The sequence below is a fragment of the Rhizorhabdus sp. GW822-FHT03C02 genome, from assembly GCF_058801765.1.
Map to the genome: position 1 here is coordinate 1 of NZ_JBXANN010000018.1, position 57,412 is coordinate 57,412.

General features: G+C 64.1%; 53 protein-coding genes (1 of these 53 cut by a window edge). 32 read left to right on the plus strand and 21 right to left on the minus strand.

Features of this window, described 5'->3' with window-relative positions; translation table 11 throughout:
• Positions 1-203 precede the first annotated feature (203 nt).
• The gene (locus AC1RM6_RS27990) at positions 204-605 is read left to right on the plus strand and encodes a DUF3775 domain-containing protein (RefSeq protein WP_493107481.1); all 402 of its coding nucleotides are present in this window, start codon (positions 204-206) and stop codon (positions 603-605) included.
• A 47-nt stretch (positions 606-652) separates the two neighbouring features.
• Here AC1RM6_RS27990 and AC1RM6_RS27995 read toward each other — a convergent pair whose 3' ends face one another.
• Entirely contained in the window at positions 653-1,801 is a 1,149-nt protein-coding gene (locus tag AC1RM6_RS27995; protein ID WP_493107483.1) for a site-specific DNA-methyltransferase, read from the minus strand.
• Between the two features lie 281 nt (positions 1,802-2,082).
• Here AC1RM6_RS27995 and AC1RM6_RS28000 point away from each other — a divergent pair, with 281 nt between their 5' ends.
• On the plus strand, positions 2,083-2,442 hold the full coding sequence (locus AC1RM6_RS28000) for a hypothetical protein (RefSeq protein WP_493107485.1): 360 nt from the start codon (positions 2,083-2,085) through the stop codon (positions 2,440-2,442).
• A 6-nt stretch (positions 2,443-2,448) separates the two neighbouring features.
• Here AC1RM6_RS28000 and rnhB read toward each other — a convergent pair whose 3' ends face one another.
• The gene (gene rnhB / locus AC1RM6_RS28005) at positions 2,449-3,054 is read right to left on the minus strand and encodes a ribonuclease HII (protein WP_493107487.1); all 606 of its coding nucleotides are present in this window, start codon (positions 3,052-3,054) and stop codon (positions 2,449-2,451) included.
• An 85-nt stretch (positions 3,055-3,139) separates the two neighbouring features.
• Positions 3,140-4,015: an ImmA/IrrE family metallo-endopeptidase gene (locus tag AC1RM6_RS28010; protein ID WP_493107489.1), complete on the minus strand. Its 876-nt coding sequence runs from the start codon at positions 4,013-4,015 to the stop codon at positions 3,140-3,142.
• 242 nt (positions 4,016-4,257) lie between these two features.
• Between AC1RM6_RS28010 and AC1RM6_RS28015 the strand changes: the two genes are divergently transcribed.
• Entirely contained in the window at positions 4,258-5,286 is a 1,029-nt protein-coding gene (locus tag AC1RM6_RS28015; RefSeq protein WP_493107491.1) for an alpha/beta hydrolase, read from the plus strand.
• A 25-nt stretch (positions 5,287-5,311) separates the two neighbouring features.
• On the opposite strand, the gene AC1RM6_RS28020 is transcribed toward AC1RM6_RS28015, so the two are convergent.
• A complete protein-coding gene (locus AC1RM6_RS28020; RefSeq protein WP_493107493.1) occupies positions 5,312-6,184 on the minus strand; it encodes an SDR family NAD(P)-dependent oxidoreductase in 873 nt (290 codons plus the stop codon).
• A 118-nt stretch (positions 6,185-6,302) separates the two neighbouring features.
• Complete coding sequence (locus AC1RM6_RS28025; protein WP_493107495.1) at positions 6,303-7,136, minus strand: SDR family oxidoreductase; 834 nt, start codon at positions 7,134-7,136, stop codon at positions 6,303-6,305.
• Between the two features lie 120 nt (positions 7,137-7,256).
• Here AC1RM6_RS28025 and AC1RM6_RS28030 point away from each other — a divergent pair, with 120 nt between their 5' ends.
• Entirely contained in the window at positions 7,257-8,033 is a 777-nt protein-coding gene (locus tag AC1RM6_RS28030) for an SDR family NAD(P)-dependent oxidoreductase (protein WP_493107497.1), read from the plus strand.
• Positions 8,034-8,040: 7 nt separating this feature from the next.
• Here AC1RM6_RS28030 and AC1RM6_RS28035 read toward each other — a convergent pair whose 3' ends face one another.
• Entirely contained in the window at positions 8,041-8,919 is an 879-nt protein-coding gene (locus AC1RM6_RS28035; protein WP_493107499.1) for a LysR family transcriptional regulator, read from the minus strand.
• A gap of 211 nt (positions 8,920-9,130) precedes the next feature.
• Here AC1RM6_RS28035 and AC1RM6_RS28040 point away from each other — a divergent pair, with 211 nt between their 5' ends.
• The 6 genes from AC1RM6_RS28040 to AC1RM6_RS28065 all read left to right on the plus strand — a co-directional run bounded on the left by AC1RM6_RS28040 (position 9,131) and on the right by AC1RM6_RS28065 (position 14,191).
• Complete coding sequence (locus AC1RM6_RS28040; RefSeq protein WP_493107501.1) at positions 9,131-10,300, plus strand: FAS1-like dehydratase domain-containing protein; 1,170 nt, start codon at positions 9,131-9,133, stop codon at positions 10,298-10,300.
• Between the two features lie 53 nt (positions 10,301-10,353).
• Entirely contained in the window at positions 10,354-10,794 is a 441-nt protein-coding gene (locus tag AC1RM6_RS28045) for an EthD domain-containing protein (protein ID WP_493107503.1), read from the plus strand.
• On the plus strand, positions 10,791-11,171 hold the full coding sequence (locus AC1RM6_RS28050) for an EthD domain-containing protein (protein WP_493107505.1): 381 nt from the start codon (positions 10,791-10,793) through the stop codon (positions 11,169-11,171). The genes AC1RM6_RS28045 and AC1RM6_RS28050 overlap by 4 nt, the downstream gene beginning before the upstream one ends.
• A 141-nt stretch (positions 11,172-11,312) precedes the next feature.
• Positions 11,313-12,050 (plus strand): GntR family transcriptional regulator, encoded by a 738-nt coding sequence (locus AC1RM6_RS28055; protein WP_493107507.1) that lies wholly within the window; start codon positions 11,313-11,315, stop codon positions 12,048-12,050.
• 190 nt (positions 12,051-12,240) lie between these two features.
• Entirely contained in the window at positions 12,241-13,044 is an 804-nt protein-coding gene (locus tag AC1RM6_RS28060; protein ID WP_493107509.1) for an SDR family NAD(P)-dependent oxidoreductase, read from the plus strand.
• Between the two features lie 28 nt (positions 13,045-13,072).
• Positions 13,073-14,191, plus strand: coding sequence for a CaiB/BaiF CoA transferase family protein (locus AC1RM6_RS28065; protein ID WP_493107511.1), 1,119 nt, complete (start codon positions 13,073-13,075; stop codon positions 14,189-14,191).
• A gap of 51 nt (positions 14,192-14,242) precedes the next feature.
• On the opposite strand, the gene AC1RM6_RS28070 is transcribed toward AC1RM6_RS28065, so the two are convergent.
• Complete coding sequence (locus AC1RM6_RS28070; RefSeq protein WP_493107513.1) at positions 14,243-15,556, minus strand: amidohydrolase family protein; 1,314 nt, start codon at positions 15,554-15,556, stop codon at positions 14,243-14,245.
• Positions 15,557-15,752: 196 nt separating this feature from the next.
• Positions 15,753-16,406 carry a TetR/AcrR family transcriptional regulator gene (locus AC1RM6_RS28075; RefSeq protein WP_493107515.1) on the minus strand — a complete coding sequence of 218 codons (654 nt, stop codon included), beginning with the start codon at positions 16,404-16,406 and terminating at the stop codon, positions 15,753-15,755.
• 194 nt (positions 16,407-16,600) lie between these two features.
• Between AC1RM6_RS28075 and AC1RM6_RS28080 the strand changes: the two genes are divergently transcribed.
• Complete coding sequence (locus AC1RM6_RS28080) at positions 16,601-17,077, plus strand: MarR family winged helix-turn-helix transcriptional regulator (RefSeq protein ID WP_493107517.1); 477 nt, start codon at positions 16,601-16,603, stop codon at positions 17,075-17,077.
• 706 nt (positions 17,078-17,783) lie between these two features.
• Here the strand turns inward: AC1RM6_RS28080 and AC1RM6_RS28085 are convergent.
• The 3 genes from AC1RM6_RS28085 to AC1RM6_RS28095 all read right to left on the minus strand — a co-directional run bounded on the left by AC1RM6_RS28085 (position 17,784) and on the right by AC1RM6_RS28095 (position 21,941).
• On the minus strand, positions 17,784-18,593 hold the full coding sequence (locus tag AC1RM6_RS28085) for an FkbM family methyltransferase (RefSeq protein ID WP_493107519.1): 810 nt from the start codon (positions 18,591-18,593) through the stop codon (positions 17,784-17,786).
• A gap of 94 nt (positions 18,594-18,687) precedes the next feature.
• The gene (locus tag AC1RM6_RS28090) at positions 18,688-20,367 is read right to left on the minus strand and encodes a glycosyltransferase family 39 protein (protein ID WP_493107521.1); all 1,680 of its coding nucleotides are present in this window, start codon (positions 20,365-20,367) and stop codon (positions 18,688-18,690) included.
• Positions 20,364-21,941, minus strand: a complete 1,578-nt coding sequence (locus AC1RM6_RS28095; RefSeq protein ID WP_493107523.1) for a hypothetical protein — start codon at positions 21,939-21,941, stop codon at positions 20,364-20,366. The genes AC1RM6_RS28090 and AC1RM6_RS28095 overlap by 4 nt, the downstream gene beginning before the upstream one ends.
• A 111-nt stretch (positions 21,942-22,052) precedes the next feature.
• Between AC1RM6_RS28095 and AC1RM6_RS28100 the strand changes: the two genes are divergently transcribed.
• Positions 22,053-23,144 carry an acyltransferase family protein gene (locus AC1RM6_RS28100; RefSeq protein WP_493107525.1) on the plus strand — a complete coding sequence of 364 codons (1,092 nt, stop codon included), beginning with the start codon at positions 22,053-22,055 and terminating at the stop codon, positions 23,142-23,144.
• A gap of 269 nt (positions 23,145-23,413) precedes the next feature.
• On the plus strand, positions 23,414-24,487 hold the full coding sequence (locus tag AC1RM6_RS28105) for a hypothetical protein (RefSeq protein WP_493107527.1): 1,074 nt from the start codon (positions 23,414-23,416) through the stop codon (positions 24,485-24,487).
• Positions 24,488-24,652: 165 nt separating this feature from the next.
• Here AC1RM6_RS28105 and AC1RM6_RS28110 read toward each other — a convergent pair whose 3' ends face one another.
• Positions 24,653-25,687: an acyltransferase gene (locus tag AC1RM6_RS28110; protein ID WP_493107529.1), complete on the minus strand. Its 1,035-nt coding sequence runs from the start codon at positions 25,685-25,687 to the stop codon at positions 24,653-24,655.
• 425 nt (positions 25,688-26,112) lie between these two features.
• Here AC1RM6_RS28110 and AC1RM6_RS28115 point away from each other — a divergent pair, with 425 nt between their 5' ends.
• Positions 26,113-27,195: an acyltransferase family protein gene (locus AC1RM6_RS28115; RefSeq protein ID WP_493107531.1), complete on the plus strand. Its 1,083-nt coding sequence runs from the start codon at positions 26,113-26,115 to the stop codon at positions 27,193-27,195.
• 76 nt (positions 27,196-27,271) lie between these two features.
• Here AC1RM6_RS28115 and AC1RM6_RS28120 read toward each other — a convergent pair whose 3' ends face one another.
• Entirely contained in the window at positions 27,272-27,682 is a 411-nt protein-coding gene (locus AC1RM6_RS28120; protein ID WP_493107533.1) for a hypothetical protein, read from the minus strand.
• Between the two features lie 61 nt (positions 27,683-27,743).
• Here AC1RM6_RS28120 and AC1RM6_RS28125 point away from each other — a divergent pair, with 61 nt between their 5' ends.
• Genes AC1RM6_RS28125 through AC1RM6_RS28135 form a run of 3 tightly spaced genes read left to right on the plus strand, consistent with a single transcriptional unit; the run spans position 27,744 to position 31,083 of the window.
• On the plus strand, positions 27,744-29,321 hold the full coding sequence (locus AC1RM6_RS28125) for a recombinase family protein (protein WP_493107659.1): 1,578 nt from the start codon (positions 27,744-27,746) through the stop codon (positions 29,319-29,321).
• Positions 29,318-30,193: a ParB/RepB/Spo0J family partition protein gene (locus AC1RM6_RS28130; protein ID WP_493107535.1), complete on the plus strand. Its 876-nt coding sequence runs from the start codon at positions 29,318-29,320 to the stop codon at positions 30,191-30,193. Before AC1RM6_RS28125 ends, AC1RM6_RS28130 begins: the two co-directional genes overlap by 4 nt.
• Positions 30,194-30,195: 2 nt before the next feature.
• The gene (locus AC1RM6_RS28135) at positions 30,196-31,083 is read left to right on the plus strand and encodes a plasmid partitioning protein RepB C-terminal domain-containing protein (RefSeq protein ID WP_493107537.1); all 888 of its coding nucleotides are present in this window, start codon (positions 30,196-30,198) and stop codon (positions 31,081-31,083) included.
• 194 nt (positions 31,084-31,277) lie between these two features.
• Here the strand turns inward: AC1RM6_RS28135 and AC1RM6_RS28140 are convergent, their stop codons facing one another.
• Positions 31,278-31,535: a DUF2274 domain-containing protein gene (locus AC1RM6_RS28140; protein WP_493107661.1), complete on the minus strand. Its 258-nt coding sequence runs from the start codon at positions 31,533-31,535 to the stop codon at positions 31,278-31,280.
• 113 nt (positions 31,536-31,648) lie between these two features.
• Between AC1RM6_RS28140 and AC1RM6_RS28145 the strand changes: the two genes are divergently transcribed.
• The gene (locus tag AC1RM6_RS28145) at positions 31,649-33,262 is read left to right on the plus strand and encodes a GMC family oxidoreductase (RefSeq protein ID WP_493107540.1); all 1,614 of its coding nucleotides are present in this window, start codon (positions 31,649-31,651) and stop codon (positions 33,260-33,262) included.
• A 218-nt stretch (positions 33,263-33,480) separates the two neighbouring features.
• Here AC1RM6_RS28145 and AC1RM6_RS28150 read toward each other — a convergent pair whose 3' ends face one another.
• The 4 genes from AC1RM6_RS28150 to AC1RM6_RS28165 form a co-directional block, all read right to left on the minus strand.
• Positions 33,481-34,851, minus strand: a complete 1,371-nt coding sequence (locus tag AC1RM6_RS28150; RefSeq protein ID WP_493107542.1) for a glycoside hydrolase family 1 protein — start codon at positions 34,849-34,851, stop codon at positions 33,481-33,483.
• A 59-nt stretch (positions 34,852-34,910) separates the two neighbouring features.
• A complete protein-coding gene (locus AC1RM6_RS28155) occupies positions 34,911-35,906 on the minus strand; it encodes an alpha/beta hydrolase (protein ID WP_493107544.1) in 996 nt (331 codons plus the stop codon).
• A 286-nt stretch (positions 35,907-36,192) separates the two neighbouring features.
• The gene (locus AC1RM6_RS28160; RefSeq protein WP_493107546.1) at positions 36,193-37,824 is read right to left on the minus strand and encodes a family 43 glycosylhydrolase; all 1,632 of its coding nucleotides are present in this window, start codon (positions 37,822-37,824) and stop codon (positions 36,193-36,195) included.
• Between the two features lie 172 nt (positions 37,825-37,996).
• Entirely contained in the window at positions 37,997-40,411 is a 2,415-nt protein-coding gene (locus AC1RM6_RS28165; protein ID WP_493107548.1) for a TonB-dependent receptor, read from the minus strand.
• A gap of 476 nt (positions 40,412-40,887) precedes the next feature.
• On the opposite strand from AC1RM6_RS28165, the gene AC1RM6_RS28170 reads away from it, so the two are divergent.
• From AC1RM6_RS28170 to AC1RM6_RS28200, 7 genes are all read left to right on the plus strand, one after another.
• Positions 40,888-41,538 (plus strand): TetR/AcrR family transcriptional regulator, encoded by a 651-nt coding sequence (locus AC1RM6_RS28170; protein WP_493107550.1) that lies wholly within the window; start codon positions 40,888-40,890, stop codon positions 41,536-41,538.
• Between the two features lie 62 nt (positions 41,539-41,600).
• Positions 41,601-42,485 carry a TauD/TfdA dioxygenase family protein gene (locus AC1RM6_RS28175; protein WP_493107552.1) on the plus strand — a complete coding sequence of 295 codons (885 nt, stop codon included), beginning with the start codon at positions 41,601-41,603 and terminating at the stop codon, positions 42,483-42,485.
• Between the two features lie 77 nt (positions 42,486-42,562).
• Complete coding sequence (locus AC1RM6_RS28180) at positions 42,563-43,429, plus strand: SDR family NAD(P)-dependent oxidoreductase (protein ID WP_493107554.1); 867 nt, start codon at positions 42,563-42,565, stop codon at positions 43,427-43,429.
• A 36-nt stretch (positions 43,430-43,465) separates the two neighbouring features.
• Positions 43,466-44,026, plus strand: a complete 561-nt coding sequence (locus AC1RM6_RS28185) for a nuclear transport factor 2 family protein (protein ID WP_493107556.1) — start codon at positions 43,466-43,468, stop codon at positions 44,024-44,026.
• A 415-nt stretch (positions 44,027-44,441) separates the two neighbouring features.
• Positions 44,442-45,641, plus strand: coding sequence for a MaoC family dehydratase (locus AC1RM6_RS28190; protein WP_493107558.1), 1,200 nt, complete (start codon positions 44,442-44,444; stop codon positions 45,639-45,641).
• 8 nt (positions 45,642-45,649) lie between these two features.
• A complete protein-coding gene (locus AC1RM6_RS28195; RefSeq protein ID WP_493107560.1) occupies positions 45,650-47,383 on the plus strand; it encodes a class I adenylate-forming enzyme family protein in 1,734 nt (577 codons plus the stop codon).
• An 88-nt stretch (positions 47,384-47,471) separates the two neighbouring features.
• Positions 47,472-48,521 (plus strand): NAD(P)H-dependent amine dehydrogenase family protein, encoded by a 1,050-nt coding sequence (locus AC1RM6_RS28200; protein ID WP_493107563.1) that lies wholly within the window; start codon positions 47,472-47,474, stop codon positions 48,519-48,521.
• A 47-nt stretch (positions 48,522-48,568) separates the two neighbouring features.
• On the opposite strand, the gene AC1RM6_RS28205 is transcribed toward AC1RM6_RS28200, so the two are convergent.
• The 3 genes from AC1RM6_RS28205 to AC1RM6_RS28215 form a co-directional block, all read right to left on the minus strand.
• Positions 48,569-49,843, minus strand: a complete 1,275-nt coding sequence (locus AC1RM6_RS28205; protein WP_493107565.1) for a sulfotransferase family protein — start codon at positions 49,841-49,843, stop codon at positions 48,569-48,571.
• Between the two features lie 134 nt (positions 49,844-49,977).
• Positions 49,978-50,328, minus strand: coding sequence for a 2Fe-2S iron-sulfur cluster-binding protein (locus AC1RM6_RS28210; RefSeq protein WP_493107567.1), 351 nt, complete (start codon positions 50,326-50,328; stop codon positions 49,978-49,980).
• Between the two features lie 132 nt (positions 50,329-50,460).
• Positions 50,461-51,060: a TetR/AcrR family transcriptional regulator gene (locus AC1RM6_RS28215; RefSeq protein ID WP_493107569.1), complete on the minus strand. Its 600-nt coding sequence runs from the start codon at positions 51,058-51,060 to the stop codon at positions 50,461-50,463.
• Between the two features lie 431 nt (positions 51,061-51,491).
• Between AC1RM6_RS28215 and AC1RM6_RS28220 the strand changes: the two genes are divergently transcribed.
• The 7 genes from AC1RM6_RS28220 to AC1RM6_RS28250 form a co-directional block, all read left to right on the plus strand.
• Positions 51,492-52,049: a TetR/AcrR family transcriptional regulator gene (locus AC1RM6_RS28220; protein ID WP_493107571.1), complete on the plus strand. Its 558-nt coding sequence runs from the start codon at positions 51,492-51,494 to the stop codon at positions 52,047-52,049.
• Positions 52,050-52,335: 286 nt separating this feature from the next.
• Complete coding sequence (locus AC1RM6_RS28225; protein ID WP_493107573.1) at positions 52,336-53,151, plus strand: SDR family NAD(P)-dependent oxidoreductase; 816 nt, start codon at positions 52,336-52,338, stop codon at positions 53,149-53,151.
• The gene (locus AC1RM6_RS28230) at positions 53,148-54,368 is read left to right on the plus strand and encodes a sulfotransferase family protein (RefSeq protein ID WP_493107575.1); all 1,221 of its coding nucleotides are present in this window, start codon (positions 53,148-53,150) and stop codon (positions 54,366-54,368) included. Before AC1RM6_RS28225 ends, AC1RM6_RS28230 begins: the two co-directional genes overlap by 4 nt.
• A complete protein-coding gene (locus AC1RM6_RS28235) occupies positions 54,365-55,402 on the plus strand; it encodes a DUF7064 domain-containing protein (RefSeq protein ID WP_493107577.1) in 1,038 nt (345 codons plus the stop codon). Before AC1RM6_RS28230 ends, AC1RM6_RS28235 begins: the two co-directional genes overlap by 4 nt.
• On the plus strand, positions 55,399-56,151 hold the full coding sequence (locus AC1RM6_RS28240) for an SDR family NAD(P)-dependent oxidoreductase (RefSeq protein WP_493107579.1): 753 nt from the start codon (positions 55,399-55,401) through the stop codon (positions 56,149-56,151). Before AC1RM6_RS28235 ends, AC1RM6_RS28240 begins: the two co-directional genes overlap by 4 nt.
• 103 nt (positions 56,152-56,254) lie before the next feature.
• Positions 56,255-57,022, plus strand: coding sequence for an SDR family NAD(P)-dependent oxidoreductase (locus AC1RM6_RS28245; RefSeq protein ID WP_493107582.1), 768 nt, complete (start codon positions 56,255-56,257; stop codon positions 57,020-57,022).
• Positions 56,973-57,412: the 5' end (the start) of an SDR family NAD(P)-dependent oxidoreductase gene (locus AC1RM6_RS28250; protein ID WP_493107585.1), read on the plus strand. 562 nt of this gene lie beyond the right edge of the window; the window shows 440 of its 1,002 coding nt (coding positions 1-440); it begins with the start codon at positions 56,973-56,975; the stop codon falls past the right edge of the window. Before AC1RM6_RS28245 ends, AC1RM6_RS28250 begins: the two co-directional genes overlap by 50 nt.

The window sequence follows — 57,412 nt, forward strand, 5'->3', positions numbered from 1 at the left end:
CCGACCTCCCACAGAATATCCTGAATGGGAGGTCGGGCGGGGGAGCGGGCTGGTGCCGCATGCGCCGAAGGCGCATTTCCAGACAAGACGGAACCCGAGCCCGCGCCGCAGGTTTGCGTCCCGAATCCGTAAGCGGGCCGGCCTAGGGCCGGTCCGCCGGATTGATGGGGAAGAGGCCGCTTTTGGGGAAGAGGATTGCCGCGATGGAACTGACGGTTTCGCTCGAAACGATTTGCCGGTTGATCATCCGGGCGCGCGAGATGGAGGCGCAGGTCCCCGCGATCGAGAATGACGACGAGGAGGATCCCACCGACTCGGACGACGAATATGCGGTGCTCGAGGACGAAGCCAATGAGGCGGTCGAGGCCGAGATCGAGGCGCTGCTCGAAGACCTTGCCGACGACGAGATCGCCGAGGTGCTGGCGCTGGCGATGGTCGGCCGCGGCACCTTCGATGCCAGCGAATGGGACGAGGCGCTCGAGGCCGCCAACGAGGTCAACGACCCGATGAGCGAGTTGCTCGAGATGCCGATGCTGGCCGGCTATCTCGACGCCGGTCTCACCGCCTTCGACCTGAGCTGCGAAGGATTGGGCCAGATCGACTGACCCGCAGCGGTCCTGCAATATTGATCAATATCGAAATAAGGGGCGCTTTACGCCCCGAGCCCCTCCAGATGCCGCTGCCGTATCGTGTCGATGGCGACGAGCCCGCCGGGCGTATCGAGATGCCAGAAGCTCCAGCCATTGCATGACGGCGCGCCTTGCATCAGCGCCCCCATGCCGTGGATCGATCCGGCCTTGCCGTCGATCGCGAGCAGGCCGTCGGCGCGAACCTCGGCGTGGAAGCGACGTTTGATGTCGGTCAGCAGCGTGCCGGGCGCGATCAATCCGGTCTCGACCAGCAGGCCGAAGGCGACCCGCGGGGTCGAGCGCTTCTCGGGGATCGACAGCATCGCGCTCTCGTCGAGCGGCAGCGTCGCGGCGATCCGCCGGGTGGCGACCTTGATATAATTCTCCTCGCGCTCGATCCCGATCCAGCGGCGGCGCAGGCGGCGTGCCACCGCACCGGTGGTGCCGGTGCCGAAGAAGGGATCGAGGACGAGATCGCCCGGCTCGGTGCAGGCGAGCATCACCCGGTAGAGCAAAGCCTCGGGCTTCTGGGTCGGATGCGCCTTGTGGCCATCGTCATCCTTGAGCCGCTCGCCACCCGAACAGATCGGCAGCGACCAGTCCGAGCGCATCTGGATATCGTCGTTGAGCGCCTTCATCGTGCGATAGTTGAAGGTGTATTTCGCCTTCTCGGCCTTCGAGCACCAGATCATCGTTTCATGCGCGTTGGTGAAGCGGGTGCCCTTGAAGTTGGGCATCGGGTTCGACTTGCGCCAGACGATGTCGTTGAGGATCCAGAAGCCCTGGTCCTGCAGCGCGGTGCCGACGCGGAAGATGTTGTGATAGCTGCCGATCACCCAGATCGTGCCGTCGTCCTTGAGGATGCGGTGCGCCTCCCTGAGCCAGGCGCGGGTGAAGCGGTCATAGGCGGCGAAAGTGTCGAACTTGTCCCAGTCGTCGTCGACCGCGTCGACCTGGCTGCCGTCGGGCCGGAACAGGTCGCCGCCGAGCTGCAGATTATAGGGCGGATCGGCGAAGATCATGTCGACGCACTTGTCGGGGAGCGCCGCCATGTGCGCGATGCAGTCGCCGCGCAATATTGCGTTGAGCGGCAGCGGCGCCTGATCGACGGCCTTTGCCTGGCGGGCGGCGCGGCGCGCGTTCGCCGTTCGAATCTTGCTCAGGACATCCATGCCTGTCCTCCCCTGCCTGTGGATAAGTTTCTTGAGTCCTCCCAAGTCCGCGGTCAACAACAATCACTTATCGCGAAAAGCACCGGCTTGGCGAACGGAGCGCCCGAAATGAGTCCGCCACGCCATATAGCGTTCTGACGCGCATGCCGGACTCCACCGCTTGTGGTCTGCCGACATCGCCCGAATTTTCGAAATGTTGCGATGGCGATTCGAGCGGAACGCGCAGTCGCGGTCCTCGTTCTGCACGCCGGGGGGGGGGTGGACGGAGACGGACGCCGCCGATGAACGAGATGCTGTTCCACCGCTATATCGCGCCCTTTCTATGGGCCGCCGGTTCGATCGGCGCGGGTTTCGCGCTCGGCACCAGCACGGTCCACGGGATGGAAACCGACCGCTACGGCTATCGCGCCACACAGACCTATTCGCGATCCCCCGATTCGGATGCGGGTCCGGGCCTCACCCTGGCCAGTGGAATGGCATTGCCCGCCCAGGACGCAGCGTGCGACGGCTGTTCGGAACGCGATCTCGGCTATCGCTGGGCCATGCTGCGCCGGATCGTCACGATCGGCGACTGCCCCAATGACAGCTGGGATTTCCGCCGCGGCTGCGCCGCCTATGCGCGCGACATGATGGGAAGCTGATCCGGATCAGGCCGGGAACAGCAACAACTGCGCGACCGGTGCGAAGCTGCGGCGATGAAGCGGCGATGGACCGAGCCGTTTCAACGCTTCCATATGCTGGGGCGTCCCATAGCCTTTGTTGGCGGACCAGCCATATCCCGGATGATGCGCGTCATAATCGGCCATCATCCGGTCGCGTTCTTCCTTGGCGATGATCGAGGCCGCCGCGATCGACAGGCACAAGGCGTCGCCGCTCACCACCGCCAGCGACCTATGATGCCATTTGGGACAGCGATTGCCATCGACCAGGATCATCTCCGGCACGATGCCCAGCGCCGCTACCGCGCGCTCCATCGCCAGCATCGACGCCCACAGGATGTTGATCTCCTCGATCTCCTCGACCGTCGCGATCCCGACCCCGACCTGCGCGCACGCCCGGATCTCGGCACAGATGCGTGCCCGCGCCTCGGTGCTCAATTTCTTCGAATCGTTGATCCCCGCCGGCACGCAATCGCGGTCGAGGATCACCGCCGCCGCGACGACCGGCCCGGCAAGCGGGCCGCGCCCCGCTTCGTCGACGCCGGCGAGCGGCATCGGGTGGATCAGTTCGAGGTCGAAGGACGGTCCGGGCATAGTCGCCCTCTATCCCGGACGGGATGCGGCTGACCAGATGGGCCGGAGTCGGTCCGCCGCAAATCGGCCAAATCCGGCGACGCCGTCACCGGCTTCGCGGGCGCCCGAATTTCGGACTTTCGGTCGCCATTTTTTCGGCTTCCTCGTCGGCACGCCGTTCGGCCGACGCGTTGATGGAGAGCATCACGAGCCGGAACCCGTTCTGCTTGCTCAAGATCTGCATCGTCAGTTTGGGCGGGCGGGCATCGCGCGGCAATGCCAGCCAGTCCCGAACCTCCGCCGGACTCCAGGCGATGCGATCCTCCGGCCCGGCCGAGAGCACCGCGGCCGGCGCCGGGCCGCCCGATCCGATCGCGATCGACGGAAAGGATCGCGATGGCCTCGTATAATGGACGATGCCGTCCTTGACGAAGACGAACGCGACCATGCCCTGCGCCAGATCGGCATAGCGGCTTGCCGCGGCTTCGAGGCTGACGTCATAGGTCGCGGCGATCGTCGGCAGATGCGCGACCGTCGGCTTGCCGAGTTGCTCGACCAGCGCGACGAACCAGGGTTTCGGCATCAGCAGGCCGGCTGCAAAGCGGTTCGCCTGCATCTCTTCCTTGCGATGGGGCGTGTCGGTCCGCTTCTCGCCCAGGGCCCGCGCCGTACAGCGCCGGTCGCCTTGATGGCCTTTCATCAGGAAATGCCCCAGCGCATGCGCCAGCGCAAAGCGCCGCCGCTGCGCGGACAGGCCTTTCGCGCATAGAAGGACAGGCTTTGCCTTGCCCGCCTCGGCCATCACCGCGCTGGTGAAGCCTTCCTCAACGAGATCGCGACATTCAACGATCCCCACGCTCTGCGCGACCTGTTCGACGTCTACCGGCGCGCGCAGGTCGGGATGATGTTTCAGTATCGCGGCGAGCAGCGTGTCCGGGGACCCGCATTCCGCCAGATCCTTCAATAGCGCCTTGTTCTGCATGAGCGGTCCGTAGCCCAAAGACAGGGTGGGTGCGATGATTTTGGAGGTGCAAGATATGGATAAATCCGCTGACGCTCTCGCATCAAAACAGATCCCTTTATCTATTTTGGACTCGCAAGATTTCCATTATGTAGACATTATAGTGCACAATAATGCGGTCCATCGATCGGTGAGACCCGGAAGCAGACCGTAAGAGAAGGGCACGACGGGAAATCTTCCGATCGCGCCGGAGGAGAGGGCGGATGGACGATATCACGCGGCGCACGCTGACGACGGGACTGGCCGCCTCGGCGATTACTACCCTCATTCCAGCCCAGGCGCACGCACAGGCCGATGCGGGCATGCATCGGGATGAGCTCTGGTATGTCCACCCCGATCTCAGGCCGGTGGCACGGCAGGTCCTCGACGGCCAGGCGATGGACGTCATCAAGAAGGCGATGAGCCACGCCCCGCGCAGTTCGCCGGCCATCGCGATGCAGACGGTGCCGGCCACCGACAATGGGCCGCCGGTCACCGTCTATGTGATCAACGCCCGCCCCGGCACGGCACGGCCCGCGATCCTGCACATGCATGGCGGCGGGTTCGTCGCCGGCAGCGCCAAACATTCGGCCATCCCGCTGCAGGATGTCGCCGCGAAGCTCGACTGCGTCGTCGTCTCGGTCGAATATCGGCTGGCGCCGACGACGACCTTCGCCGGCAGCATCGAGGACAATTATGCGGCGCTGCGCTGGCTTCATGGCCATGCCGCCGAATTGGGCGCCGATCCGAACCGCATCGCGGTGATGGGCGAGAGCGCCGGCGGCACCCATGCGACGCTGCTCGCCTTCACCGCCCGCGAACGCGGCGAGGTGCCGATCCTGTTCCAGGCGCTCAACTATGCCGCGCTCGACGACCGCACCGGCACCACCATCATCCCGCCCAAGCCGATCGGCGCGATCGCCATCGGCGGGGGCGGCAATGGCAGCCCGTGGCGCGCGTTCCTCGGCGAGGAGCCCGGCACCGACAAGGTGCCCGCCCGCGCGGTGCCGATGCGCCACAAAGATCTGAAGGAGCTGCCGCCGGCCTTCATCGGCGTCGGCTCGATCGACATGCTGGTCGGCGAGAATATCGACTATGCGCGCCGGCTGATCGACGCCGGGGTGCCGACCGAACTCATCGTCGTGCCCGGCGCCTTTCACGGGTTCGACGGGTTCGCCGCCGACACCCCGGTCGCGATATGGTACACCGCCGCCAAACTCGACGCGCTACGCCGGGCCTTCGCCAAAGGCTGACAGCCCAAGCGCGCCGAAGGCCGTATTATATCGACGCGGACGCCACCAGCTTTTCGCTCGCCTCCCAGAAGCCGTCGACGATCGCCGGATCCTCGGCGACCGGATTGGGCCGGCGGCGCTGGCGCTGGTACCAATAGCTGCCGCTGTGCCGGCCGCCTTCATCGTCGGTCGCCAGCCACAACAGCGTGTCGGCGCCCTCGGCATCGGTGAGCTTGGCGAGATCGCGGGTCCGTTCGCGGGTATCGGCCGGCGCATAGCTGTAGAAATTGGTGTCGACGGGGCCGGGATGGACTGCATGCGCGACGATGCCATCGCCCGCCAGCCGCTCCGCCAGCGCGCGGGCGAACAGGACATTCGCCAGCTTGCCGGTGCAATAGGCCATGCCCGGGCTGAACCGAGCGAGATTCTGCAGGTCGTCGAGGTCGATGCCGGGGATCATCTCGCTCGCATCGGACGAGGTGTTGAGGATCCGCACCGACGCGCCCGGCAAGGACGCCGTGGCCCGCAGCACCGGCAGAAGCGATCGGGTCAGTTCGAAGGCGCCGAGATGGTTGCCGGCGAAATTCGCCTCGAGCCCCTCGGGGGTCATGGTCAGCGCATCGGTCATCCCGCCGGCATTGTTGACGAGCAGGTCGATCCGGTCGGTCCGTGCGGCGATCTCGCCGGCCAGCCGGCGGGCGTCGGCGATCAGCGACAGATCGGCGTGGAGCATCTCGATGCTGCCCACCGATGTCAGACCGCCGATCTCGGCCTGCGCCGCGGCCATGCGGCCGGCGTCGCGCCCGGTGCCGATGACCCGCCAACCTTGTGCCACAAGGTCCCGGGCCAGCGCCTTGCCGATCCCCGAACTGGCCCCGGTGACCACCGCCACCCGCCGCCTATCCTGTTCCACGATCATCCTCCCTTACCGGGCTATGCGCCCAGAATGTGCCCTGATGAGATTGATCAGAACACACGCTAAATGGTCCTTGTTTGCCGTGATTTCCGAGCCGGCCGATAGTCTATCCGCCTCGAAATCACTGTCGTCCCACCGCGGCGATCAGCCCGCCGTCGACCAATATATCGGTGCCGGTGATATAGGACGCCTGATCCGATACGAGAAATGCCGCCACCCCGGCGATTTCGAGCATCGAGCATTCGCGTCCCATCGGTACCGCTTCGAAAAGCCTGACCTTGCCTGCCGAATGCTTGTAGGATTCGGCACCCTGCGGCGTCGCGATCAGCCCCGGCGACAGTGAGACGATCCGCAGGCCGCGCCGCCCCCAGCCGACCGCTTCACGCCGGCACATCCGGTTGAGGGCCGCCTTCGACAGCGCATAGGCCCGATTGGCATCGGCCCCCGCCCCCAGCACCGCCACGAGCCTGTCGATGAGATCGGCGCGCAGCGGATCGTCGAGCAGGGGCAGCAGCTCATCGGGCACCGCCTGCATATGCGCCGCCGAGGACGATATGAAGACCGCCGCGCCGCCGGGGGCGAGCACATCGACAAAGGCATCGGCGATGCCACTGGCGCCGACCAGATTGACCGCCATGATCGCGCGAAAATCCTGCGCGGCAGGCGACAGACCGGCGACGTTCGCCAGCGCCCTCACATCGCTGCGGACCGAAGCCTCGGCGGCCAGACGGGCGATGTCGTCGCGTCGCGTGACGTCGCAGGCGATCGCCTGCGCATCATAGCCATCGCCGCGCAGCCCCGCGCATTTTCGCTCGACATGATCGGCGTCGCGATCGGCCACAATCAGCCGGTGCGACAGCCCCAGGCGGCGCGCCACCGCCATGCCCAGTCCTCCCGCGCCGACGATCACCGCCGTCGGCCAGTCGGGCCGTTCGCTGCTGCCTATGCCGGTCATGCCGATCCCCTCGCTTATTAGATGCCTTAATTGCGATAAAATGGCACATAGACAACCATATAATCGCCAATCAATATATGCTTTCGAATATGCCCGGCGGACATCGGCAAGGAGACGTATATGGATTTTGCCGAACGATATGGCCCATGGGCGGTGGTGACGGGCGCATCCGAGGGCACCGGCGCCGCCTTCGCCCGGCAGATCGCCGCCCAAGGGGTGCCGCCGATCCTGATCGCGCGGCGGGCCGAACCGCTTGCCGCGCTCGCCGACTCCATCCGGGCCGAGACCGGCGTCGAATGCGTCGTCGCGACCGTCGACCTTGCCGCGGCCGATGCCGTCGAGCACGTGGTGGCCGCGGTCGGCGACCGCAAGGTCGGCCTGTTCGTCGGCAATGCCGGCGCCGATACGATCGGATCGCAATTCCTCAACCGAGGGGTCGAGGACTGGGTCAAGCTGGTCAACCTCAACGTCATGACGATGATGCGCTGCGTCCATCATTTCGCCGCGCCGATGCGCGAACGCGGCAAGGGCGGACTCCTCCTGGTCAATTCGGGCGCCTGCTATGGCGGGTTGCGCGGGATCGCCGCCTATACCGCGAGCAAGGCGTTCATGCTGTGCTTCGCCGAGGCGCTGTGGGGCGAGCTGCGGTCGCGCGACGTCGATGTGCTGACGCTGGTGCTCGGCCAGACCGACACCCCGGCCTATCGCGCGCGCCTCGCCGAAAAGGGCCTGCCGCTGCCCGAGCGCTGGGCCGCGCCCGAAGATGTCGCGAGGATCGGCCTGGAGCGCCTGCCCAATGGGCCGGTCCACAATTGGGCACAGGCCGACGACGAGGTCGGCTATGCGCCCAACTCGCCGGCGCAGCGCCGCAAACGCATCCTGAAGATCGGCGCCTGACGGGCGATCAAACGGTTCCAGCAAGATATCGGCGCATACGCTCCTGCGCCTGCGCGGCGAGCGGCGAACTGATCCGTCCGAGCAGCTTCACCCGGTAGATGATCGTCTCATCGAGCGCGAGGTCGCCGACCTGGATCTCGCACAGCGCGCCGCTCGCCAGTTCGCGCGCCACGAACTGCGCCGAACATATGCAGATGAGGTCGCACCGCAGCACGGTGTCGCGCAGGATATGATAATTGTCGCAGACGAAGCGTGCCTCACTGAGCAGTTCTTCGGGAATCGGCGGATCGATGCTGCTGGCCCAAGGGAAATCGGCGAGATCGCTGAGCGTCAGCCCATCGCACCCGGCCAGCGGATGGTTGTGGCGCACCACGCAGACCGGCCGGATCGTACCGACCGGCTCCAGATCGATATCGGGCATCGGCTGGATCTGCCCGTCGGGACAGAAGAACATCTCGATCGCACCGTTCTGCAGCTCATCGAGCAGCGCCGGGCCGGCGCGGACCATGGTCCGCAGCTGCGCGCGGGTGTCCGAGGCGAAGAATTCCTCGGCAAATCGCGATAGCAGCTCGCTGGCGAGCAACGGCGCGAAGCCGAGCGTCAATATCCCGGCCTTGGCCGCGCCGAACAGCTTGAGGTTGCTGTCGAGCACCTGCAGCCGCTGCAGCACCGGGATCGCCTGTTCGACCACCTGCGCACCGGCCAGCGTCAGTTCGACGCCGTGCCCCAGCCGGTTGAAGATCTGGAAGCCATAGCGTTGCTCGATCGTGGCGATGCTGCGGCTCAGCGCGGGCTGGCTGATGGCGAGTTCGATCGCGGCGCGCGAGAAGCTGCCGCAGCGCGCGACCAGGATGAGCTGGCGCAGTTTGGCGATCGACAGATCCATAACCAGTTTGCATAGCCTTCGCCAATTTCGACATTGGACAACATATCCGCCGATCGACACGCTGTCAGCAAGACGGGGGACGCTTCCCACGAGATGGAAGCCGCCGACGGACAGAGGATCGCCCTATGCCCATCTTCGCTCTTCACGGCCGGCAACCGCGCTTCCCCGGCGCTTGCGCGGCGACACACGTCACCATCCTTCAGGAGCTTCCATGACTGTCCGGATTCTCGACTGTTCCGATATCGACCAATATCTCGGCAAGCCGATCACCTCGTCGCGCCTGCGCGAGCCGATCGCGAACAACGATATCCGCCGCTGGGCGCATGCGATGCACTACCCCAATCTGGTCCATTACGACCCGACCTTCGCGGAGGAGAGCCGCTGGCGGAAGATCGTCGGACCGCAGAGCTTCGCCTGCGCGATGGACGACGGCATGGGCACCTCCCCGGCCTGCGTCGGCGGCATCCCCAATTCGCATCTGCTGTTCGGCGGCGAGGAATGGTGGTTCGAGGATCGCCGCATCGCCGCGGGCGACTGGGTCCATAACGAGCGCATTCCCTATGACTATGTCGTCAAGGAGACGAAGCTCGCCGGGCCGACCTGTTTCCAGCGCGGCGACAATTTCTACACCAACCAGCACGGCCAGCTGCTCGCCAAGCAGCGATCGACCGCCATCCGCTATGATGCCGCGGCCGGCGGCGCCAATGTCAACGCCGCCGAATTCGACGAACCCGAATGGAGCGACGACGAGATCGAGGCGCTCGAGGAGCGCAAGCTCGGCTGGATCCGGATGCTTCGCCAACTCGGCCACAAGGAACGCTGGTGGGACGATATCAACGTCGGCGACCAGCTGCCCGAGCGCGTGTTCGGGCCGCATTCGGTGGCGAGTTTCGCGACCGAATGGCGCGCCTGGATCATCAACACCTGGGGCGCGGTGCAGGTGCGCAAGATCGACATGATCGCGCTCGGCTTCACCCCCGAAATGGCCGGCTGCGAAAATGATCCCGACATGCTGCTGCTCAACCCGGAGATTACCGACGGCGCCTATTATGGCCCGTCGCGGGGGCATCTCTTCCCCAAATATGCCCGCAAGATCGGGATGCCGCGCGCTTATGGCTATGGCGGCGCGATGGGTGCCTGGGTGGTCGACTATCTGTCGGGATGGGCCGGCGAGCACGGCATGGTCGCCCATTCGGTCGCCAATTTCCGGGGTCCGGCACTGTCGGGCGACGTCACGATCCAGACCGCTGAGATCGTCGACAAGACGATCGACGCGGCAGGCCATCACCTCGTCCATGTCCGGCACCTGATGGCGAACCAGAAGGGCGTGACGATGGCGACCGGCACCGCCGAGCTCCGCTTGCCGAAGAAGCCCGACTGACCGGCGGCCGTGCTGTCGCGGGTCCGCAGCCTCTTCGAGGAAGGACGAGGGACATGTTCAAGCAGATCTGCTTCTTCCGGAAGAATCCGGCGCTGACCATGGACGAGTTCATGGACTATTATGAGAACCGCCACTCGCAGCTTTCCAGGCGGATGGGGCGATCGCCGTCGATCCCCCATGCGGTGCGCTATCTTCGTCGATATCTGACCCCGGAGAAGAACCCCGTCACCGGGCAGGTGATCGATCCGGGCTTCGATTGCATCATGGAGATCTGGTGGAACAGCCGCGCGGATTTCGAGAATTCGCAACGGCTCATCGGTGATCCCGATCGCCTGCCCGCGATCAGGGAGGACGAGCTCCGGCTGTTCGCATCGCACGACAATCCGGTCTGCTCGATGGTCGAACATGACTCGCCGATGGGTCCGAACGGCGAGGCGGTCGGCGTCGAGCTGCACTATGTCGTCGCGCCCGACAGTAGCGGGATAGCCCCATGATCAAGCAGGTCAGCATGATGAAGCGCCATCCGGATCTGACGATGGAGGCGTTCATCGATCGCTACGAGAACGGGCATGCGAAATTCGGCGCGATCCTGTTCGCCGATGCCGCCCGCTTCGTCCGGCGCTACGTCCGGCCCGAGCGCAATCCGCTGACGGGTGCGGTCGCCGAACCCGATTTCGACGTGATCATGGAGATCTGGTGGCACTCGCGCGCGGATTATGAGCGAGCGATGGCGGCCATTCCCGGCAGCGGGCTGGTCGACCAGATCCGCGCCAGCGGAGCGGCGCTCTTCGCATCGCACGACAATCCGGCGTTCACCGTCGAGGAATATGATAGCCGATTGCCGGCCCGATCGGACGCCGAGCCGCTATAGGGCCGCGTGATCAAGCTCGGGGTGAGCAAGAAAGTCTGACGCCGGTTGCGGGCGGGGCAGTCCCTCCACACCGCCTCGCCCCGCTTCAGAGTGCACTTTTACCGGTAGACGCCGAATATCGGGCTGTGCTTCATGCCCGCCATGGCCAAACCCCCAAGCACCCGTCCGCTCGACGCCGCAGCCGCCCAGCTCCGCACGATCGTGATGGAAGCCGAGGAAGGCGCGCTGATCGGCAGCGAGGACTCGCTGCTCGCCAAGCTCAACGTCTCGCGCAGCACGGTCCGGCAGGTTGCCCGCCTGCTCGAGCGCGAGGGGCTGCTGATGGTCCGGCGCGGCATCAACGGCGGATATTTCGGGACCCGGCCCAATGCCCGGACGATCGAGAACACCGTCAGCGCCTATCTGGAGACGCTGAACCTCGATGGCGAGGACGTCACCCTGGTGGCGTCGGCGCTGTGGATCGAGGTGCTGCGCAAGGCGGCGGCGGTGCGCACCGCGGAAGCGCGCGAGATGGCCGACGCCTTTCGCAAGCGCGTCAGGGCGATCAAGCCGCACGCCACCTTCGAAGATGTCCGCGCCTGCGAGGTAGAAAGCCGGGTCGCGATATTCCGCATCGCCAATTGCGGCTATATCGAGCTGATCTTCAACATCAACACGGCCTATTCGATCCGCGGCTTCCCGCCGCGGCCGAACACCAACGACACCCCCGAACATTTCGAGTTCGTGCGCGCCTGGCGCGACGCCAAGCTGATGGAACTGAGCGCGATCTACGAGGGCGATGTCGAACTCGGCGCGATGGCCGCGCGCCATATCCGCGACATCTGGCACAAGCGCGTCTGGCGGCATGATCTCGGCAAGGCCGCCGCCAACACCGAATAGACGCGCCGACACTACTGTGCGATCAGAGATCGCCCGGGCGGATGCGAAAGCGCCATTGCGCCCTCCCCACCTGTTGCAAAGCAGGTCGATCGATTTATAAATAGCGTTCACTATTTAAACGATCTGCGAGCCAGTCAGACCGGAACGCCCGGCGCCGGCCCGCCGACAGCATCGACCGAGGGAGAGGCGCATGACCGCAGGAAATTTGCTCGATCTGGATGGGCAATATGCCTTCGTCACCGGCGCCGGCCAGGGGGCGGGGCGCGCGATCGCGCTGATGCTGGCCCGGCACAATGCCGGCGGGGTCGCGGTCAACGATTTCGTCCTTTCGCGTGCGGAGGCGGTCGCGGCCGAGATTGAGGCGCTGGGGGTGCGCGCGGTTCCGGTCCAGGCCGATGTCGGCGATCATGGATCAGTCGCGACGGCGTTCGCCACCGCGCGGGCCGCGCTCGGACCGATTACGATCCTGGTCAACAACGCCGGCAATGCCGGACCCGATGCGACGATGGGCTTATCACCGCTGTTCTGGGAAACCGCGCCGTCGGAATGGGACCGCTATTTCCGGACCAACCTGCAGGGCGTGATGAACTGCTGCCATGCCGCGCTGCCCGAAATGGCCGGGCTGAAGCGCGGCCGGATCGTCACGATCGTCTCGGATTCGGGCCGCGTCGGCGAGGCCCGCATGGCCGCCTATGCCGCCGCCAAGGCCGGCGCCGCGGGCTTCGTGCGATCGATCGCCAAGGAGGCCGGGCGCTTCGGGATCACCTGCAACGCGGTGTCGCTGTCGACACTCGAACCGCCGATGAACAGCGAGGATGCCGCGCGTTTCCTCGCCAGCGACCAGTCCAAGGCGCAACTCGCGCGCTACACGATCCGCCGTTACGGCCGTCCCGACGACGTCGCGGCGATGGTCGCCTTCCTGTGCTCCGAGGCAACGAGCTGGATCACCGGCCAGACCTACCCGGTCAACGGCGGCTACAGCTTCGCGGTCTGACCGCGGATCATCGAAAGGACCTGCTTCCATGTCGCTGAAGCCGCTCGCCGGGCTCCGGGTGCTCGATTTCACCGCCTTTCCGCCAGGCGGCGCGTGCACCGTCATGCTCGCCGATCTGGGGGCCGACGTCGTCCGCGTCGACAGCCCGTCACAAAAGGGCAAGCCCAGCCTGGTGATCGGTCAGGTCGCGCTCAGCCGCGGCAAGCGATCGATCAGCCTCGACCAGCGCAATCCCGCATCGAACGCGATATTGCAGCGGCTCGCGACGACCATCGACATCGTCGTCGAGAATGCCAAGCCGGGGGCGATGGAAGCGCGCGGCTTCGGCTATGCGCAGGCCCGCGCCGCCAACCCGGGGATCATCTGGTGCGCGATCACCGGCTTCGGCCAGACCGGTCCCTATGCCGAGCATGCCGGCCACGACCTGTCCTATGTCGCGCATTCGGGTCTGCTGGGAGCGCTGTCGGCCGAGCAGCCCTGGCAGCCGGGGCTTCCGCTCGCGCTCCAGGCCGGGGCGCTGTCGGCGGTGATCGCGATCCAAGCCGCGCTGATCGCCCGGCAGGCCTCGGGCGAAGGCGCCTTCATCGACATCAGCCTGTCCGAATCCGCAGGCTGGCTGCTGACCTGCGGCTATAATCCGCTGTCGGACAATCCGCTGATCCTGCCCGCGACCCCCGATCGTCGCCTCTATGCCTGCGCCGACGGCAGGTTCGTCGCGGTCGCCTGCGCCGAGCCGCGGACCTGGACGGCATTGTGCGATGGCCTCGACCTTCCCGAACTCAAGCCCAATCTTCACCAGCCCGACGTCGCCGCGGCGACCGCCGGCGCGCTCGAAGCGCAATTCCGGACCCGCCCGGCGGCGGAATGGGTCGCCCAACTCGCCCCGGCCGGCGCTGCGGTGACGATCGCCAACCATGCGACCCAGTTGCTCGACGATCCGCATGTCGTCGCACGCGGTTCGGTGGTGGAATCGGCCGGCATCCCGGTGCCGGCCACCCCGATCCGGCTGACCGCGCCCGATGGCAGCCAAACTGCGACCACGACCGCTGCACCGCACAAGGTCGGCGAGGACAATGACGCGGTGCTGGGCGCCGCGGGTTTTTCGGCCGAGGAACTGGCGGCACTGACCGCCGGCGGCCTGATCTGACATCAGCCTAGCAACACCAGGGACGCAGCCCGAAGGCTGCGCCCGATGACGTCAGGCGAGTTCCTCGGCCTGGCGCTGAAACATCGTCATGACATCGCCCGAGGTGACCGGGCGGACGGCGGTTTCGTCGTGCGGCCGGGCGCCGTCCGACGAGCGCGGGCTGGTGTCGATCCCGCGCGCCTTCGCCTTGGCGCGCAGCGCGGCCACCGTCAGATCCTGCTTCGCATGGTGCGCGAATGGATCGAAGCGGAAGAAGCGCATCCCGTTGAGATGGGTCACCTTGTCGATCTGCAGATCGGTCAGATGCTTGACCGACTGCCAGAGATATTCGGGCACCTCGGGCCACAGCGTGTCCGAATGCGGATAATCGCATTCATAGGCGACATTGTCCTCGCCGATATCGTCGAGATTCTTCAGCCCGAAGCGATCGTCGATGAAGCAGTTGAGGAAATGGCGCTTGAAGATCTCGCTCGGCTTGGTGTCCTGGAAGATCGAATGGGTCCACGCCTTGTGGCGCCAGTTCGAGAAATCGGCGCGCTCGAGGAAATAGGGGACCCAGCCGATGCTCCCCTCCGACAGCGCGATCCGCATCGCGGGATAGTCGTGCAGTGCCTTGAGCTGCAGCCAGTCGGCTGCCCCTTGCGCGATCGACAGCGGCATCGTCGAGATCCACGCCTCGATCGGGGTCTCGAGCGAGGCATGGGGTGCCGGATTGCCGCTGCCGATATGCAGGCAGATCGTCATGTCGGTGTCGGCGATCGCCTTCCAGAACGGCGTCCAATAATCATTGTGGATGCTGGGCAGCCCCTGGACGGTCGGGTTCTCGTTGATCGACACCGCGGTGCAGCCCTTGGCGGCGATCCGCTTGAGCTCCGCGACCGTCGCCTGCATGTCCCAGGTCGGCAGGATGCAGCAGGGGATGAAGCGCCCCGGATAGGCTGCGCACCATTCGTCGATCTGCCAGTCGTTGAAGCCGGCGATATGCGCGACCGCGAGCCGCTTGTCGGGCGCCTTGTGGAAGGTCTGGCCGTCGAAGCAGATCGAGTTGCCGAAATTGAGCGAGGCGGCGATGCCGTTGACGTCCATGTCGTCGATCCGCGCATGGACGTCGTAGCAGCCGGGGCGCAGCTGATCGATCGAGGTCGGCTCCATGCCATATTCCTCGAACGGCCGGCCGACGACGGCGTTGAGCCCGACCGAGGGCTTCTTGGCGCCCTGATATTCCCAATAGTTGCGGCCGCGATCGTCGGTCCGGAACTTGGGCGCGGTGGCGAGCGCCTCGCCTGACAGATGATTGTCGAACAAGGTCGGCGGTTCGCAGATATGATCATCGACGCTGATGATCACCATGTCGTCCATTTTCATCGCATCACTCCCTGAACATTATGTCTTGGCGCCGGACATATATCCTGCGTCGTCGCATGGGCGCCTGGATGCCGGCGATGTGCGTAGCATCCTCGGCCATGCCGAAGCGGCCGGCTCCTTATAAATAGTGTTCACTATTTTACAGGGATTCGCAACCGCTCCCGGCCGCTCGCATCATCCGGCGAAAGCGCCGTTCTCAGGCCTTGTTGGCGTTGAGACCATCGATCACGAAATCGATCAGCGCCGAATAGACCGCATCCTTGTCCGCGGTGCCTTGCGGGAAGATCCACTCGCGGAAGATGACGCACGAAAAGATCGCGGCGAAGGATATCCCGGACAGGAGCCTTGGATCGACCTTCGGGGTGCCGCTGGCGCTCCGCATCTCGAGCGAGGATGCCGCCTTCAGATAATCCTGGATGCCGGCGATATCGTCGAGCCGGTTGCCGGCATCGCCATAGGTCTGGGCAAAGAACAGCGACACGAACTTCCGCGAATGCCGTTCGATGAAATCGCGAAGCTCCTCGATATAGACGCGGCGCATCCTGTACCGGAAATCGGGGGAATCCTTCGCGCTCTCATGATAGCGCTCGAAAAAGTCGATCAGATGCTCGTTCAGCGGGGTGAAGATCGACGCGTGGAACAGCTTCGATTTCGACCCGAAGTTGGTGAAGATCAGCGGTTCGGCCACCCCGGCCTTGCGGGCGATCGACGCGGTGGTGGCGCCGGCATAGCCGCTGGCCTCGAACTCCTCGGTCGCCGCCGCGATGATGCGGCCGACGATCTCCTCGGTGCTCCGCCGCGGCCGCCGTGCCTTCTTCCCGTCGCTTGCAATCGGACCACCGTCGGTCACGCCGCTCCCCTTGTCGCAAATGGCGGTCTCAATTTCTGCCGGGCTCGGCAAGGCGGGCACGGCATATATGATCCCTGAACGGCACGCACCTGCGATGCTGCAATTTTATGGTCGAGCTGGTTCGAAAATTGAACTAGCAGGGAAGTTGGACCAAATATGCGTTCATCGGCCACCCCAATCGAGTTGACCAAGCGATGCCCCGCGACGATGCTGCAACGGATACGCCGATCGAACGGATATCGGCAGGTCGCTACACGCCCGACGAGATCGGCCTGTTCTTCTCGGCGCTCGTCGCAGCGCGCGATCAGCTCGGCGGGGTGACCAAGGGCATCGCCCGCGACTTCGCGCTTGGCGTCCGCGGCGCGTGGATCGTCGGCATGATCGGCCGTACGCCGATGTCGCCCAACGAGATCGCGAAATTCCTGCGGATCGGCCGGCCGCTGGTTACCTCGGAACTCAACGCGCTCCACCGTGCCGGCCTGATCGAAAGCCAGTCCCGCGAAGGGGACCGGCGCAGTGTCGTGCTGACATTGACGGCCCTGGGCGAAAGCGTTCAGGCCCGCCTCGCCGACGCGCTCGGCGCGTTGCTCGAAGCGCGGCTTCCCAACTGCACGAAAGCCCAGGTGATGGAATGCGCGCGAATCCTGCAGGAGTTCGGCAACCCCGCCTGATGATCGGCAGCCCGTCCTCGACCAGGCTTGGGACGTCCTGGCAGGGAAAGCTGGTGGGCCCGGCAGCAACCGAAAACACGGACTAAACTACTGTAAAATCTTGACTTTTACTCAGGTTGAAATCACCATACCCCCATCGATACCCCCAGCAAATAAAATTATAAAATGCAATAATTTCAGTTACTTGCTGGCACCAGCTAGGTTGCGCGACCGATCGCTCTGCCGACTGGCGACGCGCACCAAAAAAATCACGCCTTTATATATATTTAACAGAAATTCCGCACCACAATTCAAGCCTTGCCCGCACGAGCACCGCTACCGAAACGCAAGCGGATTTCCGATCTGCCGTGCGGTGCCCGCCTGGTCAGACGGGTCCGGTCCCCAAAATCAACGCCGGGAATGAAGGGCTTGTTCAGTGCGTTCCCAGCGTGAAATCGAGCTAGCCTTTACACTGGCTAAGGCCACCAACAGCTTCGTTCCCTGCGCTAGGCGTTTAACGATGCCTTCCCCTTGGAAACCGCTCGTGCAAATCGAATCATAGAGGCGAAGGGCTTCCTGAGCGATGCCGTTCCCTTCACACGCGCCCAAGGGACGCTTGTGGTCGAGCGTTGCCGCTAGAGACGCGAAGCACGGAGGCTGGGCTGTACGACGACGGACTTGTGGCAACGCACCAGGGTGGAACGATCCCATAGGGAGAGAGTCCGGCTTAGCTAAGTCCAAGCACGACACGCACACGGTCGCGAATCTCTACCGCTCTCTCTCGGGGTAAAGCGAAATAATTTGTAGTTCGGCACGGATAGGCGTGTGCCTCCAGAAAGCCCTCCAAGCCCAGCCCATCATCGAAATGCGCAAGGCGGTTCGGGACAAGGATCTTGTATCCGCGCTCATCGAACCACCCCCACAACCCCTCTCGGATTAAGTCGGCCATCTCGATCGCCCCACTCTCGAACATGATCAGCGGTCGATGCGACGCGATGATCGCCTCGGCGCCACGCAACGCCGCCAGTTCGGCGCCTTCGACATCAACCTTGATCAGGTCCACCGGCACGCCCGGGTCGAGCAGTCCGTCGAGGCGACGGATCGGCACACTGATCTGCTGCACGGCCGCGCCATTCCGAGCGGCGCATGAATCCAATGACGACAAGCCCGAGGCATGGAGGTTTACGAAAAACACAGCCTCCCCGTCCCTGTCGCCGGCGGCACAATGATGAACCTCGACCTCGGGGAAACGCCGGCGCAAATGATCCGCCTTATCGGGCACTGCTTCAATAGCGATGATTCTGGTGGGCAAACTGAGGCGCCGCACGCCGTTGATCACCGATCCGATATGCGCGCCGACATCTATCATGGCTCCGCGACCCGAGCAGAAACGAATCAGCACGAACCTTGCCAGTGCGTCGTTGGCCATGTTGCCGAGCGATTCCAGCGAAGAACCTACGCCCCGATGCAACACGAGTCTGTCCCGCAAGCCGTGCAGCATATTACCGAGCTGACTATTCACCAGCAATCGCTTCACGGCGTCTCCCAAGTTCAGCGCACGCACGATGGCGTGATTAGCAGCGCGACGCCATCGCCAATCAACACCAATTCCAAATATCAGGAACTTGGCGTCATCTTTGAGGCAGACTGCCGCAACGACCTACGATAAACGGCGCGCCGAGCGGAAGCCAACTATCGATTCGAACACTCACGCTATTGTCCGGATTGGCGGCGTTGGCCTCCCGCAACTGGCAAGGAGCATCCGCACGCCGCCAGCGTCTCGGTTCGGTCGGCATCGGATCGACCGGCACCGTCGCATGACGGGCCAGCGCGTCATATTCGAAGCCTGCTTCGATAAGGGACGGTGCTGCACCGAGTTGTGCGGCACCCGACCAGCGCGCGCGCTGCCAGGCGAAATAATCATGGAGCAGCGATGTGCCCGCCAGCATGACAATGCCCACCAGCAGCGGAAAGATCCGGGGGATGGGCGGCACTGGCCGCGGCAAGGCTGACGAGAGCAGCGCCGCAATGAGAAACGATCCTGGCACGAGGACATGGCGATCGAGCCACGGACCATAGATAATGATCAGCGGCGCATAGCTGATCCCTGCAACCATCAGCAGCCCTGCCTCACGCCAACGCAAGCGCGCGCGCGACCGCAGCGTAACTCCCTCAAACCGCAGAAATTCGACAGCGGCCCGAGCAATCACCGCCGACGAGACGCAGGAAAGGAAAGTCACGATCCACCAACCCGCCCCGTCCGGCCATCGAAGCGCGAAGGCGGCAGGTCCCGTGCCGATCAGCGTGCGCGGGCCTATGCCCCACGGCTCGATGATGTTGCCAGCTGACGCGATCGGGGTACCGGCAAGAACCGCGATTCCGAACAACAAAGCGGCCACGAGTCCCACGCCCATCCACCATGTGGGCCGCGTCGCGAGAAGCCCCAGGCTGATCGGAATCGCGAAGAAGCCGAGATATAGTCCGCCCATCCCGAGGCCGCGGACGATCGGCCGCAGCGCGCCCAGGTGAAAATGGGCGAGATCGAGGAACACCGCTTTCAACTGATCCGTGGGCTCGCGGTACATTATCGGCAGGCCGATATGATCAGCAACGAGATGCTGATACCCGCCCAGGATCGCGGCCATCGCCGCGAGCGGGATGAGGCCACGTGCGACGATCCGCCCACTCACACCGTTCCGGGCGCAGTCGGCGATCAGGAATCCGAAGGGAATCGCGATCGCGGTCTGGCGAACGAGCAGCGCACATACCGCCAGCGTCCAGCCGATAGCGAACATCCACCGGCGACCACTCTCGAGCCCCTGCAGCAGCGCCAGCAGCGAACCCGCCATCAACGACCAGCACCAGATGTCGGTCATGAAAGATGTTAGATTCGGCAGGAACAGCGGACTGAACGCCAGCGCCAAGGCTGTCAGCGCCGCCCAGCCGGCGTGTCCCAAAAGCGCGCACAGGATCCGGAAATAAGCCATCAGACCGCAATAACCGACCAGGACGGTCAGCCATCTCAGCGACGTGAAGGAGGAACCGAAGATCGATGCCCATGCCGCGCCGGCGACAGTTTGCCCAACGAGGGTCATATATTGCCAGTTGGTGAAACGCAGCACGCCATCATGCGCCAACCAGCGCACAGGCAGCACATAGGCCCAATCGTCGTTGATCGGGAACTCACCGCCGATGTTGGCGGCGAACAGACCTATCCCGAGAGCGAGAGCGGCGACGATTCCGAAGGACAGCGTCGCAAAGCGATTTCCGGCGATCGGACGTGCCAGATCAGACGACGCCTCGTTCGTCATTTCCCTCCCGGCGGATGCGCTGCGATGAAGTCCATCACCGCACGCTTCTTGGGCGCTTCCGCGAGCGGTTGCCCGTCATAGTCATCAAGGCCGAAGCCGCCGCCGGTCTGGTTGAACAGGACGATAACGTCGCCGGTCTCACGAGCCCAGCCGTTCAGATACTTCGTATAGGCTTCGCCCATTCTGCGATCGTGGTTCAGCTGGAGCGTCAGCGGAAAATCCCAGGTGATGACGACGTGCTGACCGGCCTCGTAGGAGATGAGGCGCTTGCCATATTTGTTGGCAACGTCCTTTTGCTTGCGAGCGAAACCGAGAACCCAGTCGATCGTCTGGTCGATCTTGGCGAAGGCCTCATCGGCATCAGCGGGCTTCGGATCGTCGCGGTTGGCCGGATACACACGCGCGCCAAAATAGGGTGCTATCGCCAACGCATCGACCGAGGAAGCCAGCCCGCGATAACCAAGGATGCGGTCGCTGACCCAAGGGTCGATCGAGTTGCTCGAGACCACCCGCACGAGCGCCTTTGGCCGGTCGGCGAAGACGCTGGTCCAGATATCGAGCATATTCTTCGAACGGACCGCATATTGGAGGAACAGCGCCTCCCAGGGCTGCTTGGTCAGCCCCGCCGCCAGTCCCTCTGCCTGCGCCTGACGACCGGCGAACGCGCCCGGGTGCCAGGCCTCGTTGCCCAGTTCGACATAGACCGTCCGCCCGGCCGGCAGGCGATCATGAACCATCTGCGCATAGCGGCGGATGAAGTCGTCGCTCGCGTCATAGGGCATGGCGAACCAGGGATCGATCCGCGTCTGCTGGACCAAGAGCATCATGCTCGCAAGCGGGGTCAGATTATAAGGCGCGCGTGGCCGCTGGGGCATGGTCTCGTGCGAGAAATCCTGGATCACCTTGTTGTTCGCGTTCATCCAATCCATGAACCGGACGACGCGATAGGGCGCCAGCGACTTGACGAATGCCGGATCGAAGACCTGGTCACGAGGCCGCGCTTGTTCCCGGCAATCGACGTCGCTCATCGGATTGTCGGGGCGAATATCCCACATCGCGATGCCGATCATCGCCGGCTTCTGCCCCGGAGGGGCCGCCATGCGTCCCGGAAAGGTCAAAGTGAAATCGACCTGATTCGGCAGTGCGGCGGTAATCTTGACCGCACCTTCGGGCTGGAGTTGCCCTCCCCCCTTCCAGGTGCAGCGGAATAGCGAGCCGACCCGGGCATCCGCAGGGGTGAGCATCACCATGTGAGAACGCTCTTCGCCCTGTATCCGGTTCGGCCAACCGCTGGGTCCGATGCGATCGACCGGAATGGGACCGCCCTGCGCCTTGCCGACCTGCATCGTCAGCACGCCGTAGACGGCTAGATTGGTGAAGCTGCGATTCTCGAGATAATAGGCTGGGGACGTCAAGTTCATGCCGACATAGGTCGGCGGCACGCCAGAAGCCTGCGCCTGACCGCCCGTGATCAGCAACGCGAGCGCGAACGCTCCCCCGAGCCCGACCATGGCGGCAAGGCCCGTCAGCACGAGGCCTCGTCCCGCCGTCCAGTCACTCATCGGCTGTTCCATGCACCATCCAAAAAATCCGGCTCATCCCTGCCCCCGGCAGACGGCGGCACGGGGCGGCAACCACCACCCGCAATATTGTATTACCATCCAGCCTTAGGCACTGAAGAGCCGATGCGCGAAATCCAATCTCATACCGGCCTGCGCGGCATCGCCGCTCTGCTGGTGGTGATCTTTCATTTCCATCACTTTGCAGGTGCGCTGGCCAGCCCGGTTGAACAGCCTTTCCTACGGCGCTGCTATCTGATGGTCGATCTCTTTTTCATTCTGAGCGGCTTCATCATCTCCTACGTCAACCGCGCCGATAGCGCGCGCAGGTTCGACGGTCGGGCCGTGCGCATCTTTCTGCTACGACGGCTCATCCGGCTGTATCCGCTGCACCTCGTCATGCTCGCCGCGCTGGTCGGCTTTTCCGCGTTGCGCGCTGCTTTGGGGCACCCGAGCGATCTGGTCGCGGAGGCCATGCCGATGCTCGCCGTCCAGACGCTGCTATTGAACGCCTGGATCGTCGTTCCCGACGCCTGGAACCTGCCGACATGGTCGATCAGCGCGGAGCTGGCTGCCTATCTGATCTTTCCGCTGACGACCGGTGCCAAAGGGCGCGCCGCCTGCCTGGCAATGCTCGCCATCGTCCTCGCCTATTATGGCGTTATCGCCACGACGACCGGCTCGCTGGACATCTTCATGACGGGATCGCCGCTGCGCGCCGTCGCCGGTTTTCTGACCGGCTGCCTGCTGTTTCGCTGGCGCGCCGCAGTCGATGCCATTCCCGACAGGACCCTGACGGTCATGCAGATAATGCTGCTGCTTGGCGCGATCGTGACGATGTGCGCCCCCACCAACGATGTGCTGGTCATTCCCTTGCTGGCGGGTCTGGTCCTCACCACCTGCGACGACCGCGGACTGATCGGTCGCCTTCTGTCGGCGCGGCCGATCGTCTGGCTCGGCGAGCGGTCTTATTCGCTCTATCTCGACCATGTCCTCATCATCGGCATTTCGACCTTCGTCTGCTACGGGATGGCTGCCAGAGCCGGTTTCGATCTCGTCGCGCATCCACTGCCATGGATCATCGGCACGGTGGTCGTGGTGATAGGCTTTGCGCATCTCACCTATGAGACGATCGAGCGGCCCGCACGGACTTATCTGACCGCAAAAATCCTCGGCGGGAAGCCGGCGCCGATCGAACAATCGCCCCTTGCGCCTTGAACTTCAGACACTGCTCCCTCCAACGCCTCAACAGGCCCGGCCGCGCTCGGTAAAGCGACGCTCTCCCAGGCCGCGTGAGTCGCGGATGCCCTCCGCGAGCGACGCTCCTTTCGAGGCCCGTTCCAGCCCGATGCCTCCCACCAATGGACGAACGCCGCCGCTGCCGTCTACACAGCGAGCTGACGCCTTCGGGGCGGAGATCGATCGGGGAAAGGCGTAGCATGGCACGGGCCGGATCGCGGGGACGCGTCGCTTTAGGCGACCGCGTCATGGGACTGTGCCTGCTGATCGTCGCCTATGCGCTGGCCGCCGCCGCCGCCTATGGCGGCTTTTACGAGAAATGGCAGCTGCGCGAGAGCTATCCGCGCTTCGACGCACGGACGATGCTCGACGGCACCGCCGCCCGTCCGTTCGTCTATCGCCAGCTGATCCCGACCTTCGCCAACGAGACCGCGCGCGCGATGCCGCCGGCGCTGCGCGCACGGGTCACCGCAGTGCTGGTGCAGCCGCGCGCCGATGCGCCGGGCCAGACGAAGATGCATATGCGCGACGGCACCGCCAGCGATCCCGCCTACGCGCTGCGTTATTATCTGATGTTCCTCGCCGGCTATGCCGCCCTGTTCGCGGCGCTGTTCGCGATGCGCGGGCTGTGTCGGCAGGCCGGGCTGTCGGCGGCGGGCGCGACGGTCGCGCCGATCCTGTTCGCGCTGGCGCTGCCGGTGCTGATGACCAAGGGCGGCTATCTCTACGACTTTCCCGAGATCCTGTTCTGCTTCGCCTTCCTGGTCGCGGCGCTCGCCGGGCCGCGGTGGCGCTGGGCCTGCCTGCCGATCGCGCTGCTCGGCGCGTTCAACAAGGAATCCTTCCTGTTCTTCATCCTGGCGACCGCGCCGCTGGTGATCCGCCACCGCCGCGACCTGGCCGGACTGATCGTCTGGCTGCTGGCGCTGGCGGGCAGCGGCGGGGTCTATCTGGCGATCAAGGCTCGCTATGCCGCCAATGCCGGGGGCAGCGTCGAAAACCACCTCGCCGACAATCTCGCCTTCTACGCCAATCCGCTGCGGCTGCTCGAGCTCGAGGTGAGCTATACGGTGCCGCTGTTCGCCGGCTACAGCATCGTCAGCGCCGGCGCGGTGGCGATGATCGCCTGGCTGGCGCGCGGGCGGATCGCGCGGCCGTTGCTGCTCCACATCCTGCTGGCCGCGCTGATCAACGTGCCGCTGCTGCTGCTGTTCGCCTTTCCGGGCGAGATGCGCAATCTCAGCCTGCTCTACCCGGCGCTGGTGCTGGCGATCGCGGCCGCGTTCGACCGGCTGACCGGGGCGCCCGTCCGTAGGGGCTAGGACAACGGCCGGTCGCACGACGTCGAGGTCATGATTTACCGCGCATAACCCAGATCAATGGCGGGTATCCCAACGAGGCCTGAAGACAGATGCGGTCGCGCGTCGATAACGGACGACATTCTCTCGAACTCGGTCCTGCGCCTGGCAACAGAGCCGTCCGTTCGCTCAACTGACGAGAGCCCTGAGATAGGGAATGCGAAGGATGATAAGGCTGGTCGCAGCCGCGAGCAGGAAGGCGAACGCCGCAACGGCGAATGTCGCCCAGAAATCGGCCCCGTGCACCCGCGACCGTACGATCCAGATGAAACCGAGATGCGACGCGTAAATGCCGAGGCTCACCCGCCCGACGGCCGCGAGCCGACGCATCCCCGGGCCCAGATCACGCAGCGAACAGGCGCATATGAAGACGGCGATTCCCAAGAGGAAAGTCATGACGAGCATATAGTGGCTCGCCATGACACCACCGGTGGTCAGTTTTGCGATGAACAGCTCTTCGACGATGAGCCAGGACATCGTCAAGAGAACGACGAACAGCGCGATCGCCGGGCGGAATAGCAGGCGCCGCTCACCCACGCCGGCAGCGCGCAGCGCGGTACCGGCGAACACCAACAGCGGCGCGGCAAGAAATCCTGCGGTGATCGCCTTCTCGTGCAAGCCGAAAAGCAGGTGATAACCTCCCATCGCGAGCGCGGCGCAGGCGAGCACGAGGCAGCACAGTCCGGTCAGGCGTCGTCCAACCGTTGCAAGCCCGGCGCCGACGACGATCATTGCGGCGGCAAGCGCCGGCACAAACCAGAGATGAAACGCGATGCCGCCCCACAGCAGATCGTGCCATCGACCATCGAGAGACTGCGACGTCGATAAGATGTTGAACCCATGATAGAGCGCGAGCCAGGCGATATAGACCGGCACCAGCCGCAACAGCGGGCGTTTGAACAGGCTCCACCGCAGCGATGTCTCCTGACGCATGAAATATCCGGCAGCCACGAAAAAGAAGGGAACCGCGGAGCGACATGCGGTCGCCACGAGGATAACCCAGGGAGCTCCGCCGGGCGTGTCGACCGGCGCAGGCAGTGCGTGGAGCAGGACCACGGCAAACGCCATGACCAGACGCACGAGATCGATGCCGTCATTTCGTCCGGTCTGGCGATCATAGGCCACGGTCGGGGATGATGCTCTGTCCATGCCGTCAACAAGCATGCCGCGCCTCCGGGGGCCATCCCATTTTGAATGGTCCGCATAATCGACCATGGAAGCCGAATGTCGCCGCGGGATCTATTGCGGTCCATCTCCGGCCGTCGACCGACGCGCATCGCCTTTCGACGCTGACGGCCAGGCGAACCGAATGCGGCGGGGCTTGTCGGTAACGCAGACGATTCGGCACGCAGCAGTGATCGGAGCTAACTTCTAGCAAAATCTCGCGCAGTTGCGGCCGCAGTAAGTTTTCGGACGATCACCCCTCCGTAGCGGCACCACGGCATTCAATTGATCCATTCGACCGCAAATAACGGCTATTATTGTATTTTGTGGCGAGATATACACTATTGAAGACGTGGCAATCGGGGGAGTGCCATCATCATCCTATGTAAGCGAACCACCGGCTTTCTTTTTGCGTTCGTCCCAACATGAAACATGCCGGAAATTTTGAGGCTGACGTGCAGCCCGGGAAGCGGGCGCGACGTTACCACACGCTCGACGGCATGCGCGGAGTTGCGGCGATCGCCGTGGTCGACGGTCATATGGGGTCCGAATGGGGGCTATCGCTCTTCCCCCATTTCTACCTGGCGGTCGACATGTTCTTCATGCTCAGCGGCTTCGTCATTGCGCATGCTTATGATCATCGCATCGCCCAACTAGGCTTTCGCAGCTTCGTGCTCAGGCGCATTCTTCGTCTATATCCATTCTATCTGATCGGCGCGCTGATCGGCTTTGCCGGCGCGGCCGCGACGTTGGCTTCAGGGTTCGGACATGTTTTCGATTGGCCAAGCCTGATCATCGCCAGCATCGCCGCAATAGCGATGCTTCCAGCCCCGATCTGGTGGCGCAGCACAAGCATGACCCCGTTGAACTCCCCGGGCTGGTCGATCTTCTTCGAGTTGATCGTGAACGGGCTCTATGTCGTGTTCCGACCACGCCTCACTCTCGCGATCCATGTGGCGCTCGCGGGAATCGCGGCGGCAGGCGTTATCGCGGTGCTTGCGATCCGCCACACCATTCACGGCGGTGCCGACTGGCCGCTCGCCTGGGTCGGACTGATCCGGGCGCTGTTCGGCTTCATCGTGGGCACCCTGCTTTTCCGCTTTGCCCCGGACTATCGTCTGCCCAGCCGCTGGGCACCGCTCATCCCAATATTGCTGGCGATCATTCTCGGCGCTCACGTCCGCAATGCTACGCTGTTCGAGGGCGCCGCGATCCTGGTCCTTTTCCCGATACTGATCGTCGCCGGCGCTTCCCTCGCCCCAACTTTCACGACGCCCTACAGCTGGCTCGGGGCGATGTCATACGCGCTCTACATCGTCCACGAGCCTGTCCTGGCGATGATATTCAGGACGGCCAAGTTCATCGCATTCGACCCGCGACCATATTCACCCTGGCTCGCGATCGGCATCGTCGCGACGATAACGGGCTTATGCGGCATGCTGTCCGATCGTTTCGATCTGCGCCTTCGTGCCCGACTACGTCGGCTTTTCGATCATCAAGCTTCGTAGGCAGATGACCTCCGGGAGCGACGGATCATCCTTGCGGTCGAACGGACAGGGGCCTGGCACATTGGAGATGCTGTCTTCAGGTGCGCCGGCTGTCAGATGCGCCGCCACTGGGAGCAGGTCGATCAAGCACCTCCAGCATTTCTGCGAGTTTCGTGCGAGCGGCAGCCAGGGTCACCGCCGCCATCAATTCGCCGCGGCCCGTCTGCTCGAGCACCGCTTCGAACAGAATGTCCGAATGGCGCATCAGCACCACCAGATTTTCTCCGCTCGGCCCATTTTTGCCGTCGAACCAGTTTTTCACCGTGTTCTGATTGGCACCGGTCAGTCGAGCGACGGTCTTCACGCGGCTCGCGACCGCACCGAATTCACGATGGAGCGCCTCGGCAACGGCCACGGCGAACGGCCGAGGCCGCTCGACCGCGACCGGCTCCGGAAATTCCTTTGAGTTTTCCGGCCGAAAATTTCGATCCTTCACCGGCAATGACATCGCCTCCCTCGCTTCTCTACTGGTCAAGAACGATAACGGCTCAGACGGGAGGCCCCCCTTGGTGGCTGCGAAAATAATATTGGGCGCACAGGCCCAAGCTGCGGAACTGGCGGCAATGCCAATCCGAGCCGCCCAATATGTCCGCATGTCGACTGACCATCAGCAATATTCGACGCGTAACCAAACCGACGCGATAGCGACCTACGCCGCACGTCGCGGTTTCGAAATCGTCACCACCTATACCGATGGGGGGCGAAGCGGCCTCAACCTCGCAGGCCGGGTGGCGCTTAGACAGCTGCTCAGCGATGTTCAGTCGGGCGCGGCAGCGTTCGAGGCCATCCTCGTCTATGACGTCAGCCGCTGGGGCCGCTTTCAGGATGCTGACGAGAGCGCCTATTATGAGTTCGTGTGCCGCGAGGCCGGTATCACGATCCACTATTGCGCCGAGCCGTTCGAGAATGACGGCAGCATAAGCGCGACGCTCATGAAAACGATGAAGAGGGCGATGGCTGGCGAGTTCAGCCGGGAATTGTCGACCAAAGTCTTCATCGGCCAGAGCCGACTCAGCGCCATGGGCTTTCGTCAGGGAGGATCGGCCGGGGTCGGCCTGCGCCGGCAGTTGATCGACCTGAAGCGCCAGCCGAAAGAATTGCTGGCGAGGGGGCAGCTGAAAAGTATCCAGACGGATCGCGTTATCCTGGTCCCCGGTCCGCCCGACGAAGTCGCGACCATCCGTCGAATATTCGGCATGTTCGTCGACGAACGGCGCTCGAAACGTGAAATCGCCAATATCCTCAATGCCGAGGGCGTGCCGAACGATTTGGGCAAGCGGTGGAACCACCAAGGCATTCACAGCGTGCTGACCGCCGAGAAATATATCGGCAACAACATCTTCAACCGCCATTCGGCCAAGCTAAAGCAGAAGGTCGTCCGAAATCCCCAAGAAATGTGGGTGCGTGCCGACGGCTCCTTCGAACCCATCGTTGACCGCGCGCAGTTCGAAGGCGCCGCGCAAATCATGGCTGCACTGACGAACCGGCTCAGCAACGACCGGGCCCTGGACAAGCTCAAGGCGCTGCTGGCGCGCCAGGGTCGCTTGTCAACGGACCTCATCGACAAGGACTGCGAGACGCCCTCGAGCAATTTCTACCGCTACCGGTTCGGGTCGATGCGCGTCGCCTATGCGCTCATCGGCTATCGGACCGACACCGACTATGGTTATTTCGACACGGTGCGCGCAGCGCGCGAGCTTCAGGCTCGCATCGCCGATGAGCTCATCGTGCGGATCGAGGCGATCGGTGGCGGCGCGCGACGGGACGCAAGCTCCGACCTGGTGATCCTCAATGGCGAACTGTCGATGGCGACCCGCGTGGCCCGCTGCCGCACCACGACGGCTGGGATCCGGTATTGGCCGCTGCGTCTGTCGGCCGAACCGACGCCCGACATCTTCGTGGTGGCGCGAATGGACCGGCGCAACGGCGAGCCGATGGACTATTATCTCCTTCCGTCGCTTTTGATCGGGGCGCCGAAGCGGCTTTGCCTGCGTGAGCGCAATGCGCCGATGCTGGATCTCCACCGACGCGACAACCTCGACGCGCTGCTGATGCTCTCCCGCCGCCGCCCGTTGCTCATGCAATGACAGACGCCCCGCCCCCGATCGAGATGATCGAGATCGCCGATATCGAGATCATCAATCCCCGCTCGCGCAACCGCAAGGCGTTCGAAGAGGTGCTCGGCAGCATCGCCACCGTCGGCCTGAAAAAGCCGATCACGGTGAGCCGGAAGGCCGAGGGCGGCTATATGCTCATCTATGGGCAAGGCCGCATCGAAGCTTTTCTCGAACTCGGCCAATCGACCATTCCCGCGATCGTGCGAGGCAGCTCGCACGAGGAATCCTATGTGATGAGCCTCGTCGAGAATATCTCAAGGCGAACGCCGCGCCCCCTCGAGTTGATGCAGGAGATCGGATCGCTTCGCGAACGCGGTTATAGCGGTGCTGAGATCGCCCGCAAAACCGGTTTTAGCCCCGAATATATCTGGGCGATCAGCTTCCTGCTCGACCATGGCGAGGAGCGGCTGCTTTCCGCGGTCGAACGCGGAATCGTCCCCCATTCGATCGCGATCGAGATCGCGCGCGCCGATGATCATCAGATCCAGGCCGCGCTGACCGACGCCTATGAGCAGAAGTTGTTGCCTGGCACCCAGGTGCTTGCGATCCGCCAGATTGTCGCCCGACGCAACCTCACCGGCAAGAGCATCCGCGACGCCGCGGTGGGTGAGCGGTCGTCGCGTCCGACGGCGGCAACCTTGGTCCAGGCCTATCAGAAGGAAACCGAGCGGCAGCGTGTGCTGGTGAAGCGGGCGGAACTGACCGAGACCCGGTTGCTGTTCATCGTCAACGCCCTCAAGCGACTGCTCGCCGAAGATCACTTCACGACCCTGCTGCGCGCCGAGGCGATGATGGACCTGCCGATGCCGCTCGCCGAGCGGTTGGGCATTGCCGCCGGCTGACCATGGCCGTCACCGTCCATATCGCGTTCGATCGTGAGATAGTCAGCCTTTCCCTGGCCGATATCCTGCCTCTCAGACAGCTCACGCCACGCATTTCAAAATCAGTCAAATATCAGCGCATGGCAGCCTCGATCACCGAAATCGGCGTCATCGAGCCGCTCGCCGTGGCCCGCCTCAAGGATGACAGCCGGTTCCTGCTGGTCGATGGGCATCTGCGCTATTTTGCCTCTCTCGAACTGGCCATCGAGAATATTCCGTGCATCGTCGCCGACGACGATGAGGCGTTCACCTATAATAAGCGCGTCAATCGCCTCGCGACGATCCAAGAGCATTTCATGATCCAGCGCGCGATCGATCGCGGCGTCTCGCCGGATAAGATCGCGCGCGCGCTCGGCGTCGATACCAAGCTGATCGCCCGACGCCGCACCCTGCTCGATGGCATATGCCCCGAGGTCGTCGAACTGCTCAAAAATCAACGAATCGACCCGGCAACTTTCGAAATTCTCAAGAAACTCAAGCCGCTCCGCCAGATCGAGGTCGCGGAACTGATGACCGCGGTCCGCAATTACTCCCAAAACTATGCCAAGGCGTTGCTCGCCGCCACCCAGCGTGACGATCTCGCCAAGCCCGACCGGCCCAAACGGGTCAAGGGGCTGACGGCAGAACAGATGGGACGGATGGAGCGCGAGATGGAATCGCTGACCCGAGACGTCAAAAGAATCGAGGACAGCTTCGGAGACGACGTCCTGCACCTGGTCGTCGCCTCGCGCTATCTCGCGAGGCTGGTCGGCAATCGCCATATCGAAAGCTATCTGCGCCAACGCCACCCCGAGATACTGGAGGAATTTCAAAGGATCATCGGATCAACATCGCTCGATCCCCAACTCTGATCGACAAGCCGGCGAAGGAAGCAATCGACCGGCCAGTTCCAAGAGATTTTGGCCGTGCGATGATGGTCATCCCGTGACGGATGAGGGCAGCACACCGAAGTTCGCCGACTCATGATCACGATCAGAACGTGATCGGCATATAGAGCAAAGTCGGCCACGGAGCGGGCGGCGTTCTGAGCATCGCAAAAATCGCTTCAAAGCTGATTCGCATTTGCGGCCGATACCTCCCGCGGTCCCGTCGACATTGCCACCACCATCAAGCACCGACGGCTTCTGGTCTTGGCGAATGCATGATCACTTTCGAGAAACGCGGCCCACATCGCGGGAACGAGATCTGCGATCGTCTCCGTCCCGCCAAAGGCGATCTCGTAGGCGGCATCGTAGCGGCGCAATGCATCATACAGGCCCGGCATCAACGCGACGGTCAACTTGATCGGTGTTCGATCGGGCAGCTAACGATTGAAGCGCACGAGTACGACCATATGGACAAACCCTGACCGTCGCTACTAAACCGACGAACAAGCTGGAGCGGATCTCAGGCAGCATGATGGGGGAGCGATCGCGGGTGCAGCAGGAATATGATTATATCGTTGTTGGTGCAGGCTCGGCAGGCTGCGCATTGGTCGAACGACTTTCCGCCGATCCCGGGATAACGGTGCTACTCATCGAGAGTGGTCCAGCCGACCGAAACATCTTCATCCATATGCCGCGCGGTATCGGCGTGATCTCCAATCCTGCCAGTAAGGTGATCTGGAACTATCAGGTTCAGACGGGCGGAAACGGCCCCAGCGAGCGTTGGTTCAGGGGCAAGACGCTGGGCGGTTCCAGTTCCGTCAACGGCATGATCTACATGCGCGGCGCGCCGATGGATTATGACGGTTGGGAAGCGATGGGCTGCGCAGGCTGGGGCTGGAAGGACATCGGTCCAAAATTCGTGGCACTGGAAGACCACGATCAGGGCGAGGGAGAGTGGCGCGGCACCGGCGGGCCGTTGCGGATCACCACCCATGCCAAAGGCGATCCGATGTTCGAGGCGATCCTGGAGGCGGGCGCAGAGATGGGCGTCCAGAGAGTGGCCGATGTCAACAGTGTCGATGTGGTCAAGGACGGAGGTCTGGGATATCAGCCGACCACCCGATGGCGCGGCAAGCGATACAGCGCTGCGCGCGCATTTCTCGCGACGGCAGGCGCCCGAGAAAATCTTACCATCCTTACCGACACCGATGCGCTGAAGATCGAGTTCGAAGGTAAGCGAGCGCGCTCGGTGAGAGTTCGAAATCGCGCCGGCCATGCGGTCTATCGCGCCCGCCAGGAAATCATCCTGTCCGCAGGGGCCTTCCAGACACCGAAGCTGCTGCAGTTGTCAGGCATCGGCCCGGCGGAGATTCTGAAGCCGCTAGGGATCGAACCGATCGTAGATGCTCCTGGGGTCGGCCGGAATCTTCGCGAGCATCGTCACGTCGATTTGCGCCTTCAGGTGCGAGCAGGAAGCCAGAACTCACAGTTCAGCGGCCTGCGAGTGGTCTGGACGATGCTGCGCTATCTGTTCGGCCGCAAAGGGCCGATGAGTCATGCGGCGCACGAAGTCGGCGGCTTCGCGAAATCGGAGCCGGACCTCGACCATGCCGATCTGCAATTCGGTCTGATGACCGTCTCGGCCGGCGATACCGGCACGGGCAATGCGGTGGCGCTCGATCCCTGCGAGGGCATCACCCTTCTGGCTTATTACACCCGGCCCGAAAGTCAGGGCGAAGTACGAATTCAATCCAGTGACCCGGACGCCCCGCTTTACGTCAATGTGAACCATTTATCCGCCGAGATTGACCGGAAGAAATTCATCGCGGCCTTTCACTGGCTGCGCCGGCTGTCGCGCCAGCCCGCTCTTGCGAAGTGGGTCATCGACGAAATTCATCCCGCTGGTCTCGTTGCGACAGACGATGAGATTTTGGCGCACGCAATGGAACTAGGAGGTCCATGCTTTCACTCGGCCGGCACCGCGCGCATGGGCGCAGATGCGGCCGCCGTCGTTGACCCGCGATTGCGGGTCCGGGGTGTCGAAGGTCTCAGGGTCGCGGACACCTCGATCATGCCCACCCTGGTCTCGGGAAACACCAACGGTCCGGCCATGGTGATAGGTCTGCGCGCGGCCGATTTCATCATCGAGGACCGCGGGGTCTGACGGGGCCTGCGCTTGGCCTGGACCTATTCACAGGCCGTCCTTGATCACGGTTTCTGAATCTACCGTCGGCCACGCAAGATGAGACGATAGCATCGATGGACGCCATCCTACCGAGCACCCGCGCTCGTCCGGCCGTGGCAACCTCGAACGGGCCGGAGGGCGCTATCGACGCGATCACGTTTGCCTCGACAGCGCCTTCCGGCCGAACTCTGCCTGTCTCAAATCACCGCATTGGCACGAGCGATGCGACCGAGATGAGCGGCGCTTTTCTTCGCCGTGCGCTTGAATGTCTCCCGGTCGACGGCAACGAGCCCGAATTTGGGTTCGTATCCTCTGTTCCACTCATAATTATCGAGGAGCGACCAATGGTAGTAACCGAGAACCGGAATGCCCTTGGCGATGGCGTTATGTAGGCTCCTGATCGCATGATCGATGAACCAGATGCGATATTCGTCATTTTCGGTCTCGAGACCGTTTTCGCTCATCACCACCGGCTTGCCGGTCGCGCGGTAGATATATTCGAGCGTGTTCTCGACGGCCTCGGGTCGGCTCATCGCTCCGACCGCGTCGCTCGGCTTGACGAACGGACTCGGTGACAATGGGGGAATCGCTTTCCCTTTGCCGGGAATGCGAACCTGTCGATAGCTTTGCACGCCGGTCAAATCGCCCGCTCTTCTGATCGATTCGATCCAGGCACCATAGGCGGTCTGTCGCACTTCCAGATAGGGACTGTCCTCATTGCCCGGCTGAAAGTCGGTGACCGACAGGGTGACACCGACGGGCAGATTGGCTCGCACCGCCTTGATCGCCGCGACCGCCTGTTCGTGGGCTGCAATCAGGTTCGGGGTCGTGCGCGCGAAATCGGGATAGCCACTCGACGCGAAGGCCGGCGCATCGAGCGCCTTGGCCGCGGCGTCGCGCATTGCCATCTCGGCCTCGTCCTGCTTACGGAAATAGGCCGCTGCTCCGGGGATCGCGCGAAAGACCTGATTGACCTGTGGTTCGTTGATGGTGAAGGCAAGATCCATATCGCCGCCCAGAACACGGGTCGCTTTATCGCAAAAGCGCGCGAACAGGGCGGGCGCGTCCGGATTGGTCCAGCCGCCGGCTTCTGCGAACCAGAGCGGCGCCGATCCATGAAAGAATGTCACTGCCGGAGCTATGCCATGCGCCCGGCAGGTCGCGAGCACCCGCTTATAATAATCGAGAGCCGCGTTGGAGAAAAATCCGCGTGACGGCTCGATCCGCGACCACTCGATCGAGAAGCGGTAGCTGTTGAAACCCAGTTTCGAGAGCAACGCGATATCCTCGCCGTAGCGATGATAGCTGTCGCAGGCGTCGCCTGAACGCTCGGTATAGGTCGTAGGCTTCAGATTTTCGAGAAACCAAAGGTCCGAGTTGGTGTTGCCGCCCTCGATCTGGTGCGCCGCAGTCGCACAACCCCAGCGAAATCCCTTTGGAAAGGCTTTAGCCGTCATCCCGCCAACGGGCTTGGCGCCACGCGCTGGCTGGTCCAGCAAGATCGATGCCCCGGCGGCGGCACCGAGCAGGAGTTCGCGGCGCGTCGCCGTCGCTTTGAGATCTGTCACATTCACTCCCCGATATTGTCTGCTGGCGGATGATGATCGTCGAAAAGGCCACACCGGCTTCAGTCGCGGATGATCGCGTCCAGCCAGCCCAGGAACAGAGCAGGCCATTCGCTGGCCCGCGAGCCGCGGCTTCCCAGGCCGAAGCCATGCCCGCCTCCGGCGAAGAAATGCGCCTCGACCGGGCGTTTCGCCGCGGTCATCGCTTCTAGCATCAGCACGCTATTGCGCATCGGCACGGTCCGGTCGTCGATCGCATGGGCGAGGAACATGGGCGGCGTGTCTGGCATGACATGCTGTTCGGGCGAGCCGCGCGCAATTTGTACTGCACCCGCGCCGGGGCCGAGCAGCATTTTGGCCGACCCGGGATGCGCAAATGGAGGCGCGAGGGTAATAACCGGATAGATCAGCCCTGCAGCCGCCGGTCGCGCGGTGAGCGCGTCGACCGCATCGCGAGGCGCGCGAAGGGGCTCGGCGAAGCCCGTCGCCAGCGACGCGCACAGATGGCCGCCAGCTGAAAACCCGATCGCGGCGATCCCGTCGGGATCATAGCCGCGACGCGCGGCCTGGCTGCGGATCAACCGCATCGCCCGCTGGGCATCCAGCAGCGGCACATCGGCGCGGTCGCCCCATCCTTCACCTGGCAGCCGGTAGAGCAGAACGAACACCGCATAGCCGGCCGCGGTCATCCGCTCGGCGATCTCGAGTCCTTCGTTGCGAACCGAGAGGATCGCGTAGCCCCCGCCGGGAATGACGAGCAATGCCCGGCCATTCGGATTGCGCGGGCGGAAGATCTTCAGTTCGGGCCGGGCGATACCGTGCAGAAAGCTGGCGGGCAAACCGGACGGAAAGGTGGCGGGAGCGAAGCTGCCGCCGCCGGGGAGCGTATCGGTCCATAGCGGCAGGCTTTCAGCGTCGTTCCAGGACTCGGGCAATGGCGCCATCGGTCCCGTCGACGCTGCCTTACCATGCGCGGGCGCGGTGGTCGCGGCCATGGCGAGCCCGGTGCCGGCCGCGAAGAGCAGGGTGCGACGGTCGATGGGAGGACGGTCGGCCATGCTATGCCCGTCCTCCGGCGGTAGCGACCGCGCGTTCGGCGACCGAGCGGATCTTTGGAAAGCGCCCGGCGAAACGACGTGCTTCATCGGGACCTGCTTTGGTCCGTGGCTCGTTGCCGAAATGGACCGGTTCGAACGACGCGCCCGTGTGTTCGGAACCACATGCCATTGGCCGTTCGACGCATTTTTTTCGGAACTCCATCATTTGGATTCCCTCTCGGGGCCAGGGACCCTTCCAACGAACGAAGAGGTTTCGCGCGCCCTCGATCCCACGGTTTCAGATTGGTCAACGCGCGGCATAAGTGAGCGCGCGCACGCGGGCGCTTCCCTTGCCAGCGACGAAAATACCGGGACGCAGGCTCAGATAGCCGCCAGCGACATTGTGGTTGTAGCCGGCAACCTCATAGGACCGGTGCAGCACCCATTTCTTGCCGTCGACGCTATAATAGAAACGAGCGATCTGGTTCTCATTGACCAGCCGCAGGTGGAAGCGCGTGCCGACCGCCGGCGTGCGGGCCTCGAACCCATTCTCCGCGCCGAGATTATAGGCGTGGAAGATGCGCGGATCCGAACCGATCCCGCAGAAGAATTTCTCGTTGTAGAAGGCGACCAGGCCGGCCGTTGCCGCGCCGAGAAGTTCGAGCTCGAGCGTCACCTCATAGCTGCGATCGCCAGCGACCATCAGCAGCGGCGAGGCATCGCCGGGGTCCTTGCCCTGTCCGGCGAGGACCAACGTGCCGTCTTCGAAAGCGATGCGATCGCGATAATTCGGGCCGGGGCGGAAGAAGGCCAGCCGCGCGCCCAGTGCGTCCTCGGCGATCGGCCCCGACAGCGCGACGCCGTGCGCCGCCGCGCTGCCGCGGCGCGGGGCGCGCAGCGGACGGGCGAGGTCGCCGCCGGTCGCCTGCGGCCAGCCGTCGGCGGTCCAGCGCATCGGTTCGAGCAACGCCTGCCGGCCGAGCGAGCGATAGCCCTTCTCATAGCCATGATAGAGCAGCCACCAGTCCCCCGTCGGCCCCTCGACCGCGGTGCCATGGCCGCGCGACCACCATGGCTCGTCGATCGACGCGGTGTGGACGATCGGGTTATGCGGGCAATTCTCCCAGGGTCCGCGGATCGATCGCGAACGCGCGACGATCACCATATGGCTGGTCGGCGGACCGGCGGTGCCGCCTTCGGCCGAGAAGAGGTAGAACCAGCCGTCACGGCGCAGCAGCTTGGGCCCTTCGAGCGCGAAGCCCTCGACCGGCCAGTCCGCCGGATAGGGCCAGCCCTGATAGAGCCGTTCGTCGGGGCCGCTGCGGTGTAGGCCGTCGTCGCTTAACGGGACCAGCGTGCCGTCGCTGACATAGAGATAGCGCTTGCCGTCCTCGCCGACCGCATGGCCCGGATCGATCGCGGTGTAGATGCCCAGATCGATCGGATCGCTCCACGGCCCCTCGATCCGGTCGGCATGGATGACATAGTTGGTCATCGGCCGGCGCGGCGGCGCGCCCGCGGGGGCCGGCATCTGCGGCACCGCGCGCGCCGGGAAATAGATGTAGAAGCGCCCGTCATGCTTGACGAGATCGGGCGCGTAGACCGAACCGACCGGCTCGCGCAGCGCCGGGCCGACCGGCAGCCAGTTGATCAGGTCGTCCGACCGCCAGATCACCAGCCCCGGATAATAGACGAACGACGACGACACCTGGTAATAGGTCGCGCCGTCCTTGAGGATGCTCGGATCGGGATGGTCGCCGGCGAGCACCGGATTGCGGTAGGTGCCGTTGCCGAGATCGGCGCGGCGCTGCCCCTCGATGCCCCTGCCCCAGCCCTGGCCTGTCGATGCCCGCCTGGCGGGTGCGGCGCCGAGCGCCTCGGTGGTGAGGCTCGCGGCGGCGAGACCGGCGAGCAGCGTTTCGCGTCGGGTCGTTTCCATGATCAATCCTCTTGGTGCCGCAACAAGATCATATCCATGATGGCTAGGCCCCCTGCGGCGGCGCCCCGCCGCTGCAGCGTCGATCGGCTCTCCGGATTCAGGCCAGATCGTCACAATCGTTCCATCGCCTCTGGAGGACTGGAAGGCGGCGGCAACCGCGCCGCCTTCGCACTCAGCGGGCGCCGAACTGATAGCGCATTGAAAGCCCGAATTCGCGCGGCGCCGTGTAGGAGATCGCGCGATAGGTTGAGGTGCCCGTCAGACCAGATCGCCCGACATTATAGGACACCGGAGCCGCCGTGCTCGCCCGGCTGAGCACCCGTTCGGCCTTGGTGATGTTTTTGCCGAAGAAGGACACTTCCCAGGCCCCCTTCGGATCCCGGATCCCCGCATAGAGATTGAACAGTGCATAGGCCTTCACATCGTCGACGGCATTGGTCGGGTCATTCTGCGACTTGCCATAATAGGACAGCAGCCCACGTAGATAAGCATCGACGCGATCGGTGATCGGCATTGAATATTCGGACGTCATCGTCGCACTCCAAGGCGGCGCCAGCGATGCGCGCAGGCTGACCGCGCAAGCCGCGATCGTGTCGCCGCCGGTTGCCGACTGTATCTGCGCGACCGTCGGCACAGCCGACACACCATCAGGCTTGCCGTCCGTGGGGAAATAGTCGTTGCAGGGGACTACGCCGTTCTTGATCTTGCTCTTGGCGAAGTTGCCGTTGAGACCGATGTCCCAGCGGTCCATGACCTTGAAGGACGCCTCGGCCTCGACACCGTTAACCTTGACCGGCACCGCCGCGACAAAGTTGAAGTTGCTGATCGTCTGCACCAGACTGATGGGAGTGGTGGTCGTATTGGCGGTCGTGTTGATGAAAAATATTCCAGATGACGATCGATAGGGATAGTTCTTGTAATCCTGATGATAGGCGGCGACGTTGAGGCGAACCCGCTTATCCAGGAAACTGGACTTCATGCCGATTTCGTAGGAAGTCGACTTCTCGGGCGGCAAATTGACGAAACTGTTCTCGCGCACCGTGCGCGACAGGCTGAAGTCGCCCGTCGCCGACACGGGAGGACGCCATGAGCTCCCGACATTGGCATATAGCATGACATCGTCGCTGAAGCGGTGTTTGGCCGACGCGGTATATATCAGGGCATGCTCGTTGGTGTCTTCTGCCGCGAGCGCCAGGACGGTACCCGACACGCTCAAGGCTCCCGTCGCCCGGTAATCAATATAGCGGAGACCGCCGGACAGTTCGGTTGCTTCGCCGAGATGCAGAGTGAGATTGGCGAATGCCGACTTTTCCTTGGCACCGCCCGTTCGCGTAATCGGCGTCTGGTTTATGATCCCGGCGACCGTCGGTGATGGTAGACCGAACAACACCGGAGTGGGCGCGGTCAGACTGGTCGGCGCATTGAGCTTCTGGGTGAAGGCGCCGACAATATAGTCGAGCATATCGAACAGCTGTTCTTCGGAAGAAAGCCGGACCTCATGGGCCCAGCTTTTCGACTTGCTGTGCGTTTGCTGGCCATAACCCTGAAGGAAGGCCGGGAAGGCCGGACCGAAAAAATCTCCGATGTCGGTCGGCGTAGCGGCGTCGAACTGCTGGATGTTGCGCTGGCCGACATAGTTGAGCCGCTGCCCCGCGAACCGCCATTCGGCGCGCAGGTTGATGTTCGTGAACTCCTGACGCACACGCCGCGGCGCGTCTTCGACCGCCAGTCGATCGCCGCCTTCGATGAAGACCGGACTGGCGGGCGCTGTCGGCAAAGTCACCTGTGCCGATTCGACCTGGTCAAACCCCTGGATATTCTGAATCAGGCGCTGATAACCGGCGTCGAAGGCAAGATTGTCGGTCGGCTCGAAACGGCCGGTGACGCGGCCCCCCTTGGTGCGCGAATAGGGATTCACACCATTGTTAACGCTGTGGATTCTGTTGCCCTCATTCTCGTCGACGATGCCTGCAATCCGGATCGCCAGCACGTCCTTCACCAGCGGCAGTCCGATCGCGCCATTGGCGTTGATACCGCCGATCGTGGTGCCGGTGGCCGTCACATAGCCGCCGATATCCTGCAGGTCCGGGCGATGGGTGGTGACCGTCATCGATCCCGATGGCGAGGCGCGTCCGCGCAGCGTTCCCTGGGGTCCGCGCAGCAACTCGACCTGGGCGACGTCGAACATGGCTTGGAACAGATTGCCTGCCGAGATCGGCGCATCGTTGTAGTAAAACTCGATTGTGCCATTGTTGCCCGAGGCATTGACGTCGTAGTTCACGCCGCGGACCGACGCGGTTGCGCCGATGCCATTGGCGTTATTCTGCATGGTCAGGCCGGGAACGATCGTGGCGATATCCTCGAAGCGCCGGATGTTGAGTTTGGCCAGCTCCTCCGCCTTGACCGCGTTGACGGTCAGCGGGACATCCTGGAGACTCTCTTCGCGTCGGCGCGCGGTCACGATGATCTCGTCCGACGCCATGGTCTCGGCAGCAGCCGGCTCGACCGGCAATGCCGCCCACGTCGGAGCTGACAGCACGACACTGCTCGCAGACACGAGCAGCCGAGAGATTATACGCTGATTCATCCTTCATCCCCTCCGTAGCGGCCAGCTTCGATTATGCCGAACCGGCTTTTTGGTCAGACCAGAACCCCAATTCTGATTCCGCTAACATCTTGTTAGCAAGATCGACACCGGCCGTAAACGGGAGAAACGTATCGCGTCATTTTTTGGCACCGCGCGCGGAGATCTGGAATATCATATTCTATTCATTATATTTTATGCGCGATTATGACTGACTCCGGCACCGGACGGCCCAACGAGAATCCCGCTTCCCGAAACTTTTTTGGTTATACCAATATCGGCCCCTTGCCGGTGAAACGATCCAGTCACCTATCTGACGTTGACCGAGATTGTAGCTGCGGAACGCCAGGCCGCATGAGAGTGGTTGCGGTTGCCGCCCCGATACAGCGATCGCTATCTGTCGGACCGCGTGCAGACTCCCGCAACCAGACCCGCCAAGGTCGAGCGGCGGTAACCGAGATCGAGAAACGGAGCGCCAGGTGTCATCTCAGAGCGATCAAGCGAACGACCAGACCAACGACAATTCGATCGAAAAGCCGCAACCACGGCGGTTCGGGACGGACAAGCCCGCCACCCGCGCCCAATTGCTCGATGCGACCCTGGAGTTGATCCGGGAAGAGGGTTACGCCGCCGTCACGGGGCGTAAGGTTGCTGCCAGGGCCGGCCTCAAACCTTCGCTCGTCCATTATTATTTCAGGACATATGATGACCTGTTCGTCGCCGCTTACCGGCGCGGCGCCCAGCAAAGCCTCGATCGTCACAAGGAGGCCGTTCAGGCGGAGAGCCCCTTGAGGGCGCTCTGGGCATTGAGCACCGACACCAGCCGCACCGCGCTCGCGATGGAATTCGTGGCGCTGGCGAACCATCGCAAGGGCCTGCGGATCGAAATCGCCCGTTATGCCGAAGAGATCCGCTCGGTGCAGGTTCCGGTTCTTGAAAGGGCTCTCGCGAACGCCCCGATCGGCCCCTGCACCCCCGTCGCGGCGAGCGTTCTGCTGGCCGGCATCGCGCGGGTTCTCGTGATGGAGGCGGATGTCGGAATAGAGGCAGGTCATTCGGACACCCGCATGTTGATGTCCTGGCTGCTCGATCAGCTTGAACCGCGGCCCCCCGCCGCCACGCCGCTCTGAAACGCGCTCGGGGCCGGTCGCGGACCGGTGGTTGACTCGATGCCGACACCGACGCTAACCAAATGCTTAGCGTCGCATCGCTGTCCTCCGGGATTGGCGCGACCATCTGCGCCAGCGAGGATTTCATGCCAGCTTCGATCGACACAAGGTTCCGCACGACCGACCTCACGCCCCGGATCGGAAGTGCAATCCATACCGATGTGGAGACCTTGCTCGGCGGTGCGCATGCCCAGAAAATCCGAGCCCTGCTCGAGGAGCGCGGCGTGGTCGCCATTCGTGAGATCAACCTCACCGACGAACAGCAAATCGCTTTTTCGAAATCCCTCGGCCAGATCGTCGAGGAGAAGATGTTCAAGATCACGATGGACCCGCTCGAAAACCCGCGAGCCGATTACATCAAGGGCGCGTTCTACTGGCATATCGACGGGACGATGCTCGATGTGCCGATCTTCGCATCGATCATGAGCAGTCGCAAATTGTCGGCCACCGGTGGTCAGACCGAATTCGCCAATACCTACGCGGCCTATGACGATCTCGACGAGCAGGAGAAGGCATCGCTCGAAAAGCTGCGGGTCGTGCATATGCTCGAAACCGCGCAGCGCTACGTCCGGCCCGAGCCGAGCTATGCGGAGCTTCTCCAGTGGCAGCATTTCCACCCCAACACATTGCCGCTCGTCTGGACGCACCGATCAGGCCGAAAATCGCTCGTCCTGGGCTCGACGGCGTCGCATGTCGAAGGCATGGGCATGCGCGAAAGTTCAGCGCTGCTGACCCGGTTGCGCGAATATGCGACCCAGCCCCGGTTCGTCTATCGCCACGAATGGACCCTTGGCGACCTCGTCATCTGGGACAATACTGGCACGATGCACCGCGCGCTGGCCTATCCGATGGACAGCGGTCGGATGATGCACCGGACCACCCTGCAGGGCGAAGAGGCTTTCGTCTGACGCCGCGAGTCGAGCGGACGTGACCGTCCGCGATCCTGACCGACCGCCAGTGCTCGTCACACCCAATGGAGAAAGCGATGAATCAATCAGGCGCCCCCGTCGCCGTCGTGACCGGCGCCAGCCGTGGTGCCGGTCGCGGCATCGCCATCGCCCTCGGCCGGCATGGCTGCACGGTTTATGTCACCGGACGCTCGGAGCGGGTCGGCGACCATCCGTTGCCCGGCACGATCTATGAGACCGCCGAAGCGGTGACCGCAGCAGGCGGTCGCGGCATCGCGTTGCGTGTCGACCATAAGCGCGATGATGAGGTCCAGGACCTGTTCGAGCGTGTCGAACGCGAGGCCGGACGCATCGACATCCTCGTCAACAATGCGTGCGCACTCCACGACGAACTGACCAGCCCAGGGAATTTCTGGGAAAAGCCGCTCGCAATCGTCGACATGCTCGATGTCGGGCTGCGCTCAAGTTTCGTCTCGAGCTATTTCGCCGCGCCACTCTTCGCGCGGCAAAGACACGGCCTGATCGTTTTCACCTCGGCCTCGGGCGCGGTGCATTACAGCTTCGGCCCGGTCTATGGGGCACACAAGGCCGGGATGGACAAATTTGCCGCCGACATGGCGGTCGACTTCCGGCCGCTTGGGGTTGCGGCGGTATCGATCTGGATGGGCGCGCTGCTCACCGACCGGCTGCGGATGGTGATCGCCTCGGATCCGGTCAAATATCGCGCTGTTGAGCAAAGCTGCGAGACCCCCGAATTCACCGGGGAGGTGATCTGGGCGATGTTCAACGATCCGGATCTGCTCGCAGCGAGCGGCACGACCGTCATCGGTGCCGAGATGGGGGCCAAATATGGGATCGCCGACGACGGCGGGCGCCAGCCGATATCCTGTCGCGACACCCACCATGTCGAACCCCGCGTCCAATATCCGGTCGTCCTGCGATGAGGCGCCCGGCCACAAATCCATAATGGGAGGATGAAGATGGAATCTGGCACCGATATCGAGCAACTGCGACGCGACATCGACTATCTCATGGACCGGCTGGCGATCACCGACGTCATCGCCAGCCATGCGCGCGGCCATGACCGGCACGATGTCGACTTGCTGACCAGCGCCTATCATGACGATGGCGTCGACGAGCATGGCTACGCGATCAACGCCGGACCACGCTACGCCGAATGGTCTAATGCGGTCCATGCCGCCGGCTCGCAGCAGCATCTTCACAACATAACCACCCATCTTTGCCAGATCGACGGTGAGGTGGCGCATTGCGAAAGCTATGTACTGGTGAGCCTGCTCGACAATGGCGGTGAGACGGCGCGATTGATCAACGGCCGCTACATCGATCGCCTCGAGAAACGTGACGGCCAATGGCGGATCGCCCTGCGACGATCGACGGTCGATGTTCTCGTCGCTGGCGATGCGTCGATCCTGAAGCATCCGCGGTTCGTCGAACAGGGCTATACCAAGGGTGCCCGCGACAAGAGCGATGTCTCCTATCAACGCCCGCTGACGATCGACGGCACAGTCGAAAGATGGTGACGCGACACCGTTGGAGCCGGCGCCGCCGCCAGGAGGAGCGGGTGTCCGGGACCGGACGGTCGGGCTTGCTCTGACGCCGGCTGCCCGGCCGGAATTCCGCTACCGTCTCGGACCGCAACGGCGCAGGGGCATGCTGCACGCCGGCAAGGTCGTCGCGCCCCACGCTACGGCGCGCGGCCAGCTATCGCAACGCGCGCCGTTCGGATCACCGCACGCCACGATCTGATGTTGGGATCAAACCGTGCCCATATCCCGGCTGGACCCTCGCCCGCCGCGGGCACGCCCTGTTCGAATGCCCATATGATCCCGGTTCCACGAGCGATGATCGCGCCGGCTTGACTCGCGCTACCATAGCGACGAACATCAGGATGCGGCCACAAGATGCCAATGCCGTCGCTATGCTAGGGAGTCCAAGGTGCCTGAAGAAATTGCCGTCGAAACCACGCCAGCGCTCGACCTTTCCGATGTCGATCACCGTGTCGGCCAGGCGGTCGGGGGCGGTCAGCTCTGGGATCCCTGCTCGTCCAGCGACATTCGTCGATGGGTCATGGCAATGGATTATCCCAACCCGATCCACTGGGATGAGGAATTCGCGCGCGGCTCGCAATTTGGCGGTTTGATCGCCCCGCAGTCGATCGCCGTGGCGCTCGATTATGGTCATGGCGTGCAGCCCGCCTGTGTCGGCCGGATCCCCGGCTCGCACCTCATCTTCGGCGGCGAGGAATGGTGGTTCTACGGCCCGCGCGTCCGGGCCGGAGACACGCTGTTCCAGGAGCGGCGGTTCCACGACTACAAGATCAGCGACACCAAATTCGCCGGACCCACGATGTTCGCCCGTGGCGACACGATCCATCGCAACCAGCATGGCACCCCGATCGCCAAGGAGCGGTCCACCGCGATCCGCTATCTCGCAAGCGAAGCCGCCAAGCGCGGCATGTACGAGAGTCAGCTGCCGCCCAAGCCCAAATGGACCGCCGAGGCGCTGCTTGAGATAGAGCGCATCCGGCACGCCTGGATTCTGTCGAACCGGCTCGGAGTTTCGCCACGCTTCGAGGCGGTCGCCGTCGGCGACCGACTGCCCCGTCGGGTGATTGGTCCCCATTCGATCACGACGTTCGCAACGGAGTATCGTGCGTTCGTCTTCAATGCCTGGGGTACTTCGCACTGGACGGCGCCCGAGGGCGTCGACGATCCGTGGGTCAACCAGGATCCCGGCTGGGTCGACGGCTTCGGCTTCGACGACGAGACCGCGCTCATCGATCCCCGCAAGCGCGACGGGCTATACGTCGGACCGTCACGTGGCCATGTCGACGAGGAAAAGGCCGGCGAGATCGGTATGGCGCGCGCTTATGGCTATGGGGCGACGATGGGCGCCTGGGTCACCGACTATCTTGCCTATTGGGCCGGACATGATGGATTCGTCCGGCATGTGAAATCATCATTCCGCGGACCGGCGTTCGAGGGGGACGTCACCTATTTCGAAGGCGAAGTGATCGCGCGCGAGGAAACCAGCAGCTGGGGTGTTCCGCTCGTCACGGTGAAGGTGAAGCTCACCAATCAGGATGGCGGTACGCTCGTCGATGCCACCGCCGAAGTTGAACTGCCGGTCCGGTGACGACGATCATGGCCGACGCCGACGCTCCAGCCGATATCGTCGGATCGACAGCACCTCTGGCGATCGCGCGAGGCGTTCCTCTCGCCGAGGAACCCGGCCTGGGACCGCTGACATTGCCCGCCTATCTGCGCGAGGTGGTGAGCCGCTATGGCGACAGGGAGGCGTTGGTGTTCCACCATCCCGACGGCGTCGTCGAGCGGTGGAGCTACCAGCGCCTGTGGGACGAAGCGATGCGGGTCGCGCGCGCGCTGGTCGCGGCCGGTATCGGCAAGGACAGCCGTGTGGCCGTGCTGATGACCAACCGGCCCGAATGGATCGCGGCCATGTTCGGGATCAGTCTGGCCGGCGGCGTCGGCGCCGCAATCTCGACTTTCTCCACGCCGGTCGAACTCGAACAACTTCTCGCGGCCTCCCAGGCCGGCATCCTCCTGTTCGAGGGTGAGGTGCTCAAGAAGGACTTTGCCACCATCCTGGCCGAGCTCGAGCCGGCGATCGACGGGGTCACGCCCGGCGATCTGAATTCACTTCGCTTCCCCTATCTGCGGCAGCTCGCGGTGGTCGGCGTCGGCGCGGGCGGTGCGATCGACGGTTGGGAGGCGTTCCTCGCACGCGGCGCGGCGGTGACGACCGAACAGGTGATGGCGCGGGCGTCCAGCGTAAGGCCGGCCGATCCGGCGGTCATTCTCTTCTCGTCCGGATCGACCGGGCACTCCAAGGGCGTTTTGTCATCGCACCGCGGTGTCGCGATCCAGTGCTGGCGCTTCCGGCGCATGTTCGTGCTCGAAGACGATGTCCGATGCTGGAGCGCCAACGGATTCTTCTGGTCGGGCAACTTCGCGTCGGCGCTGGGCGCCACGCTGAGCTCGGGTGGCACCATGGTGCTGCAACCGACCTTCGAACCGGTCGAGGCATTGCGGCTGATGCAGGCCGAGCGGGTCTCGTTTCCGCGCGCGTGGCCGCACCAGTGGGCGCAGCTGCGTGCCCTGCCTGGCTGGGACGAGGCGGATCTCTCGAGCCTGCATTATGTCGACCCATCCTATCTCCATGCCCAGGCGAGTGTCGCGACCTCGTGGTCCGAACCGCGCTGGTCCTACGGCAACACCGAGACGTTCACCTTTGTTACGGCCTTCGCCAGTGGCACCGATCCTGCGCTGGCCGGCGAGAGCCATGGCGAAGTGCTTCCCGGTGCCACGGTGAAGATCGTCGACCCCGCAAACGGAGCGACCGTGAGGCTCGGTGAACGAGGTGAGATCGCGGTGAAGGCGCCAACGCTCATGCTCGGTTATCTCGGTGTTCCGCAGGACGAAGTGCTCGACGATCAAGGCTTTCTGCGGACCGGCGATGGCGGCTGGCTGGACCCGCAGGGGCGCCTGTTCTGGGAGGGGCGACTCAACGACATCATCAAGACCGGCGGCGCCAATGTCTCGCCGATCGAAGTCGATGGCATATTGTCGACATGTCCCGGGGTGAAGATGAACATGACCGTCGGGCTGCCCGACGAGACGCTCGGCGAGATCGTGGTATCCTGTGTCGTCGCCGAGTCCGCTGCCGACCGGAACGACCGCCCCATTCGCGAATTCCTCAAGGCGCGGCTGGCGAGCTACAAGATTCCGCGCCGCATCCTGTTCATCGATGAATCCGAACTGTCGCTGACCGGCAGCGCCAAGCTAAAGGCGGGTGCGGTGCGCGAACTCGCCAAGCGCAGGCTGGCGACCGAGGTGGCTCCAGCCCAGGCCGGCTGACCGATCGCCACATTGCCGGGACCTTCGCCGTCGCAGCGGCCGTCGCCGGATCTGCCATAATGATATACTTGGTCGGGGAGAGCGAGATATGATCGGAGAACGGCCGCGCCTTCGCATCGTCCAATGGGCGACGGGCACGGTCGGCGCCGTCGCGATGCGTGCCGTCATCGCGCACCCCGGTCTCGATCTGGTGGGCGCCTATGTCTATACCGAAGCGAAGAATGGCCGCGACGTCGGTGAATTGTGCGGACTGCCGACGCAGGGTGTTGTCGCCACCCGACACATTGAGGAGATCCTGGCGCTCCGCCCCGACTGCGTGATCTACATGCCTGAATCGACCGATACAGGCGATCTCGTCCGCCTGCTCGAACACGGCGTAAACATCGTCACGACGCGGCCGGAATTCTTCCACCCGGCCGTGATGGAACAGCCGTTGCGCTCGCGGATCGAGGCAGCCTGCCTCGTGGGCAGAAGCTCGATCCATGCAACCGGCAGCAGTCCCGGCTTCATCACCGAAGCGCTGCCCCTGGTCCTGACGTCGCTTGCCCGGCGGATCGATTTCATCTTCATAGATGAATTCGCGGACTGCCGGGGCGGCGTGGTGTCGGACCTGATGCTGACCGAGGTGATGGGTTTCGGCGATACAGTGACGGCGTTTGCGGCCCGCGATGTCCAGAAGCGCGACGAGGTTTTCGAACATTCGCTTGGCGCCCTTGCCACCGCCCTCGGGATATCGATCGAGCGTTGGGAAACGTCCGCCGAGGTCGCGATCGCGAGCCGCGCCGTCAACATCGGCGCGCGGACGATCGATGCCGGTCGGGTGGCCGCCCAGCGGGTCAGCACGACCGGATATCGCAATGGCGCGCCCTTTCTGCGCTTTCGGGCGACCTGGTATGTGAGCGCGGAACTCGACCCGCCATGGGAACTGCTCGACGATTCCGGGTGGCGCGTGCACGTCGGTGGCGACGCCCCGCTAAGGGTCGATGTCGGCTACCCCGTCACCTCCGAGGATCGCGAACTCGCCCTGCGCGGATTGACCGCGCACCGCCCGGTCAATGCGATCCCGCTGGTCTGCGCAGCACCGCCGGGCATCATCGGCACCGCGGAACTCGGCCAGGTGGTTGCCCAGTTCCGCTGATCCGCGAGCGCGGTTGACCCGACTGCATCTGGGCTGCCCGGGGCCTATCAGGCGAGGCGCAGTCCGGGTATTGGCTGTGCCCCGCGGAAGCGCTCATAATAAACGTGCAGCTGCCTGCGGATGAGCCGGGCCATCGGCACATCGCGTCCACGCGAACGCGCCCTGGTCGCCCGCATGCGCGCGCTAGCGAGGCATGTCGCGTGTGCGGATGACAGGCGCCGTCCCAGCCGCGCGTAGATGTCGGTCACAACGCCCAGCGGGTCAGCCAGGATGTCGTCATAGTCGACATCGCAGAAGCGATCCTCGCCGATTGCGGCGCGCGCGGCGATCGCGCGCTCGAACAACCGCGCCTGACACGCGATGACCTCGCGGGCAAGCGGCCCTGCCTGATCGGAACCAGGCGGATGCCCGGTCATGCCGCGGAGGATGGCGGCGAGATCGATCAAAGCTCGCATTTGCTGATACGGTTCGCGATGCGTCCATATCAGCAGCGCGTCGGGATATTGCTCGGCGAGTTCCGTAAGCCAGAAGAGATGATCCGCCCCGCGGAGTAGCCACCGCCGTTCCGGCACGAAAGGCTGAAGCCGGCACAGCAGGGCATTGTGGTACTGTAGCGCCGCGCGGTGACAGCCTTGCTCGAGATGATCGAGATAGGCTGCTCCGCCATAGCAGGTCCAAAGCGCGAATGAGGTGAAAGCCGGCGACATGATGTCGGTGCCGCATTCCGCCGGCGCGGATGGGCCGTGGTCGGTCGAGAAGCCGGGCCCCGCGGTTGCGCCGGACACCAGATCGAACCGGTCGAGCAGCATGCGCCGGGCCCGGGCGTGATGGGCTTCGGGCATTGGGCGTGTGGCCATTGCCGGCAGCGGTTGCACGCACGACCAGCGATTGGGCGTGACGTTGACATGATCGAGCGCCAGCAGGCGCTGGAGATGGGCGCCGCCGGACCGTGGCGGGCCGATGATGATGATGGGCACGGAGATCCGTCCGACGCCGGCGATGCTCGCCCCGGCGTCGAGGACGCCGGTCATTCGCTGCCGGGTGACCAGCTGGCCGACGATCATCTCGACCGCGGCCATGCGCGCCCGCTCCGACATCGTTTGCCAGCGGTGGCCCTGCAGGCCGGCGACGAAGGCGCCGAGCGGTGGCCCGAGACCCGGATGTCCGAGATCGTCGCTGCCGCTGATGGCGCATGCGCGCGCGATTAGCCTTGCCGCGTCTGGACAATCTCGACCGCTTCCGAGCTCCGCACCGACGAAGCGGTCGAGCCGTCCGGCCTCCGCGTGGCGGCCTGCGGCACGTGACCGCGGTGGTCCGGGCATCGTCAGTCCCATCGCAGCGAGAGCCGATCGGTCGCGTGCCGGTCGCCGGCCTCGACTCGCGGCGCACGGCCCGGAGCGACTCCATGCCGGCCGGTGCCGGTGGCCGAGCCGGCCATGCGCTCCGCCATGATCGCTCAGTCCTCCGGAGCGATCGTCACCGCCACGCCGTCGACGTCAGGCACCAGTCGCAATTGGCATGACAGCCGCGACATCGGCGTCAGGTGTTCGGATGACTCGAGAAGATCCTGCTCATCGCCGCCGATCGGTGGGAACAGGTCGAAATAATCCGGATCGACATAGACATGGCAGGTCGCGCAGGAACATGCCCCGCCACACAGCGCGAGCAGCTCGTCGATACCAGCGTCGCGAATGGCCTCCATCACACTGGTGCCGGCGGCGACGTCAAGCTCGCGACGATCGCCCTCGCGAGTGGTCACACTGATTGTCACGACATTCGGCGCAGGCGCCAGATCACCGGTCCGCATAGGCTCCCCATCTCGGAAAAGGCAGGCCGGCTTATGCCAGGGCCACCCTAACGAGATAGTGATTATCAAAAATGACTGTCAACGATAGATTATCTATCGAAGCAATAAGCCGATGCCTTCGCCCTGCCGGCTTCAGGCACCCACCGGCTCGACCGTAGCGATGAAAGCCTCGATCGCCTGCATCATCTCATCATGGCCGCGGCGCACGCCAAGTTCCGCCTCGCGGTTGATCGAAAGCGCGACACTGGTGACGAGCAGTGCGAGCGCCACCGGCGGCAGCTGCGACGTGGCGGGATGTGCGCGCAGCGCGGTTTCGAGGGAACGAACCTGAAGGTCGCGCGACGTCTCGATGAACGCGATGACCTCGACACGCAACTCCTCGATACGGTTGGACAACGCCATGAACTCGGACACCAGCCGCGCGTCGCTCGAGTGGGTGCAGATCTCCCACAGCTGGCGCAGCGGCGCCGGCGCGGCAAGCGCCGCCTCCAACCGGGCGACCTCGCGCTTCGACTGGCAGCGGAAGGTCTCGACGATCAGCTGGTCCATCGTATGGAAGTAATAATAGACGAGCCGCTGCTTGATCCCCACCCGCTCGGCGACGGTGCGCGAGGTCAACGCCGCATAGCCCTCCTCGCGAAGGATGGCCTCCGCCGCCTCGACGATCGCTGTCCATGTCGCCGAGCCCGGCGGCCCCATGCGCCGGGCGGGTGTCGCAGCATTCGCCTTCATGTCGGGAACCGCCTCATCACCGCAGGCCGCACAGTACGGCCGTTCCGACCGTGCCTATCGCCCAAAGCCGCCCTCAAGGTAAAGCCTCCTATCCCGTGGTCGATGGCCTCGCGCTCCCGCGGCGCGCGCCATTGCCGCCACCGGCGCCTCGACATCCTTGTGGGCCACCGTGCCATTATGCCGCGTCGTGGAACGGGCCGACGACCGTCATCGTGGCGCTTCGACGGCGCGATCCGGCAAGACCCGACGATCGGCAACAACATAGGCTGTGCGAGCGTCCGATTGCGGCGTTGACGGTGACATGCCAGAGAAACTCCCCCTTTTCTTCCGGCTGTGAGTGCCCGATGACTTCCGCTCCCGAAGCCCGTACCCCGCCGACCGGTGCGCGGGCATCCCGCTCGCTCCTATCGCTGCGGTCCGCGCTGCTGTCGTTGCTCGAACGCCGGCAGTTCGAAGACATCACGATCAAGGAGATCGCCGCGGAGGCAGGAGTCGGTCCCGCGACCTTCTATCGCCATTATCCCACGAAGACGGCGCTGCTCCATGCGATTGCCGCCGATGAGATCGAGACATTCGTCGCGATGGCGACCTCGCTGCTGCACACCGCTGACTCGCTTCAGGCATCGCAGGCGCTCGTCGGTTATGTCGATGAGCATCGCGGATTATGGTCGGCGCTGCTGAGCGGCGGTGCTGCCGGCGTCATGCGCGACGGGTTCATGCGCCGCCTGTCGGAAGAATTTCCCGTGGACGGAGGCCCGCGGCACGCCTGGCTGCCCACCGACCTCGGCATCCTGCTGAGTGTCAGCGCGACGATCGAGATCATCACCTGGTGGCTTCGCCAACCCACCCCGATGCCCGCGCGCAAGATCGCCGAAATTCTCGACCGCTACGCCATGGCACCCTCGCACGGGCCTGAACAGTCGGGCGACGCGCCACGCAGCTTCACGCTTTCGATCGAGGCGAAGGTCACCATCGAACCCAAGCGCTAGCCTAGGATAGGCCGGCCCGACAGCGAAGGGGCCGGGCTGCTGAGCCGCCACGACCTGAGCCGACATCGACTACGGAAAGCCGGCACGGTGCCTGGTGCGGCCCCGCATTGACAGGCTCCGGCGCGCAATCATCGCCGAAGATGCGCCAAAAATCGCAGAAAATCCGGACCCGATAGCGGGTTTCGGTGGCACGCGCGCGGCGCTTCTCGGAGGCCCGGCCGGATTCGACGCTTGACAGCCGCAGACCGTGCTAACAATATGACGAACAGAAAAGGACGAGGATGAGATGCCGGACAAAGGCGAACTTGCCGGGCGGGTGCTGTTCATTGCCGGCGTCGGCTCGCAAATGGGCGCCGCGACGGCGCGCATCGCCGCACGCGAGGGCGCGAAGGTTGCGCTTGCGGCCAGGACCACCGAACTCACCATGAAGCTGGCCGACGAGATCCGCGATGCGGGCGGGCAGGCTATCGCGCTTGCGTGCGATCTTACCGATCCCGTTTCGCTCGCCACGGCCGTGGACGAAACCAACGGCCGGCTCGGACCGGTCGATCGCGTCTTCTACAATGCCGGCTTTTACGACAATGCGCAGGACTCGATCGAGATCGACGGCGACCTTTGGCAGATGACCATGGACGTCAATCTCAATGGCGCACTCATGCTCGCCCGCTTGGCGCTTCCGACGATGATCGAGCGAGGCAATGGCGCGTTCGTCTTCAACTCCTCGGCCGCATCCCTCGTCGCGGGCCAGGTGCGGTTCGGCTATCAGGTTGCCAAGGCCGGCGTGAATGCCGTCACCCGCTTCATAGCCGCACGCTATGGGCGCCAAGGCGTCCGCGCCAATGCGACACTGCCCTTTGTCGTCGGTGGCGAGGTCGGTGCCGTTGCCGGAGCCCAGAACTGCATCGGCCGGTCCGGCAGCGCGGAGGAAATCGGCGAAGCCGTCACATTTCTTCTCTCGGATCGCGCGGCGATCATTACCGGCCAGATTATCCATCTCGATGGCGGGCTGTTCGCGCGCGCCTCTTGGCCGACCAATGCGGCCCCCTTCCAGCCACCGCCAGCGGCGGCCAGTCCCACCACGTTCACCAGGGAGTTTCCATGACCCTCGATCGCGACCTCGACCAATGCCCCGGACTTGACGAACTTCTCGACCGTGCGCGGACCGGTACCGGGCTGGACGATTTCGGCGACACCGATCGCCATGCCGGACACCGGGCATTCCTCGCGTCGATGGCGGCCGAGACCTGGCCTGACATGACCACGCGGGCACGCGAGCTCGCCGTTGATTTCGTGGTCCACAATCTCGAGACCCAGCTCAAGCTGATCGCCGATCGGCGGACCCATCCTGAAATCGCCGCCCAGCGGATCAAGGCACCGTTCATCGTGGTCGGACCGCCACGCTCGGGATCAACCCTTCTCCACAATCTGCTCAGCCTCGACCCCGATAACATGGCGCCCGATCACACGATCTGCCGCGAGCCGTCGCCGCCGCCGGCGCTGGGAGGGCCGACCACCGCGCGACTGGCGCGGGCCGAGCAGCGGATGATGGGACTGTTCGGGCTCATTCCCGACATCTTCATTACCCATCCCTACATGATCGAGGAGGGGGCCGGCGCCCTTGCCGAAGACGGCAGCGACATCCTCAACATCGTCGGTACCAGCCAACAGATGTGGTGTTTCTGGGGCGGGGAAAGCTATCGTCGCTATCTGCTCGAGGCCGACCATAGTGCAGCGCTCGGCTTTCACCACGACTTCCTCCAGCACGCGCAATGGGGCAATCCGGGATCGCGCTGGGCCCTGAAGGGTTCGGATCATATGCTGTGGTTCGCGGAACTCGCCGCTCAATATCCCGACGCCCGACTGATCTGGACGCACCGCGATCTTGCGCAGCAGCTCGGATCGCTGGCCAGCGTGCAGTCTATCCTGCTGGGGCTGCGGGGGCGTCCCGTCACCCCGGAACAGCGGCGGGCCCAGGGCCGGCGGGCGATCGCCCTGCAGCAGGCGAGCGTCGCCAAGGCGATGCGTGCGCGTGAAATGATCGGCGAAGCGCCGTTCATCGATATCTCCTATCATGCGATGATGGCCGACCCGTTGGCAACCGTCGAGCAGGTCTATGCGAGCAGCGGCCTGTCGGTCTCGGCCGCCCATGCCGACGCCATCCGGACCTGGCTGGCGGACCATCAGCAGACCAAGCATGGGGTGCATCGCCATTCGCCGGAGGAGTTCGGGATGAATGCCGAGGAGATCAATGGCCAGTTCGCCGACTATGTCGACAAATTCGGTTTCGGCTTCGGTATCCGGCCGGCCGTCGCGGCATGACATCCGCTTATCCGCTGTCCGGCGGGCTCGATCCGGGGTTCGAATATTTCCAGGCCGAACCGCCCGCCGACGACGAGATGCGGGACTCGGTGACGCTGTGGGCGATCGACGACACAGGCGTCCTGGCGCTTCCGCGGATTACGCTGGACGCGATCGGCGGCAACTGGGCGCAACCTTGGGCTCAGCTCAATTGCGTGCATGCCGACGGCCGTACCTTGCGGGTCTGGGCGGAAGATGACGGCACCACTGGTTTCGACGGTCATGGACGGGCGGCTTCCCGCAGCGCGGGGTCGCTACGTTTCCGCTGCATCGAGCCGTTCGCGCGATGGAGCGTCGAATTTGACGGGACGGCTTGGCAGTCGACCACCGAAGCCGAACGTGCCGGCGAACTGCGTCGCGATCCGGTATCGCTCGCGTTTGCGATCGAAGCCGAAATGGCCGCGCCGCCCTGGCTGATGGGCGGGATGACGGCCGAAGCGGCAGCCGCGATGCGCTCCAAAGCCGGGGCAGCGCTCATGGGCGGCGTACGCTACGAGCAGCTATGCCGGGTCCGCGGCGATGTTCGGATCGGCGGAACCGAATATCGCATCGTCGGGATGGGCATGCGGGTGCGACGTCAGGGCGTTCGCCAGATGTCGCCTGCGCTCGGGCATTGCCAGCATTCCGCACTCTTCCCTTCCGGCAAGGCGTTCGGTGCGATCGTGATCGCGCCCGGTCCCGAAGGACCAGACGCGTTCAACGAGGCCTTCCTGCTCGGCGCCGATGGGACGAAGGTGGCGGCGCATATCGTCGAAGCGCCCTGGATGACCCGGCTCGACGGCGGGCGCCAAGCCAATCTGCTGCTGGAAAGCGCGCTCGGCCGCGTGCGCATCGAGGGTGAGACCCTGTTGACGATGTTCGACCATCATAATTTCGAGATGGCGGCGACATCGGTCCTCCACCAGGGCACCGCGCGCTATGTCTGGGATGGCGAGGAGACGATCGGACTGATCGAGCGCTGCACGCTGCGAACCCGCCTGGGGTTCGGGGCATGATCACACGTCGGACCGCGCTCGTCACCGGAGGTGGCGCCGGCATCGGCGCGGCCGCATGCGCGAGGCTGGCGGAAGCGGGATTGGCGGTGGCGGTCGTGGGTCGCAGCATGGACAATATCGCCTTGGTCGCGGATCGCATCCGCGCGCGCGGCGGTATCGCCCGCGCCGTCCTGTGCGACGTTGCCGATCGTGCTGCGGTGGACCGAGCGGTGAGCGAGGTGCGAGCGTTTCTCGGCCCGATCACCATTCTCGTCAACAACGCGGGGATCGAGGCGTTCAAGCCGTTCGCCGATATCGAAGACGCCGAATATGATCGAGTGATGGCGGTCAATCTCAAGGGCGTCTTTCACATGACCCAGGCCGTCCTGCCCGACATGCGGAGCGCCGGATGGGGACGCATCATCAACCTCACCGCGCTCGGCGCACAAATCGGCGCCGCGCATATGGCGCACTACACCGCCAGCAAGGGAGCGGTCGAGTCGCTCACCCGATCGCTGGCGGTCGAACTCGGTGCCGGCGGCATTACCGTGAACGCCGTCTCGCCCGGCTTCATCCTCACGCCGATGGCGCAACGCGCAATCGACGACGGATTATTTCCGGTGGCACCCGAACAGATCGTTGCCGGCTATCCGATCCCCAGGGTCGGAACGCCCGCCGAAGCGGCTGCCGCGATCGCCTTTTTCGCGTCCGACGACGCCGGCTACGTCACCGGCCAGCTGCTCGGTGTGAACGGCGGATGCAGCCCCTAACGCGCCCGGTTCCAGCCGAACCACGCGGTGGCCGCCGCGCCGATTGACCGTCTCCGGACGGCGCGCTAACATGATGACGAACAACCAGATTAGGAGATTTGCCGTGAAGGGAACCACATCGCGCCTGAAGGGGAAGGTTGCGATCATCACCGGAGCCGGCCAGGGCATCGGCGAAGCGATAGCGCGTGGCTATGCCGCGGAGGGCGCCCAGGTGGTCATCACGGGGCGCACGCGGAGCAAGCTCGACGAGGTCGCCGCCGGGATCCGTGCCGATGGCGGCGAAGTGCTGGCGCTCGAGGCGATCGCGGGGGACAAGGCCCAATCCGAAATGGTCGTCACGCGCACGCTGGCCGAGTGGGGCCGCATCGATATTCTCGTCAACAATGCCCACAGCTTCACCGACTATCTGCCGCTCGAGGATGCGCGGATGGAGGAGAATTGCATGATCGACATCCAGTCGGCCTTCATGGGCTCGCTGCAGCTGATGCAGCTCTGCTTCCCCCATATGCGAGACCAGGGCGGCGGCTCGATCATCAACATGGGATCGAGCTACGGAATTCGCTGCGAGCCGGGATTCCTCGCCTATGCGGCCAGCAAGGAAGCGATCCGCGCACTGACCAAGACCGGCGCGCGCGAATGGGGAAAGCACAAGATCAGGGTCAACACGATCCTGCCTTCGGCGCTTTCGCCGAAAGCGATCTGGTATCTCGAGCAGAGCAACTCCTATGATGCCGAACTCGCTCGAGTGGCGATGGGCAAGTTCGGCACGCCGGACGATATCGCGCCGACCGCGATCTTCCTCGCGAGCGACGATTCCGATTATGTCTCCGGCCAGACGATCGGGGTCGAGGGCGGCGCGACGATGCTGTGAGGCGAGCCGCAGGGCACGCCATTGTGAGATTTATCACCGCAATCGCGAAGCCCTGCGACCACCCCGTCCCGACGAGATCCCTCCCCCGCATCGTCGAACGACATCTTCGACATCGGCCTTATCCCATCAGGAGTTTATGAGCATGGCCGTTGCCGATGTCTCGCAGAACAGTATCGCCCAGCTTGTCTCGCTGGCCGGCCGGTGCGCGGTCGTTACCGGCGGCGCCCAGGGTCTGGGCAAGGCGATGGTACGACGCCTCGCCGAAGCGGGCGCCGCAGTTCTGGTCGCCGATATCCGCGAGGACCAGGCCGCCGAGGCGGCGGAGGAGCTGGACCGGCAATATCCGGGCCGAGTTATCTCGACCCGGCTCGATGTCACCGACAGCGCGTC

Bases quoted from the DNA above. Each gene is read 5' to 3' on its own strand.
- AC1RM6_RS27990 (WP_493107481.1), top strand. From the start codon at position 204: ATGGAACTGACGGTTTCGCTCGAAACGATTTGCCGGTTGATCATCCGG.
- AC1RM6_RS27995 (WP_493107483.1), bottom strand. From the start codon at position 1,801: ATGGATGTCCTGAGCAAGATTCGAACGGCGAACGCGCGCCGCGCCGCC.
- AC1RM6_RS28000 (WP_493107485.1), top strand. From the start codon at position 2,083: ATGAACGAGATGCTGTTCCACCGCTATATCGCGCCCTTTCTATGGGCC.
- rnhB (WP_493107487.1), bottom strand. From the start codon at position 3,054: ATGCCCGGACCGTCCTTCGACCTCGAACTGATCCACCCGATGCCGCTC.
- AC1RM6_RS28010 (WP_493107489.1), bottom strand. From the start codon at position 4,015: ATGCAGAACAAGGCGCTATTGAAGGATCTGGCGGAATGCGGGTCCCCG.
- AC1RM6_RS28015 (WP_493107491.1), top strand. From the start codon at position 4,258: ATGGACGATATCACGCGGCGCACGCTGACGACGGGACTGGCCGCCTCG.
- AC1RM6_RS28020 (WP_493107493.1), bottom strand. From the start codon at position 6,184: ATGATCGTGGAACAGGATAGGCGGCGGGTGGCGGTGGTCACCGGGGCC.
- AC1RM6_RS28025 (WP_493107495.1), bottom strand. From the start codon at position 7,136: ATGACCGGCATAGGCAGCAGCGAACGGCCCGACTGGCCGACGGCGGTG.
- AC1RM6_RS28030 (WP_493107497.1), top strand. From the start codon at position 7,257: ATGGATTTTGCCGAACGATATGGCCCATGGGCGGTGGTGACGGGCGCA.
- AC1RM6_RS28035 (WP_493107499.1), bottom strand. From the start codon at position 8,919: ATGGATCTGTCGATCGCCAAACTGCGCCAGCTCATCCTGGTCGCGCGC.
- AC1RM6_RS28040 (WP_493107501.1), top strand. From the start codon at position 9,131: ATGACTGTCCGGATTCTCGACTGTTCCGATATCGACCAATATCTCGGC.
- AC1RM6_RS28045 (WP_493107503.1), top strand. From the start codon at position 10,354: ATGTTCAAGCAGATCTGCTTCTTCCGGAAGAATCCGGCGCTGACCATG.
- AC1RM6_RS28050 (WP_493107505.1), top strand. From the start codon at position 10,791: ATGATCAAGCAGGTCAGCATGATGAAGCGCCATCCGGATCTGACGATG.
- AC1RM6_RS28055 (WP_493107507.1), top strand. From the start codon at position 11,313: ATGGCCAAACCCCCAAGCACCCGTCCGCTCGACGCCGCAGCCGCCCAG.
- AC1RM6_RS28060 (WP_493107509.1), top strand. From the start codon at position 12,241: ATGACCGCAGGAAATTTGCTCGATCTGGATGGGCAATATGCCTTCGTC.
- AC1RM6_RS28065 (WP_493107511.1), top strand. From the start codon at position 13,073: ATGTCGCTGAAGCCGCTCGCCGGGCTCCGGGTGCTCGATTTCACCGCC.
- AC1RM6_RS28070 (WP_493107513.1), bottom strand. From the start codon at position 15,556: ATGAAAATGGACGACATGGTGATCATCAGCGTCGATGATCATATCTGC.
- AC1RM6_RS28080 (WP_493107517.1), top strand. From the start codon at position 16,601: ATGCCCCGCGACGATGCTGCAACGGATACGCCGATCGAACGGATATCG.
- AC1RM6_RS28090 (WP_493107521.1), bottom strand. From the start codon at position 20,367: ATGACGAACGAGGCGTCGTCTGATCTGGCACGTCCGATCGCCGGAAAT.
- AC1RM6_RS28095 (WP_493107523.1), bottom strand. From the start codon at position 21,941: ATGGAACAGCCGATGAGTGACTGGACGGCGGGACGAGGCCTCGTGCTG.
- AC1RM6_RS28100 (WP_493107525.1), top strand. From the start codon at position 22,053: ATGCGCGAAATCCAATCTCATACCGGCCTGCGCGGCATCGCCGCTCTG.
- AC1RM6_RS28105 (WP_493107527.1), top strand. From the start codon at position 23,414: ATGGGACTGTGCCTGCTGATCGTCGCCTATGCGCTGGCCGCCGCCGCC.
- AC1RM6_RS28110 (WP_493107529.1), bottom strand. From the start codon at position 25,687: ATGCTTGTTGACGGCATGGACAGAGCATCATCCCCGACCGTGGCCTAT.
- AC1RM6_RS28115 (WP_493107531.1), top strand. From the start codon at position 26,113: ATGAAACATGCCGGAAATTTTGAGGCTGACGTGCAGCCCGGGAAGCGG.
- AC1RM6_RS28120 (WP_493107533.1), bottom strand. From the start codon at position 27,682: ATGTCATTGCCGGTGAAGGATCGAAATTTTCGGCCGGAAAACTCAAAG.
- AC1RM6_RS28130 (WP_493107535.1), top strand. From the start codon at position 29,318: ATGACAGACGCCCCGCCCCCGATCGAGATGATCGAGATCGCCGATATC.
- AC1RM6_RS28135 (WP_493107537.1), top strand. From the start codon at position 30,196: ATGGCCGTCACCGTCCATATCGCGTTCGATCGTGAGATAGTCAGCCTT.
- AC1RM6_RS28155 (WP_493107544.1), bottom strand. From the start codon at position 35,906: ATGGCCGACCGTCCTCCCATCGACCGTCGCACCCTGCTCTTCGCGGCC.
- AC1RM6_RS28160 (WP_493107546.1), bottom strand. From the start codon at position 37,824: ATGGAAACGACCCGACGCGAAACGCTGCTCGCCGGTCTCGCCGCCGCG.
- AC1RM6_RS28165 (WP_493107548.1), bottom strand. From the start codon at position 40,411: ATGAATCAGCGTATAATCTCTCGGCTGCTCGTGTCTGCGAGCAGTGTC.
- AC1RM6_RS28175 (WP_493107552.1), top strand. From the start codon at position 41,601: ATGCTTAGCGTCGCATCGCTGTCCTCCGGGATTGGCGCGACCATCTGC.
- AC1RM6_RS28180 (WP_493107554.1), top strand. From the start codon at position 42,563: ATGAATCAATCAGGCGCCCCCGTCGCCGTCGTGACCGGCGCCAGCCGT.
- AC1RM6_RS28185 (WP_493107556.1), top strand. From the start codon at position 43,466: ATGGAATCTGGCACCGATATCGAGCAACTGCGACGCGACATCGACTAT.
- AC1RM6_RS28195 (WP_493107560.1), top strand. From the start codon at position 45,650: ATGGCCGACGCCGACGCTCCAGCCGATATCGTCGGATCGACAGCACCT.
- AC1RM6_RS28200 (WP_493107563.1), top strand. From the start codon at position 47,472: ATGATCGGAGAACGGCCGCGCCTTCGCATCGTCCAATGGGCGACGGGC.
- AC1RM6_RS28205 (WP_493107565.1), bottom strand. From the start codon at position 49,843: ATGCCCGGACCACCGCGGTCACGTGCCGCAGGCCGCCACGCGGAGGCC.
- AC1RM6_RS28210 (WP_493107567.1), bottom strand. From the start codon at position 50,328: ATGCGGACCGGTGATCTGGCGCCTGCGCCGAATGTCGTGACAATCAGT.
- AC1RM6_RS28215 (WP_493107569.1), bottom strand. From the start codon at position 51,060: ATGAAGGCGAATGCTGCGACACCCGCCCGGCGCATGGGGCCGCCGGGC.
- AC1RM6_RS28225 (WP_493107573.1), top strand. From the start codon at position 52,336: ATGCCGGACAAAGGCGAACTTGCCGGGCGGGTGCTGTTCATTGCCGGC.
- AC1RM6_RS28230 (WP_493107575.1), top strand. From the start codon at position 53,148: ATGACCCTCGATCGCGACCTCGACCAATGCCCCGGACTTGACGAACTT.
- AC1RM6_RS28235 (WP_493107577.1), top strand. From the start codon at position 54,365: ATGACATCCGCTTATCCGCTGTCCGGCGGGCTCGATCCGGGGTTCGAA.
- AC1RM6_RS28240 (WP_493107579.1), top strand. From the start codon at position 55,399: ATGATCACACGTCGGACCGCGCTCGTCACCGGAGGTGGCGCCGGCATC.